Origin of the sequence: Kineococcus esterisolvens (assembly GCF_050871405.1) — a bacterium.
Taxonomy (GTDB): Bacteria; Actinomycetota; Actinomycetes; order Actinomycetales; family Kineococcaceae; genus Kineococcus.
On sequence record NZ_JBJLRI010000026.1, the window covers coordinates 1 to 49,422 of the forward strand.

Annotated in this window: 37 protein-coding genes; 24 read left to right on the forward strand and 13 right to left on the reverse strand. The window is 76.6% G+C overall.

Going from position 1 to position 49,422, the window contains the following annotated elements; translation table 11 throughout:
- The first annotated feature begins 375 nt into the window (after positions 1–375).
- The 3 genes from ACRYR8_RS10350 to ACRYR8_RS10360 are packed head-to-tail and all read left to right on the forward strand — an operon-like array spanning position 376 to position 3,271.
- Entirely contained in the window at positions 376–1,755 is a 1,380-nt protein-coding gene (locus ACRYR8_RS10350; RefSeq protein WP_432483868.1) for a sensor histidine kinase, read from the forward strand.
- Positions 1,756–1,793: 38 nt separating this feature from the next.
- Positions 1,794–2,462, forward strand: coding sequence for a response regulator (locus ACRYR8_RS10355; protein ID WP_432483879.1), 669 nt, complete (start codon positions 1,794–1,796; stop codon positions 2,460–2,462).
- A complete protein-coding gene (locus tag ACRYR8_RS10360) occupies positions 2,459–3,271 on the forward strand; it encodes a DUF4097 family beta strand repeat-containing protein (protein ID WP_432483866.1) in 813 nt (270 codons plus the stop codon). The genes ACRYR8_RS10355 and ACRYR8_RS10360 overlap by 4 nt, the downstream gene beginning before the upstream one ends.
- A 35-nt stretch (positions 3,272–3,306) precedes the next feature.
- On the opposite strand, the gene ACRYR8_RS10365 is transcribed toward ACRYR8_RS10360, so the two are convergent.
- From ACRYR8_RS10365 to ACRYR8_RS10380, 4 genes are read right to left on the reverse strand one after another with little or no spacing between them, the layout of a single operon-like run.
- A complete protein-coding gene (locus ACRYR8_RS10365) occupies positions 3,307–5,220 on the reverse strand; it encodes an acetyl/propionyl/methylcrotonyl-CoA carboxylase subunit alpha (RefSeq protein ID WP_432483864.1) in 1,914 nt (637 codons plus the stop codon).
- Between the two features lie 45 nt (positions 5,221–5,265).
- Positions 5,266–5,943, reverse strand: a complete 678-nt coding sequence (locus ACRYR8_RS10370) for a Maf family protein (RefSeq protein WP_432483862.1) — start codon at positions 5,941–5,943, stop codon at positions 5,266–5,268.
- Between the two features lie 33 nt (positions 5,944–5,976).
- Positions 5,977–7,656: a DUF885 domain-containing protein gene (locus ACRYR8_RS10375; protein ID WP_432483860.1), complete on the reverse strand. Its 1,680-nt coding sequence runs from the start codon at positions 7,654–7,656 to the stop codon at positions 5,977–5,979.
- Between the two features lie 37 nt (positions 7,657–7,693).
- Positions 7,694–8,719 carry an iron-siderophore ABC transporter substrate-binding protein gene (locus ACRYR8_RS10380; RefSeq protein WP_432483858.1) on the reverse strand — a complete coding sequence of 342 codons (1,026 nt, stop codon included), beginning with the start codon at positions 8,717–8,719 and terminating at the stop codon, positions 7,694–7,696.
- Between the two features lie 107 nt (positions 8,720–8,826).
- On the opposite strand from ACRYR8_RS10380, the gene ACRYR8_RS10385 reads away from it, so the two are divergent.
- Positions 8,827–9,681 carry a biotin--[acetyl-CoA-carboxylase] ligase gene (locus tag ACRYR8_RS10385; protein WP_432483856.1) on the forward strand — a complete coding sequence of 285 codons (855 nt, stop codon included), beginning with the start codon at positions 8,827–8,829 and terminating at the stop codon, positions 9,679–9,681.
- Here the strand turns inward: ACRYR8_RS10385 and ACRYR8_RS10390 are convergent.
- Positions 9,622–10,230: a GtrA family protein gene (locus tag ACRYR8_RS10390; protein WP_432483854.1), complete on the reverse strand. Its 609-nt coding sequence runs from the start codon at positions 10,228–10,230 to the stop codon at positions 9,622–9,624. The genes ACRYR8_RS10385 and ACRYR8_RS10390 overlap by 60 nt on opposite strands.
- A 459-nt stretch (positions 10,231–10,689) precedes the next feature.
- Here ACRYR8_RS10390 and ACRYR8_RS10395 point away from each other — a divergent pair, with 459 nt between their 5' ends.
- From ACRYR8_RS10395 to ACRYR8_RS10410, 4 genes are all read left to right on the forward strand, one after another.
- Positions 10,690–11,943 (forward strand): 5-(carboxyamino)imidazole ribonucleotide synthase, encoded by a 1,254-nt coding sequence (locus ACRYR8_RS10395; RefSeq protein ID WP_432483852.1) that lies wholly within the window; start codon positions 10,690–10,692, stop codon positions 11,941–11,943.
- A gap of 35 nt (positions 11,944–11,978) precedes the next feature.
- The gene (gene purE / locus ACRYR8_RS10400) at positions 11,979–12,473 is read left to right on the forward strand and encodes a 5-(carboxyamino)imidazole ribonucleotide mutase (RefSeq protein ID WP_432483877.1); all 495 of its coding nucleotides are present in this window, start codon (positions 11,979–11,981) and stop codon (positions 12,471–12,473) included.
- Positions 12,474–12,477: 4 nt separating this feature from the next.
- Positions 12,478–13,797 carry an alpha/beta fold hydrolase gene (locus ACRYR8_RS10405; protein ID WP_432483850.1) on the forward strand — a complete coding sequence of 440 codons (1,320 nt, stop codon included), beginning with the start codon at positions 12,478–12,480 and terminating at the stop codon, positions 13,795–13,797.
- A gap of 142 nt (positions 13,798–13,939) precedes the next feature.
- The gene (locus ACRYR8_RS10410; protein ID WP_432483848.1) at positions 13,940–15,706 is read left to right on the forward strand and encodes a S8 family serine peptidase; all 1,767 of its coding nucleotides are present in this window, start codon (positions 13,940–13,942) and stop codon (positions 15,704–15,706) included.
- Positions 15,707–15,788: 82 nt separating this feature from the next.
- Here the strand turns inward: ACRYR8_RS10410 and ACRYR8_RS10415 are convergent, their stop codons facing one another.
- The gene (locus tag ACRYR8_RS10415; protein ID WP_432483846.1) at positions 15,789–17,120 is read right to left on the reverse strand and encodes an LCP family protein; all 1,332 of its coding nucleotides are present in this window, start codon (positions 17,118–17,120) and stop codon (positions 15,789–15,791) included.
- A gap of 183 nt (positions 17,121–17,303) precedes the next feature.
- Entirely contained in the window at positions 17,304–18,632 is a 1,329-nt protein-coding gene (locus ACRYR8_RS10420) for a UDP-glucose dehydrogenase family protein (RefSeq protein ID WP_432483844.1), read from the reverse strand.
- 209 nt (positions 18,633–18,841) lie between these two features.
- Here ACRYR8_RS10420 and ACRYR8_RS10425 point away from each other — a divergent pair, with 209 nt between their 5' ends.
- Complete coding sequence (locus ACRYR8_RS10425) at positions 18,842–19,924, forward strand: cell wall-binding repeat-containing protein (RefSeq protein ID WP_432483842.1); 1,083 nt, start codon at positions 18,842–18,844, stop codon at positions 19,922–19,924.
- Positions 19,925–19,971: 47 nt separating this feature from the next.
- Here ACRYR8_RS10425 and ACRYR8_RS10430 read toward each other — a convergent pair whose 3' ends face one another.
- Both ACRYR8_RS10430 and ACRYR8_RS10435 read right to left on the reverse strand, forming a co-directional pair.
- Positions 19,972–20,355 (reverse strand): DUF2304 domain-containing protein, encoded by a 384-nt coding sequence (locus ACRYR8_RS10430; protein WP_432483840.1) that lies wholly within the window; start codon positions 20,353–20,355, stop codon positions 19,972–19,974.
- A 26-nt stretch (positions 20,356–20,381) separates the two neighbouring features.
- Positions 20,382–21,029, reverse strand: coding sequence for a glycosyltransferase family 2 protein (locus tag ACRYR8_RS10435; protein ID WP_432483875.1), 648 nt, complete (start codon positions 21,027–21,029; stop codon positions 20,382–20,384).
- A 166-nt stretch (positions 21,030–21,195) separates the two neighbouring features.
- Here ACRYR8_RS10435 and ACRYR8_RS10440 point away from each other — a divergent pair, with 166 nt between their 5' ends.
- The gene (locus ACRYR8_RS10440) at positions 21,196–22,998 is read left to right on the forward strand and encodes an ABC transporter ATP-binding protein (protein ID WP_432484406.1); all 1,803 of its coding nucleotides are present in this window, start codon (positions 21,196–21,198) and stop codon (positions 22,996–22,998) included.
- A gap of 96 nt (positions 22,999–23,094) precedes the next feature.
- Here the strand turns inward: ACRYR8_RS10440 and ACRYR8_RS10445 are convergent, their stop codons facing one another.
- A complete protein-coding gene (locus ACRYR8_RS10445) occupies positions 23,095–24,162 on the reverse strand; it encodes a glycosyltransferase (protein WP_432483836.1) in 1,068 nt (355 codons plus the stop codon).
- 61 nt (positions 24,163–24,223) lie between these two features.
- On the opposite strand from ACRYR8_RS10445, the gene ACRYR8_RS10450 reads away from it, so the two are divergent.
- The 14 genes from ACRYR8_RS10450 (at position 24,224) to ACRYR8_RS10515 (ending at position 44,859) form a co-directional block, all read left to right on the forward strand.
- A complete protein-coding gene (locus ACRYR8_RS10450; protein WP_432483834.1) occupies positions 24,224–25,399 on the forward strand; it encodes a glycosyltransferase in 1,176 nt (391 codons plus the stop codon).
- Entirely contained in the window at positions 25,396–27,393 is a 1,998-nt protein-coding gene (locus ACRYR8_RS10455; protein ID WP_432483832.1) for a glycosyltransferase, read from the forward strand. The genes ACRYR8_RS10450 and ACRYR8_RS10455 overlap by 4 nt, the downstream gene beginning before the upstream one ends.
- On the forward strand, positions 27,390–29,426 hold the full coding sequence (locus tag ACRYR8_RS10460) for a DUF6541 family protein (RefSeq protein WP_432483830.1): 2,037 nt from the start codon (positions 27,390–27,392) through the stop codon (positions 29,424–29,426). Before ACRYR8_RS10455 ends, ACRYR8_RS10460 begins: the two co-directional genes overlap by 4 nt.
- A 226-nt stretch (positions 29,427–29,652) precedes the next feature.
- Positions 29,653–30,837 (forward strand): UDP-galactopyranose mutase, encoded by a 1,185-nt coding sequence (gene glf / locus ACRYR8_RS10465; RefSeq protein ID WP_432483828.1) that lies wholly within the window; start codon positions 29,653–29,655, stop codon positions 30,835–30,837.
- Positions 30,834–32,918, forward strand: a complete 2,085-nt coding sequence (locus tag ACRYR8_RS10470; RefSeq protein ID WP_432483826.1) for a glycosyltransferase — start codon at positions 30,834–30,836, stop codon at positions 32,916–32,918. The genes glf and ACRYR8_RS10470 overlap by 4 nt, the downstream gene beginning before the upstream one ends.
- An 8-nt stretch (positions 32,919–32,926) precedes the next feature.
- Positions 32,927–33,832, forward strand: a complete 906-nt coding sequence (locus tag ACRYR8_RS10475) for an ABC transporter permease (RefSeq protein WP_432483824.1) — start codon at positions 32,927–32,929, stop codon at positions 33,830–33,832.
- Complete coding sequence (locus ACRYR8_RS10480; RefSeq protein ID WP_432483822.1) at positions 33,832–34,581, forward strand: ABC transporter ATP-binding protein; 750 nt, start codon at positions 33,832–33,834, stop codon at positions 34,579–34,581. Before ACRYR8_RS10475 ends, ACRYR8_RS10480 begins: the two co-directional genes overlap by 1 nt.
- A gap of 8 nt (positions 34,582–34,589) precedes the next feature.
- The gene (locus ACRYR8_RS10485) at positions 34,590–35,198 is read left to right on the forward strand and encodes a phosphatase PAP2 family protein (protein ID WP_432483820.1); all 609 of its coding nucleotides are present in this window, start codon (positions 34,590–34,592) and stop codon (positions 35,196–35,198) included.
- On the forward strand, positions 35,195–36,064 hold the full coding sequence (locus ACRYR8_RS10490) for a decaprenyl-phosphate phosphoribosyltransferase (RefSeq protein WP_432483818.1): 870 nt from the start codon (positions 35,195–35,197) through the stop codon (positions 36,062–36,064). Before ACRYR8_RS10485 ends, ACRYR8_RS10490 begins: the two co-directional genes overlap by 4 nt.
- Positions 36,061–36,528, forward strand: coding sequence for a GtrA family protein (locus ACRYR8_RS10495; RefSeq protein WP_432483816.1), 468 nt, complete (start codon positions 36,061–36,063; stop codon positions 36,526–36,528). The genes ACRYR8_RS10490 and ACRYR8_RS10495 overlap by 4 nt, the downstream gene beginning before the upstream one ends.
- The gene (locus tag ACRYR8_RS10500; RefSeq protein WP_432483814.1) at positions 36,525–37,718 is read left to right on the forward strand and encodes a glycosyltransferase family 87 protein; all 1,194 of its coding nucleotides are present in this window, start codon (positions 36,525–36,527) and stop codon (positions 37,716–37,718) included. The genes ACRYR8_RS10495 and ACRYR8_RS10500 overlap by 4 nt, the downstream gene beginning before the upstream one ends.
- 46 nt (positions 37,719–37,764) lie before the next feature.
- Positions 37,765–39,585: a SpoIID/LytB domain-containing protein gene (locus ACRYR8_RS10505; protein ID WP_432484413.1), complete on the forward strand. Its 1,821-nt coding sequence runs from the start codon at positions 37,765–37,767 to the stop codon at positions 39,583–39,585.
- A gap of 139 nt (positions 39,586–39,724) precedes the next feature.
- A complete protein-coding gene (locus tag ACRYR8_RS10510; protein WP_432483810.1) occupies positions 39,725–41,809 on the forward strand; it encodes an arabinofuranosyltransferase in 2,085 nt (694 codons plus the stop codon).
- A gap of 5 nt (positions 41,810–41,814) precedes the next feature.
- A complete protein-coding gene (locus ACRYR8_RS10515) occupies positions 41,815–44,859 on the forward strand; it encodes an arabinosyltransferase domain-containing protein (RefSeq protein WP_432483808.1) in 3,045 nt (1,014 codons plus the stop codon).
- A 6-nt stretch (positions 44,860–44,865) separates the two neighbouring features.
- Here ACRYR8_RS10515 and ACRYR8_RS10520 read toward each other — a convergent pair whose 3' ends face one another.
- The 3 genes from ACRYR8_RS10520 to ACRYR8_RS10530 form a co-directional block, all read right to left on the reverse strand.
- A complete protein-coding gene (locus ACRYR8_RS10520) occupies positions 44,866–46,494 on the reverse strand; it encodes a family 43 glycosylhydrolase (RefSeq protein ID WP_432483806.1) in 1,629 nt (542 codons plus the stop codon).
- A gap of 121 nt (positions 46,495–46,615) precedes the next feature.
- A complete protein-coding gene (locus ACRYR8_RS10525; RefSeq protein WP_432483804.1) occupies positions 46,616–48,457 on the reverse strand; it encodes a family 43 glycosylhydrolase in 1,842 nt (613 codons plus the stop codon).
- A 204-nt stretch (positions 48,458–48,661) separates the two neighbouring features.
- On the reverse strand, positions 48,662–49,422 hold a 761-nt coding region (locus ACRYR8_RS10530), incomplete at its 5' end, for an LGFP repeat-containing protein (RefSeq protein ID WP_432484416.1).

Genomic DNA, 49,422 nt, shown 5'->3' on the forward strand with positions numbered 1-49,422 from the left:
CCCCCCCCCCCCCCCCCCCCCCCCCCCCCCCCCCCCCCCCCCCCCCCCCCCCCCCCCCCCCCCCCCCCCCGCGCCCCGCCCCCCCCCCCCCCCCCCCCCCCCCCCCGGAGCCGCTGCCGTCGTGCGGGCCGCCGGGCCCGCTGCTCGTCTCGTCGGGTCGGTCGCGCTCCTCGGAGCGCACGGCGGGTGGGGTGTGCACGGGGGCCTCCCGGTCGACGGATGGGTGCACCCGGACGGGTGCGGGGCGACTCTGGCGGCCGGCGACCCCCGCGGTCGCTGGCGCGCACCCCCGTCCCGCGGTGGGGTTCTCCCCACCGCGGGACGGGGTGCCCGCACGCTCCCGGCGGCACCCCGCGCCGCCCTACTGTTCTCGGCGTGAGCGACGACACGATGCGCTGGGCCCCAGCGGTCCCAACGGTCCCAGCGGCCCCCGGGGCTCCCGCGGCGGACCGGCCCACCGGCGCGCTGCGCCGCTGGGCGTCGGGCTGGTGGGCGGTGGTGCACCTCGTGCTGCACCCGATCGCCCTGGCCCTGCACCTGACGGCGCTGGTGCTGCTGGTGACCGGGATCGTGCTCGTGCCCGTGCTCGGCACCGGGTTCCTCCTGCTCGTGCCGGCCCGCCTGCTCGTCGCCGCCGGCGCGCACCTGGAGCGCTACCGCCTGGCCGCCCTGCTCGACGTGCGGGTGCCCGCGCCCGGTCCCTGCCCGGTGCAGGGCCCCTGGTGGCGGCGGGTCGTGCTGGACCCGCGCCCCTGGCGCCGCGCCGGGCACCTCGCGCTCGTCAGCACCTTCGGGGTGCTCGGCGCCGGTGTCGTCCTGGCCCTGGCCGGCACCGGACTGGCGGCGCTGGCCGCCCCGGCCGTCAGCGCCGCCCTCGGCCACGCCGGCGAGTACGCCTTGCCGTTCGGCATCCCCGGGACCCTGCACGCCCCCGCCGTCCTCGTCGCCGCCGCCGGCGTCCTGCTGCTGGCCCTGACGCCCCCGGTGGCGCGCGCCTTCACCGCCGTGGAGGTGCTCACCGCCCGCGCCCTGCTGGGCCCCGGCCGCGGTGAGCGCGAGGCGGTGCTGCGCCGCCGCGTGGAGACCCTCACCGAGACCCGCTCGCGCACCGTCGACTCCGTGGAGGCCGAGCGGCGCCGCATCGAGCGCGACCTGCACGACGGCCCCCAGCAGCGGTTGGTGTCGCTGGCCATGCAGCTGGGCATGGCCAAGCGGGCCCTGGACCGCGGCGGCCCCGACGCCGCCCGCCAGTTCCTCGACGCCGCCAGCAGCTCGGCCACCGCCGCGATCTCCGACATGCGCCACGTCGCCCGCGGCATCCACCCGCCGGTGCTCACCGACCGCGGGCTGGACGCGGCGGTCTCCGCCCTGGCCGCGGCCTCCCCGGTGCCCGTCGACGTCGAGGTCCACTTCCCGCCCGCGCAGCGGCCCAGCCCCACCGCCGAGGCCATCGCCTACTTCTGCGTCTCCGAGGCGCTGACGAACACCGCCAAGCACGCCCGCGCCTCCCGCGTCGTCGTGCAGGTCTGGCGCGAGGACGCCCTGGGTCGGGACGTGCTGCGGCTGCGCGTCAGCGACGACGGCGCCGGTGGTGCCGCGCTCGCGGACGGCACCGTCGCCGACGGCGGCAGCGGCCTGCGCGGCCTCGCCGACCGGCTCGCCGCCGTGGACGGCTGGCTGCGCCTGGACAGCCCGCCCGGCGGCCCCACCGTCCTGGAGGCCGGCGTGCCGTGGACCGTCGGGGGTGGCCGGTGAGCGCCGCCGCCACCGCGCCGCGGGCGGGTGACGCACCGGTGCGGGTGGTGCTCGCCGAGGACTCCGTGCTGCTGCGCGAGGGCCTGGTGCAGCTGCTGCGCGCCGAGGGCGTCGACGTGGTCGCCGCCGTCGACGACGCCGACACCGCGCTGCGCGCCGTCGCCGAGCACCGGCCCGACCTGCTGCTGACCGACGTGCGGATGCCGCCGGCGTTCACCGACGAGGGGCTGCGAGCCGCGATCGTGGTGCGCAGCCAGCACCCCGGCACCGCCGTGCTGGTGCTGTCGCAGTACGTGGAGGAGCGCTACGCCGCCGAGCTGCTCGGCGGGCGCGCCCGCGGCGTCGGCTACCTGCTGAAGGACCGCGTCGGCGACGTCGACGAGTTCGTCGCCACCCTGCACCGCGTCGCCGCCGGCGGCACGGCCGTGGACCCCGAGGTGGTCTCCCAGCTGCTGTCGAGGGCGCGGCGCGACGACCCCCTGGAGCGCTTGACGCCCCGCGAGCTGGAAGTGCTGCAGCTCATGGCCGAGGGCCGCTCCAACACGGCGATCGCCGCCCGGCTCGTCGTGACCGACAAGGCCGTGGAGAAGCACGTGTCGAACATCTTCGCCAAGCTCGGGCTGCCCCCGGACACCGAGGGCCACCGCCGCGTGCTCGCGGTGCTGCGCCACCTGGAGGCCGCCGCACGCCCCGGGAGCCCCGCGTGAGCGCCTCCACCGCACCGCCGGCGGTGGACGCGCCGGCGCCGGCCGAGGCGCGCCGGCCGCCGGGCCGCGCCGCGCTCGCGGTGCTCGCCGCGCTCGTCGTCGGCTTCGCCGGCATCGACGTGCTGGGCGACGTGACCGCCACCCGTGCCGAGTCCACCCGCGTGTTCGAGCAGCCGGTCAGCGCCGTGCGGGCCGTCGGCACCACCGGTGACGTCGTCGTGGTCGCCAGCCCCGGCGCCCGGGGCGTGGAGCTGCGCACCCTCGTGCACGAGGGCTGGTCCAGCGTCCGCAGCAGCGCCGAGGTCGTCGACGGCGTGCTGCGCCTGAACGGCACGTGCGAGAGCGGCGGCTGGCTGAGCCCCTGCGAGGTCACGTGGGAGCTGACCGTGCCGGAGGGCCTGGACCTGGACCTGCGCACCGGCACCGGCGACCAGGAGGTGACCGGCGCCTTCGGCACCGTCGTCGCCCGCGCCGGCACCGGCGACGTGCGCTGGGACACCGCGAGCGGTGCGTCCCTGGAGGCGGAGACCGGCACCGGCGACCTGGACGTGCGCGGGCGGGTGGCGCAGGTGCGGGCTCGCGCCGGCACCGGCGACGTGGAGGTGCGGCTGGACGCCGCGCCCGACGCCGTGGACGTCACCACCGGCACCGGGGACGCCGCGGTGCAGGTGCCCGCCGGGAGCGCCTACGCCGTGGGCGTCACCGCCGGTTTCGGCGAGGAGGTCGTCGAGGTGCCCGTCGACGCCGCCTCCGCGCACCGGATCGCGGTGCGCACCTCCACGGGCGACGCCTCCGTCCTGCCGCGCTGAGGGTCCGGCCCGCGCGGGGCCGGGGAGCGCGCAGCTCAGTCGACGATCTCGCAGACGACGGTCCCGGTGGTGGTGGTCTCACCCGGCTTCGCGGTCAGCCCGCTGATCGTGCCCGCCTTGTGCGCGGTGAGCGGCTGCTCCATCTTCATCGCCTCCAGCACGGCGATCAGGGCCCCGGCCTCGACGCGGTCGCCGTCGGCGACCTCCACCTTCACGATCGTGCCCTGCATCGGCGCGACCAGCGCGTCCGGGTTCACGGCCGAACCGCCCCGCGCCTTCGCGTCCTTCCTGCCGTTGCGCCCGCCGCGGTGGGTGGTGCTGCGGTACGCGCGCGCCACCGCCGCACCCGCGGCCACACCGGCGCGGGAGATCTCGTGCCCGGCGCGCGAGAGCTGCGCGTTCAGGTGCTCCACCGGCAGGGAGACCTCCAGGCGCTTGCCCGCGACCTCCACCACGATCGTCTCGCGGTGCGCCGCACCGCCGTCGGCGGCGTGCAGGTCCCCCGCGCCCGGCAGCACCGAGGCGTCGAACTCCGTCTCGATCCAGCGCGTGTGCACGCCGAACGTCCCGTTCGCCGCGGCGAACGCCGGGTCGGCCACCACCGCCCGGTGGAAGGGCAGCACCGTCGGCACGCCCTCCACCTGGAACTCCTCCAGCGCCCGCGCCGCCCGGGCCAGCGCCTGCTCGCGGGTGGCGCCGGTGACGATCAGCTTGGCCAGCAGCGAGTCGAAGTCCTGCGAGATCTCCACCCCGCCGCTGACGGCGGCCGCACGCGGGTCGATGCCGGTGTCCACCCGCACGCCCGGGCCCGACGGCAGCGAGAACCGGGTCAGCTTGCCCGGACGGGGCAGGAACCCGGTGGTGGGGTCCTCGCCGTTGACGCGGAACTCGATCGAGTGCCCGCGGGTGGCGACCTCGTCATAGCCGAGCGCCTCGCCGCGCGCGATGCGGAACTGCTCCACCACCAGGTCGATGCCGCTGACCTCCTCGGTGACCGGGTGCTCGACCTGCAGGCGGGTGTTGACCTCCAGGAACGCGAGCGTGCCGTCGGCTGCGACGAGGAACTCGACCGTGCCGGCGCCCACGTACCCGGCCTCGCGCACGATCGCCAGCGACGCGCGGCGCAGCTCGGCGTCCTGCTCGGCGCTCAGGAACGGCGCGGGCGCCTCCTCCACGAGCTTCTGGTGCCGGCGCTGCAGCGTGCAGTCGCGGGTGGAGACGACCACCGCACCGCCGTGCGCGTCGGCCAGCACCTGGGTCTCGACGTGCCGGGGACGGTCCAGGTAGCGCTCCACGAAGCACTCCCCGCGCCCGAACGCCGCCTCGGCCTCGCGCACCGCGGAGGCGAAGAGGTCCGCCACGTCCTCGCGGCGGCGGGCCACCTTCAGCCCGCGGCCACCACCGCCGAAGGCCGCCTTGATGGCGATGGGCAGGCCGTGCTCGTCGGCGAACGCGAGCACCTCGTCCACGCCCGCGACGGGGTCGGGGGTGCCGGCCACCAGCGGCGCGCCCGCGCGGGCGGCCAGGTGGCGGGCGGAGACCTTGTCGCCCAGCGCCTCGATGGCCGCCGGCGGCGGGCCGATCCACGTCAGGCCCGCGTCGATCACCGCCTGCGCGAACTGCGCGTTCTCCGACAGGAACCCGTACCCGGGGTGCACCGCGTCGGCCCCGGCGCGCAGCGCGACCTCCACGACCTTCGCGCCGTCCAGGTAGCTCTCGCGGGCCGTGGTGCCGCCCAGCGCGAACGCCTCGTCGGCCATCCGCACGTGCAGGGCGTCGCGGTCGCCCTCGGAGTACACCGCCACCGACGCGATCCCCGCGTCCCGGGCGGCGCGCACCACGCGCACCGCGATCTCACCGCGGTTGGCGACGAGCACCTTGGTGACGGGGCCCGTCACCGTGAGCGCACCCGGGGTGGTCGGCTCGGCGGCGGGGTCGGGGGAGGTCATGCTGTGTGCTCCGGGGCTCGGCGGGGGTTCGGGCGACGGCTGAGACTACTGCCCGCCCGCGCGGGGAGCCTCCCCGCGCGCCCCCGCGCCCGGCGCCCAGAGGTCCGGCCACGCCACGCCCGCCTCGCGCACCAGCTCGCGCAGCAGCGGCAGGGAGACGCCGACGACGGCGTGGGGGTCGCCCTCCACGCCGCGCACGAACGCCCCGCCGAGGCCGTCGAGGGTGAAGGCCCCCGCCACGGCCAGCGGCTCGCCGGTGGCGACGTAGGCGTCGATCTCGGCGTCGGTGACGTCGGCGAAGTGCACCGTGACCGACGCGACTCCGCCCAGGGTGGCGCCGGAGCCGTCCTCGCGGGCGTCGACCAGCCAGTGCCCGGTGTGCAGCACGCCGCTGCGCCCGCGCATGGCCCGCCAGCGGGCGCGGGCCTCGCCGGCGTCGGCCGGCTTGCCGTGCACCTGCTTGACGCCGTCGGGGCCCTCGACCTCCAGCACCGAGTCGCAGCCCAGCACGAGCGCGTCCTCCGGCACCTCGTCGCGGCCGGCGACGTCCTCGGCCTTGGCGCGCGCGAGCACGAGGCTGACGTCCTCGCCCTCGGTGACGCCGTAGCGCTCCACGACCGCCGGCTCGTCGACGTCGGAGACGATCACGGCGGGGTCCAGGCCGGCCGCGCGCAGGGTCGCGAGGCGGGCGGGGGAGGCGGAGGCGAGCAGCAGCGACGGCACGCCCGCATCCTCCCACCCCTCCCGCCGCGGTCCTCAGCCGAGCAGGGCCTCGCGCAGGACGTCCAGGCCGACCGAGCCGAGGTCCAGGGCGCGGCGGTGGAAGGCCGACAGCTCGAAGGCCGCTCCCTCGCGGCGCTGCACCTCCTCGCGCACGGACCACCACAGCCGCTCGCCGACCTTGTAGCTGGGCGCCTGCCCCGGCCAGCCCAGGTAGCGGTCCAGCTCGAAGCGCAGGACGTCCTCGTGGTTGCCCGAGCAGCTCGTCAGGTACGCCCACGCCTTCGCGTACGTCCACGCGCCGCCGCCGACCTCCGCGGGCGCGTCGAACCCGCAGTGCACGCCGACGTCGATGACGACGCGCGCAGCGCGCAGCAGCTGCGCGTCGAGCATCCCGAGCACCTCGCCCGGCCCCCGCAGGAACCCCAGGTCCGCGGCCAGGCGCTCGGCGTACAGCGCCCAGCCCTCGCCGTGGCCGGAGACCCAGCAGCCCTGCCGGCGCCAGCGGTTGAGGACCTCCGAGTTCACCGCCGTCTGCCCGATCTGCAGGTGGTGCCCGGGCACCCCCTCGTGGTGCACGGTGGTGGCCTCGCGCCAGGTGGAGAAGGTCGTCTGCCCCGGCGGCACCGCCCACCACATGCGCCCGGGGCGGGAGAAGTCCTCGCTGGGGCCGGTGTAGTAGATGCCGCCGCCGGTGGTGGGGGCGATGCGGCACTCCAGCCGGCGCACCTGCTCCGGGACGTCGAAGTGCGTGCCCGCCAGCGCCTCGACGGTCTCGTCGGAGCGCTGCTGCATCCAGTCCCGGAACGCCTCCGCACCGGCCACGACGGTGGCCGGGTCGGCGTCCAGGGCGGCGACGGCGGCGGCCACGTCCGGCGACCCGGTGATCTCCCGCGCGGTGCCCGCCACCTCCCCGCGCACCCGCGCGACCTCGTCCAGCCCCCACGCGTACGTCTCGGCGAGGTCGACGCCGGCGCCGAGGAAGTACCGCGAGAACAGCCGGTAGCGGTCGGTGCCGACGGCGTCGGCGGCCGGCGCCTGCGGCAGCAGCTCGGTGCGCAGGAACGCGGCCAGCCGCCCGTACGCCTGCGCCGCGTCCCCGGCGCCGCGGGCGACGTCCGCGGCGAGGGCGCCCTCCAGGGGCGCGCCGTCCACGGCGGCCGACGCCGCGAAGGCGCCGAAGAACCCGTCGCCGGCGGCGTGGGAGGCGGCTTCCGCCGCGCACGCCTCGACCTGCCGGCGCGCGGCGACCCGGCCGCGGGCGGCCGCGGCGCGCAGGCTCTCCACGTAGCCGTCGACCGCCCCCGGCACGGAGGCCAGCCGCCGCGCCACGTCGGCCCAGTCGTCCCCGCTCCCGGTCGGCACCAGGTCGAAGACCATCCGCAGGTCCTGCACCGGCGAGGCGATGACGTTCAGCTCACCGAGGTCCTCGCCGGCCTCGTGCAGCTCCAGCTCCACCCCGAGGCGCTCGCGCAGCGCGGCGGCGGTGACGCGGTCCACGTCGTCGGTGACCGGGGCGGCGTCGACGGCGGCGAGGGTGGTGCGCGCCAGGCCGGCCAGCTCGGCCAGCCCGGCGGGGGAGCGGTCGCCCAGCCCGGGGGCGGGGTCGGGCGCCCCCACGGACAGCGCGAGGGCCGGCTGCAGCCGCAGCAGGGCTGCGAAGTGGTCCTCGGCGATCGCGTCGAGGGCGGTGGGCCGGCGCGGGGAGGTGCTCACCGCGCCGACCCTAGCGGCGCCCCTCAGGCCGCGGACCTCACGCGGCGGCGTCCGCGGCGGCCGCCAGCTCCGGCACCAGCCGGTCCATCTGCCAGGGCAGGTTCAGCAGCGTGGTGGAGGTGGCGGCGATGAGGTTCTCGTCGGTCAGCCACACCACGGCGCCGTTCGCGACGGCGGGCATCGTGGCGTACACGGGGTCGGCGGTCAGCTCCTCGAGGCTGATCTCGCCGTAGCCGACGAGGACGTCGCAGTCCAGGTCGCGCACCCGCTCCTTGGCGACCTCGACGTAGAACGCCTCGGAGGACTCGGCCAGCGCGGTGACGCCGGGGGCGTCGACGAGGCCCAGGTCGTGCAGGGTGTCCACGCGCGAGTCGCCGGGCAGGTACACGGACAGGCCGGCGGACGTGGCGTACACGTACGCGAAGGTCTTGCCCTCCAGCTGCGGGTTCGCGGCGGCGCGGTCGGCCAGGTCGGCCTCGGCCTCGGCGACGAGCCGCTCGGCCTCCTCCGCCTTCCCGACGGCCCGCCCGATCAGGGTGGCCTGGTCCTGCCAGCTGGTCTGCCACGGCTGCTCGGGGTAGGCGACGGTGGGCGCGATCTGCGACAGGGTCGTCCAGTCCTGGGCGGTGACTCCGGAGTTGACGGCGAGCACCAGGTCGGGGGTGAGCTCGGCGATCCTCTCGAAGGGCACCTCGCCGGTCTCGCCCGCGCCGATCGTCGTGGTGACCGAGGGGTCGTAGTACCCCTCCCACCACGGGTAGGCGCCGTCCTCGTCCCCGCCGTAGGTGGTCTCGGGCATGCCGACCGGCTGCAGGCCCAGCGCCCAGACGACGTCCTGCGAGCCCCAGCCCCAGGTGACGATCCGCTCGGGGGCCGCCTCGACGGTGGTGGTGCCCAGGGCGTGCTCGACCTCGACGGGGAAGGCGTCGGCGGGGGCCGTGCCGGTGCCGCTCGTGTCGGCGGGGGCGGTGGCGGAGTCCTCCGAGCCGCAGGCGGCGGTTGCGGCCAGGGCCGCCAGGGGAGCGGTCAGCAGCAGGGATCGGCGGGACGGGGGCAGCGGCACGGGAACGCTCCTCGCGAGTCGGTGGATGAGGATAGGCGAACCTCACCACACCGGGGTCCGGAAGTGGAAATCCGGCCCGTTCCGCCCGCCCCGTTACGGTGAGCGGCGTGGACCCCGCGGGCGCCGACGGACCCTGGACCGACCTGGAGCGGCCCCCGCTGCGGGCGCCCGCCCTGCGCCGCGCGCTCGTCGGCCCCGGCGCCTGGGCCGCGCTGGAGGTGGTGGCGCGCACCGGCTCCACCAACGCCGACCTGCTGGCGCGCAGCGCCGACGCCGCCGACCGCACCGTGCTCGTCGCCGACCACCAGGACGCCGGACGCGGCCGCCTCGGGCGCACCTGGACCTCCCCGCCGCGCGCGGGCCTGGCCGTCTCGGTGCTGCTGCGCCCCGCCGCCGACCCCGAACGCTGGTCCTGGCTGCCGCTGCTGACCGGCGTCGCCGTCGTGGACGCCCTGGGCGGGCTCGGCGTGGACGCGGGCCTGAAGTGGCCCAACGACGTGCTGGTGCGCGGGCCCGGCCGCGCGGGGAAGGTCTGCGGGGTGCTGGCCGAGGTGCGCGGCGACGCGGTCGTGCTCGGCGCGGGCCTGAACGTGGCCCAGCGCGCCGAGGAGCTGCCGCAGCCGGCCGCCGGCCCTCCGGGCTCGCCGGCCGCGCTGCCGCCGACGTCGCTGGCCCTGGCCGGGGCGCGCAGCACCGACCGCGACACGGTGCTGCGCCGCTACCTGCGGGCGCTGCGCGCCCGGCTGGACGAGTGGTCCACCGACCCCGCCGCCACCGCGGCCGCCTACCGCTGCGCGTGCCTGACCCTCGGCGCGCCCGTGCGCGCCCACCTGCCCGGCGGGGACGCGCTGACCGGCACCGCCGAGGACGTCGACGCCGCCGGCCGGCTCGTGGTGCGCGGCTCAGGCGGCGCCCGGACGAGCCTGTCCGCCGCCGACGTCGTCCACCTGCGCGGGCTGTGAGGTCCCCGGCGGCCGGGCGGTGTGCCCGTGCACGTCCCAGCCCTCCTCGCGCAGCTCCTCCACGAACACGAAGCGGCGGTAGGCCCACCAGCGGAACAGCGTGCCCAGCCCCACCCCGACGACCTTCGCGGAGATGTTCGAGGCCAGCGGGCCCCGCAGCCCCAGCACGTAGTACGTGAAGCCCAGGCAGGCCAGGCTGATGAGCAGCCCGGCGCCGTTCATCAGCGCGAACAGCAGCAGCTCCCGCGGCGCCGAGGCGCGCCGGCGGTGCCGGAAGGTCCAGTACCGGTTGCCCAGCCAGGCGACCACGACGCTGACGACGACGGCGATCGCGTTGGCCGTGAGCGGCTTGTGGTGCAGGACCCCCACGCCGTCGGGGCCGGCGTAGCGCAGCAGGTTGAAGACGCCGAAGTCGGTGACGAAGGCGACGGCGCCCACCACCCCGAACTTCGCGGCCTCCCGCACCAGCACCTCGTAGGTGTCGCGCAAGCGCGCGACCAGTCCGGGGCGGGGGGTGCCGGGGGGCTGCTCAGCGGTCTGGGAAGCCACGGTGGGCGCTGCTCCGTTCGTCGGGCCCCGCCGCGCGCGGGGCTCGTTCGTCTCGAGCCCGCAGTCTGACGGATCAGCCTGGGAGCGCCCTGCGCCCTGCGCCCTGCGCCCTGCGCCCGGCGGTCAGCGCCCGGCGGTCAGCGCTCGGCGGTCAGCGCTCGGCGGTCAGCGCTCGGCGCGGCTGCGGCTGCGGCTCTTCGACGGGTCGAGGTGGTCCTCCATCTTGACGGCACCCAGGATGCCGACGACGACGAGCGTCACGCAGGCGATGACGGTGAGCACTGCAGGTTCCCCCTCCGTGGGACGCTCCGCGGGTCCACGGAGCGGACCCAAGGATTCACCACCCGTCCGGTACGGGCATCCCGGAACCAGGGTGGACCCACGGGCCGTCACGGACCGTGTCCAGCCCCTCGACACGCCGGGCACGACGGCCCCCGGCCGTCGCCTACCCTCCCTGCTGTGACGAGCGCCCCCTCCGCCGACGCCCCCGCCACCAGCGCCCGCCCCGACCCCGCGCCGTACGCGCGACCCGGCGGCTTCCCCGTCGTGGGCGTCGTCGGCGGCGGCCAGCTCGCCCGCATGATGCAGCCGGCCGCGGTGGCCCTGGGCCTGCGCCTGCGGGTGCTCGCCGAGGGGCCGGACGTCAGCGCCGCCCAGGTGATCACGCCCGCCCCGGTCGGCGCGGCCGGCGACCTGGACGCGCTGCGCGCCTTCGCCGCGGAGTGCGACGCCGTCACCTTCGACCACGAGCACGTGCCCTCCGAGGGGCTGCGCGCGATGGCGGAGCTGACCAGCGTGCAGCCCGGCGCCGACGCCCTGCTGCACGCCCAGGACAAGATCGCCATGCGCGAGCGGCTCACCGCGCTCGGCGTCCCGTGCCCGCGGTGGGTGCGCGTGTCGGGGCGCGCCGACGTGGAGGCGTTCGCGGCGGACGCCGGCTGGCCGGTGGTGCTGAAGACCCCGCGCGGCGGCTACGACGGCAAGGGCGTGCTCGTGCTGGACGGCCCCGGCGACGCCGGCTGGGCCACCGCCGACGCCTGGTTCGCCGACTGGTCCGGGCGCGGCCCGCTGCTGGCGGAGGAGCACGTGCCCTTCACCCGGGAGCTCGCCGCCCTGGTCGCCCGCAGCCCCTCCGGGCAGGCGGCGGCCTGGCCGGTCGTGGAGACCGTCCAGCGCGGGGGCGTGTGCCACGAGGTCACCGCACCCGCCCCGGACCTGGACCCCGACGTGGCCGCGCAGCTGACCGACGTCGCGCTGCGCGTCGCCGGGGGCCTGGGCGTCACCGGCGTGCTGGCCGTGGAGGTGTTCGAGGTCGAGCGCGGCGGGCGCCGCGAGGTGCTCGTCAACGAGCTCGCGATGCGCCCGCACAACTCCGGGCACTGGACGATCGACGGCTCGGTCACCGGCCAGTTCGAGCAGCACCTGCGCGCCGTGCTGGACCTGCCGCTGGGCGAGACCGCCGCCCGTGCGCCGTGGACGGTGATGGTCAACGTCCTCGGTCCCGCCGAGATCGACGAGCGGCACGCGGACCTCTACCGCTCCTACCTGCACGTCATGGCGCACGACCCGGGTGTCAAGGTGCACCTGTACGGCAAGGAGCAGCGGCCCGGCCGCAAGCTGGGCCACGTCACCGTCTACGGCGACGACCTGGACACCGTCCGCGCGCGCGCCCGGCACGCAGCGGCCTTCATCGCGGGGGAGATCGACGAGTGAACGCACGCGCGCAGGCGGTCGAGGTCGGCCTGGTCATGGGCTCGGACTCGGACTGGCCCGTCATGGAGGACGCGGCGAAGGCGCTGGAGGAGTTCGGCATCGGCTACGAGGCCGACGTCGTCTCCGCCCACCGCATGCCGCACGACATGGTCGCCTGGGGCGCCTCGGCCGCGCAGCGCGGCCTGCGGGTCGTCATCGCGGGAGCCGGTGGCGCCGCGCACCTGCCGGGGATGCTCGCCAGCGTCACCCCGCTGCCCGTGATCGGCGTGCCGGTGCCGCTGCGGCACCTGGACGGCATGGACTCGCTGCTGTCCATCGTGCAGATGCCCTCCGGCGTGCCGGTGGCCACGGTCTCCATCGGGGGGGCCCGCAACGCCGGGCTGCTGGCCGTGCGGATCCTCGCCGCCACCGACGAGGCGCTGCGCGAGCGGGTCGTGGAGTTCCAGGAGTCGCTGCGGCAGACGGCGGTCGACAAGGGGGAGAAGCTGCGCGCGCGGGCCCGGCGCACCGGCACGGGTTTCGGCGCCTGACGCCGTGAGCCCCGCCCCGGCGACGGGCCTCGCCACGCGGTCCCACCGCGTCGACGGCCACGACGTGCACGAGCACTTCCTGACCGTCCCGCTGGACCGCACCGGAGCCGGAGCCGGCACCGTGGAGGTGTTCGCCCGCGAGTACGTGCGCGACGGCGCCCGGGACGCACCGCGGCTGGTGTTCCTGCAGGGCGGGCCCGGCAACCCGGCCCCGCGCCCGGACGTCCTGGGCGGCTGGCTGGACCGGGCGCTGGAGGAGTTCCGCGTCGTGCTGCTGGACCAGCGCGGCACCGGCTGCTCCACGCCGCTGGACGCGCAGTCCCTCGGCGAGGTCGGCGACGCGGCCGCGCAGGCCCGGTACCTGGCGCACTTCCGCGCCGACTCCGTCGTCGCCGACGCCGAGGCGCTGCGGAACGCGCTGCAGGGCGTCGAACCCTGGTGGGTGCTGGGCCAGAGCTACGGCGGTTTCGTCATCACCTGCTACCTGTCGCAGGCGCCGCAGGGCCTGGCGGGGGCGCTGGTCACCGCGGGGCTCCCGGGGCTGCGCGCGAGCGCGGAGGACGTGTACCGCGCCACCTACGCGCAGACCGCCGTGCGCAACGCGGAGTTCTTCGCGCGCTACCCGCGCGACGAGGCCGTCGCGCACCGGATCGCCGGGCACCTGGACGGCGAGGAGGAGTTCCTGCCCACGGGGGAGCGGCTGAGCTCGCGGCGCTTCCGCACCCTGGGGATCGCGCTGGGCCAGACCTCCGGTTTCGACGCGCTGCACTTCGCGCTGGAGGACCCGTTCACCACGGTGCGCGGCACGACCCGGTTGCGGACGCGGTTCCTCGTGGAGGCCGGCCGCCGGCTGTCGTTCGCGGCGCACCCGCTGTACGCGGTGCTGCACGAGAGCATCTACGCGCAGGGCCCGGTCACGGGCGGGGCCACCCGCTGGGCGGCGCACCGCGTCCGTGACGAGTTCGGCGAGTTCTCCCTGAACGCCCCGCCCGGCGCGCCGTTCCGGTTCACCGGCGAGCACGTGTACCCCTGGCAGTTCGAGGAGGACCCGGCGCTGGTCCCGCTGCGCGGCGCGGCGGAACTGCTCGCCGGGCGCGAGGACCTGACGCCGCTGTACGACCCGGAGGTGCTGGCGGGCAACGCCGTGCCGGTCGCGGCGGCGGTGTACGTGGACGACATGTTCGTGCCGTACGCGCTCAGCGCCCGCACGGCGCGCGAGGTGCGCGGCGTGCGCACGCTCGTCACCAACGCCTACCAGCACGACGGCCTGCGCCTGGACGGCCGGCGCCTGCTGGACGGGCTGCTGGAGCTCGTGCGGCGCTGAGGTGCGGTCATCGCAGCGCCGGGAGCCCGGCACTCTGCCCAGCGCGCCCTCTTGTCTGTGAGCACCGTGAGCACCACACTCAGCCACGGCATTGCGCCGGACGGGTGATCCCGCTCGTTCGTCCCCCCAGGCAGGAGTCCACGTGCGCAAGATCGTCCTCTCCTCCGCGGTGAGCGTCACGCTCGTCGCGGCGACCCTGGCCGCGACGCAGACGGCGTCCTCGGCCGACCCGACCTCCACCGCGGCCCCCGCGGCGGCCGCGGGTGGTGCCGCGGTGCGGACCGCCGGCGAGTACGTCGTCGTCTACGACGAGGGAACCACCGACGCGGCGGCCCGCGCGGCCATCGCCGCCGCCGGCGGCACCGTCGTGTCCAGCAACGAGTCCGTGGGGTACGCCTTCGTGCGCACCGAGTCGGAGCAGTTCGCCGCCGCGGCCGCTGCGGCGCCGGGCCTGCTCGGCGCCGCCGCCAACCGCCGCATCGGGACCTCGCCCGACGGTGCCGACGAGGCCGACGACGCCGTCGAGCGGCTCACCGCCACCGTGGCCGACGCCGCGGACGGTGCGGTGCTGCAGTCGTCCCGGGGGAAGGGGCCGAAGGGGCCCGGCGCCGAGCCGCTGGCGGACCTCCAGTGGGACATGGCCGCCATCGACGCCACCGCCGAGGGCTCCCACGCCGTCCAGCCGGGCAGCGACAAGGTCAGCGTCGGCATCATCGACACCGGTGTCGACGGTTCGCACCCGGACCTCGCCCCGAACTTCGACGCCGAGACGAGCCGGAACTTCGTCACCGACCTGCCCGAGATCGACGGCCCCTGCGAGGTCGAGACCTGCGTCGACCCCGCCGACGTGGACGAGGGCGGTCACGGCACCCACGTGGCGGGGACCGTCGCCGCGGCCGTCAACGGCCTCGGCATCGCCGGTGTCGCGCCCGAGGTGAACCTCGTCAACCTGCGCGCGGGCCAGGACTCCGGGTACTTCTTCCTGCAGCCCACCCTCGACGCGATCACCTACGCGGCCGACTCCGGCGTCGACGTCGTCAACATGAGCTTCTACGTCGACCCGTGGCTGTTCAACTGCCAGGCCAACCCGGCCGACTCGCCCGAGGAGCAGGCCGAGCAGCGCGTCACCGTCGCCGCCGTGCAGCGCGCGATCGACTACGCGCGCGACAACGGCGTCCTGCCCGTGGGGGCCGCCGGCAACGCCGCGACCGACCTCGGCGCCCCCGGTGTGGACGCCTCCAGCCCGAACTTCCCGGTCGACGAGGAGGGCAACCCCGTCGGTGCGCGCGAGCGCACCATCGACAACTCCACCTGCCTCAGCGTCCCCGCCGAGAGCGCCGGCGTCGTGACCGTCACCTCCACCGGCCCGTCCGGCCGCAAGGCGTACTACTCCAACTACGGCACCGAGCAGGCCGACGTGGCCGCGCCCGGCGGCGACGCCTACGACACCCCGAACGGGCGCGTGGACGTGACCGCGCAGATCCTCTCCACCTACCCGGAGAACGTGCTCGCGGCCGAGGGGGCCATCGACGAGAACGGTGAGCCCACCACGCCGTCCGTGGTGCGCGAGGTGGCCGAGGACGGCACCAGCGCCTACTACCGCTACCTGCAGGGCACCTCGATGGCCGCCCCGCACGCCGCCGGCGTCGCCGCCCTCATCGTCAGCGAGTACGGGGAGAACGATCCCGCCCACCCGGGCACCCTGACGCTCGACCCGTCCCTCACCGAGGCGCTCCTGCTCGGCACCGCCGAGGACGTGGCCTGCCCGGTGCCGGCGGAGTTCACTTACCGCCGGGTCACCGCCGCCGGTGAGACGGTCACCACGGCGACGTGCGCCGGTCCCGCGGACGTCAACGGGTTCTACGGGCAGGGCGTCGTGAACGCCGTGGACGCGGTCACCGCGTTCTGACGGTTCCCCGTCCGGCGAGGGCGCGGGTGGTGGCTGCGGCCGCCACCCGCGTCTTCGCGTCCGGGGGTTCCCGGGGAACCCGTCAGGGGGCCGGGACGAGCGAGCGCAGGGCCTCGGTGTCGTCGCGCTGCAGGTCCGCGAACATCTCCAGGGCCTTCTCGGTGTCCCACTTCACGGCCAGGCCCGAGGACGTGCGCAGGCTCGGGTTCGCCACCGGCACCGTCATCGAGATCCCGTCGGCCCCCGTCGCCGAGCGCATCCCCTGCGCGAACTCCACCATCGCGCCCAGCGAGGCGCCCTCGTCGACGGCGACCGCGCCGCCGGCGGCGGAGGCCAGCGGGAACGCGCGGAACGGGTTCAGCAGCGTGACGGGGGAGGCGGCCTTCGCGACGATCGCCGCCAGCAGCTCGCGCTGCCGGTTCGCGCGCCCCAGGTCGCCGGCGGGGTCGGAGTAGCGGTAGCGCGCGTACCCCAGGGCGGTGGCGCCGTCCATCGTCTGGCAGCCGGCCTCGACGTCCAGACCCGCGCGCACGTCCTGCACCGCCGCCGGCGGGCACACCTCCACACCGCCGACCGCGTCCACGATGTGCGCGAACCCGGCGAAGCCCGTCTCGACGTAGTGGTCCACGCGCAGGCCGGAGACCTCCTCCACCGTCTGCGTGAGCAGCGGGGCGCCGCCGAGGGCGAACGCGGCGTTGATCTTGCCGGACCCGTGGCCGGGGATCGGGACGTACGAGTCGCGCGGGACGCTGATGAGCGCGGACGGGCCGGACCCCGGCACGTGCAGCAGCATGATCGTGTCGGTGCGGCGGCCGAGGATGTCGTCACCGCCCGCGGAGTACTGCGCCAGCTCCTCGGCGCTCATGCCGTCGCGGGAGTCGCTGCCCACGATGAGGTACGTGGTGCCCGGGGTGTCCGCGGGCCGCTCGCCGGTCGGCGCGGCCGCCACCTCCTGCACCGCCGACCAGCCGCGCCAGCCCAGCGCCAGCGGGTAGACCACGAGCACGACCAGCACGAGCGCCAGCACGCCCAGCCGGCGCCGCCGCCGGCCCACCCGGGTGCGCCGCGGCGGCGGGGGGGCGGCGGGTGCCCCGGGCGCGCGGCGCGCGGGCGGCTCCCGGTCCGCGGGCGGTGCCGGCCGGCGCAGCTCGGCGAGCCGCTGCTGCCGACCGGGGGCCTGCGCGGCGGGGCGCTCGGGGCGCCGGCGAGCGGGGCGCCCGTAGGTCGTGGCGGTGTAGCCGGCCCGCCCGGGGCCCGCGGGTGCGTCCTGCGGCGGGGTCACGGGCAGCGCGCGCGTGCCGCCGACGGGTGCGGCGTCGTCCTCGCCGGGCCGGCGCACCGCGGGGGGTCGCCCGGGCGTCCGGCGTCGGGACGGCTGCGCCGGGTCGTGGCTGGGGGGCGGCTGGGCGGGCACCGGACCACAGTAGGGCTCCGGCGTGTCGCGCACGGGTGACCCGGCCGTGCCGTCGCCGGGTCCGCCTCAGGTCCACCCCGGGACACCGGCGAACCCGCGCACTTCCCTCACACCCGCCACTCCCGCACCGGTGGTCGAGGGGTGGTGGGTTCCTCGGTCACCGGTGCAGGGCGGTGGGGTCGTTCAGGCGCGGGGGCGGCCCAGGGCGCGGTAGGTCCAGCCGGCCGCGCGCCAGCGGGCCGGGTCCAGCGCGTTGCGCCCGTCGAGGACGCGCTTCTCCTTGACCAGGTGCGAGATCGAGGCCGGGTCCAGCTCGCGGTACTCCTTCCACTCCGTCAGCAGCAGCACGACGTCGGCGCCGCGCACGGCGTCCTGGACGCTCTGGGCGAAGCCGATGGAGGGCACGGCCTTGCGGGCGTTGTCCAGCGCGGCCGGGTCGGTCAGCACCACGTCACCGCCCTGAAGCTGGATCTGCGCGGCCACGTTCAGCGCGGGGGAGTCGCGGATGTCGTCGGAGTCGGGCTTGAACGCCGCGCCCAGGATCGCCACGCGCTTGCCGATCAGCGAGCCGTCGCACACCTCGCGGGCCAGGTCGACCATGCGGATGCGCCGGCGCATGTTGATCGAGTCGACCTCGCGCAGGAACGTCAGGGTCTGGTCCGCGCCGAGCTCGCCGGCGCGGGCCATGAACGCGCGGATGTCCTTGGGCAGGCAGCCGCCGCCGAAGCCCAGGCCGGCGTTGAGGAACTTGCGCCCGATGCGGTCGTCGTGGCCGATGGCGTCGGCCAGCTGGGTGACGTCGGCGTTGACCTTCTCGCACAGCTCGGCCATGGCGTTGATGAAGGAGATCTTCGTGGCCAGGAAGGAGTTGGCGGCGACCTTGACCAGCTCGGCGGTCTGGTAGTCCGTCACGATCGTGGGGGTGCCGCGCTTCAGGGGCGTGGCGTAGACCTCGTCCAGCAGCGCCTTGGCGTTCTGCCCCGCGGCCGACTCCGGGCCCTCGGGCACGCCGTAGACCAGGCGGTCGGGGTGCAGGGTGTCCTGGACCGCGTGGCCCTCGCGCAGGAACTCCGGGTTCCACGCCAGGGAGGCGCCCGGGGCCAGCTCGGCCACCTTCGCGGCCAGCCGCGCCGCGGTGCCCACCGGCACGGTGGACTTGCCCACCACCAGCTCACCGGCGCCCACGTGCGGCAGCAGCGCGTCGACCGCGGCGTCCACGTAGCGCATGTCGGCGGCGAACTCGCCCTTCTTCTGCGGGGTGCCCACGCACACGAAGTGCACCGCGGAGCCGGCGGCCTCGGCCATCTCGGTGGTGAAGCGCAGCCGGCCGGTGGCCATGGCGCTCTCCAGCAGCTCGGGCAGACCCGGCTCGAAGAACGGTGCGCGCGCCTCGCGCAACGCCTCGATCTTCTCGGCGTCCACGTCCACGCCGACCACCTCGTGACCCAGCTCGGCCATGCACGCGGCGTGCACGGCGCCCAGGTACCCACACCCGATGACAGTCATGCGCATGGGCGCACAGTAGTGCGCCGAGCGCGCAGCGAGAACTTCCCCTCCCTCCCGGGGGTGGGAGGAGCGGTGCGGCGGCGCCGGGACGTGACGCGTCCCACACCCGGTGAGCTCGTGCGACCCTGTGCCTCAAGGTCGAGCCCGGCCGGTCCGACACCGGTCGGGTCTGCGCGCTCCGCGCGCACCCACGCACACCGCCCCGGAAGGTCCCCATGCGTCTGCGCTCCCGCTCCCTGGCCCTCGCGGCCGCACTCGCCGTCGCCGTCGTCGGCGGCGGTGCCGCGCCCGCCGGCGCGGAACCCGTCGACGTGCAGCTCAAGGCGGCCTCGGTGAGCCGCCTCGCCGGCGCCGACCGCATCGGCACCGCCGTCGCCGCCTCGAGGTCCTTCTCCGGGCAGCGCGCGGGCGCCGTCGTGCTGGCCCGGTCGGACACCTACGCCGACTCCCTCGCCGCCGCGCCGCTCGCCTCCGACGAGGGCGGTCCGCTGCTGCTGACGCCCACCGGCGGGCTGGACGCCTCCGTCGCCGACGCCATCCGCGACGTCCTCGCCCCCGGCGGCACCGTCTACCTGCTGGGCGGCACCGCGGCCCTGTCGACCTCGGTGGAGGAGTCGGTGCGCTCCCTCGGGATCGCCGGCGCCGTCACCCGCGTCGCCGGCGCCGACCGCTTCGGCACCGCCGTGGAGGTCGCCAAGCTGATCCCCGAGGCCGGCACCGTCTCCGTCGTGACCGGCTGGAACTTCCCCGACGGCCTGGCCGCCGGTGCCCTCATGGGTGTCGTGGACGCCGACACCGAGCACAGCGTCGGCGTCGTGCTGCTCAGCGACGGCGCGAACCTGGGCAGCACCACCGCCGGCTACCTGGACCAGCGCGGCTTCACCACGAAGATCGCCATCGGCGGGCCCGCCGCCGTCGCCGTGTCCGGCCGGAGCGGCTGGGCCCCCATCGCCGGCGCCGACCGCTACGACACCTCCGCGCGCATCGCCCGGCAGTTCACCTCCAGCAGCTTCTTCGAGGACGCCACCACCATCGTGGGCATCGCCACCGGCGAGGGGTGGGCCGACGCGCTGGCCGGTTCGGCCCTGCTGGCCTACGGCGGTGGCCCGCTGCTGCTCACCCGGCCCGGCCAGCTGCCCACCGCGACCGCCGACGTGCTGCGGGACCTGCAGGCCGACGCCCGCGCCACGCTGGACGACCAGGGCAACCCCCTGGAGGTCGGCACCGCCCTCGTCTTCGGCGGCACCGGCGCCGTCCAGGACGTCGTCCTGGACCAGGTCCGCGCCGCGCTGGCCTGACCCGACGGCCCGGCCCCGACGGCCCGGCCCCGCCGGCCGCCCCGCGCTCAGTCGCGGGGGCGGCCCTCCGGGGCGTGCTCGTGGCGCGCCCGCGCCAGCGCCGGCGCCTCCGCCTCGTCCAGCGCCAGTCGCCGCGTCAGCTGCGTCAGCCGCTCCTCCATCGAGCGGCGGTGCCTGTACGAGGAGACCAGCACCCCCAGGAACGCCACCACCAGCCCGTACAGGAGCAGGTCGGTGCCGCGGCCCACGCCCAGCACCTGGGCCAGCGCCGTCACCGCTCCCGGCGCGAGGATGCTGGCCACCGCCAGCAGCACCAGACCGCCCAGCAGCAGCCGGCGCACCGCCTGGTGCCGGGCGCCGGCGGTGCTGCGCACCAGGAGCACGCCGACGGCCAGCACGGCGGCGATGAGCAGCAGCTGGATCAGCAGCACGGCGTTCCCCCCACGTCCTCGTCCCCTCAGCCCAGCAGCGTCTCGACGAGGATGTTGACGCTGTTCAGCAGCGACTGCCCCTTCGAGCGCGAGTAGTCGGTGTAGCGGATCTCGACCGGGTGCTCCGCCCAGCGCAGCCCGCTGCGGCCCACCTGCTCCACGATCTCGCTGGCGTGCGCCATCCGGTCGTGCTTCAGGCGCAGGTGCGCCGCACCCCGGCGCGAGAGCACCCGCAGCCCGTTGTGGGCGTCGGTCAGCCGCACCCCCGTGGAGCGGTTGGTGTAGACCGTCGCCAGCCGCAGCACCGCCCGCCGCAGCGGGTCCAGCTGCGTGCGCCGGTCCAGGAAGCGGGAGCCGAACACCACGTCCAGCCCCTCGCGCTCCAGCCGGCGCACCATCTCGTCGGCGTCCTCCACCCGGTGCTGCCCGTCGGCGTCGAAGGTCACCACCGACGTCGTCAGCTCGTCGCGCAGCGCGTAGGTGATGCCCGTCTGCAGCGCCGCGCCCTGCCCCAGGTTCACGCCGTGGCGCACCACCGTCGCGCCCGCCTCCTCGGCCACGGCCGCCGAGCCGTCCGGGCTGCCGTCGTCCACGCACACCACGTGCGCGAAGCGGGTGCGCAGCTCGCGCACCACGTCGCCCACGACCCCGGCCTCCCGGTACAGCGGCACCACGACCCACGTGCCCGGGTGCCGTCCGGTGTCCGGTGCCCGGGTGGCCGGGCGCGGGGGCGCGCCGGTCCGCGTGCCGGGGTCCGCGCCGCGCGGCGTGTCGTGCGGGGTGCTCGTCACCGCACCATCATGGCCGGTCCCGGCCCGTGCGTCGGGGAGGATGGCCGGCGTGCGCGAGCTGCTCCGGACCGTCCAGGCCCTGCTGAGGCTGCTGCCGGCGGGCAGCGGGCGCTTCGTCGCCCTCTACAGCGGCGCCCAGGCGGCCCTGGCCGTCCTCGACGTCGCCGCCCTCGGCCTGCTGGCCGTGCTGCTGCCGGTCGCGGTCGGCGGGGGCGGGCGGCTCGCCGTGCCGCTGCCCGGCGTGGGCGCCGAGATCGACGCCGGCACGCTCGTGCTGCTCCTCGTCGTGGTCAGCGCGCTGCTGGTCGCCAAGAGCCTGGCCAGCCTCGCGCTCGTGCGCTGGGGCGTCGTGCGCTTCGCCGAGCACGAGGTCGACGTCGCCGACCGCCTCGTGCGCGCCTACCTGTCCGCGTCGTGGAGCTACCGGCTGCGGGCCAGCTCCGCGCGGGCGGTGCGCACCGTGGACGAGTCGCTCAACCAGACGTTCAACGGCTTCCTCATGCCGTTCTCGAGCCTCGTGGCGGAGGTGGCGAGCCTCGCCGCCGTGGGCGTGGTCGTCCTCGTCGCCGCCTGGCAGACGGCCGTGGTCGCCGCCGCCTACTTCGCCGTCGTCGCCTTCGTGCTCTACGCGGTGATCGCGCGGCGCGCCGCCGCCGCGGGGCGCACCGCCGTCACCACGAGCGTGGACACCGTGCGGCTGGTGCAGGAGTCGTTCGCGGCGACCAAGGAGATCACCCTGCGCGGCCGGGGGGAGCAGCTGGCCGGGGTCGCCCGCGGCGTGCGCGCCCGCAGCGCCCGCGCCCGCGGCATGGCCTTCTTCTACTCGGTGGGACCCCGCTTCGTGCTCGAGGCGGCGCTGCTGGGCGGCTTCCTCGTGGTCGGCGGCGTCGCCGTCCTGACGCAGGGCGTCACCCAGGCGGTCTCCGCGATCGGGCTGTTCGCCGTGGCCGGCTTCCGCGTCGTGCCGTGCCTGACGCGCCTGCAGTCGGTGTTCGCCACCATGCACGCCCACCAGCCCAACGCCCGCGAGGTGCTGGACGCGCTGCGGGACACCGGGGCCGCCGACGGGCCCGCCCCCTCCCCGGGGACCGCCGGCGGCCCCGACGCGCTGCCCCCCGGTGCCGTGGAGGTGCGGCTGGAGGGCGTCGGCTTCACCTACCCGGGCGGCTCCGCGCCCGCGCTGGACGGGGTGGACCTCGTGGTGCCCGCCGGGGCGCGCGTCGCCGTCGTGGGCCGCTCGGGGTCGGGCAAGTCGACGCTCGTGGACCTCGTGCTGGGCCTGCTGACTCCGACCGCGGGCCGGCTGCTCGTGGGCGGCCTGCCGATCGAGGAGGTCACCGGGGCCTGGCGCCGCCGCGTCGGGTACGTGCCGCAGGACGTCGCGCTCCTGGACACCGACGTCGCGCGCAACGTCGCCCTCAGCTGGGACGAGGAGGGCGTGGACCTCGCCCGGGTGGAGCGGGCGCTGGCCGCGGCGCAGCTCACCGAGGTCGTCGCCGCCCTGCCCGAGGGGGTGCGCACGCCCGTGGGGGAGCGGGGGCTGCGGCTGTCCGGCGGGCAGCGCCAGCGCCTCGGCATCGCCCGCGCCCTGTACGCCGACCCGCACGTGCTGGTGCTCGACGAGGCCACCAGCGCCCTGGACGCCGCCACCGAGGCCGCCGTGACCGCCACGGTCGCCGGGCTGCGCGACGTGACCGTGCTCGTGGTCGCGCACCGGCTGGCGACCGTGCGGGACTGCGACGCGGTCGTGGTGCTGGAGGGCGGCCGGGTGCGGGCGATCGGCTCGTTCGAGGAGGTCGTCGCGGCCGTGCCCGACTTCGCCGTCCAGGCCGAGCTGTCCGGCCTCGCCTGACCCCGCCCGGCCCCGCCCGGCCCGTCCTCGTCCGTCCCCCCGCCCGCGGTGGTCGGGGGAGCGGCGGGTTCCCGACCACCGCGGGGGCGGCGGGGGTCAGCGGCGGGTCGGGAGGGTCGCCAGGACCGCGTCGAGGGCGGCGGCCACGGCGGCGGGGGAGAAGCGCTCGCGCACCGGCCCGGCGATCCGCTCCGGCGGCAGGCGTTCCGCGGCGGCGCGCTGCACCGCGTCCGCGAACGCGGCCGGCGTGCGCTCGGCCACCAGGTGCACCCCGGGCCCGGCGAAGTCGCGCGCCCCGCCGCGCGCGCCCAGCACCGCCGGGCGGCCCGCCGCCAGCGCCTCCGCCCCCGCCACGCAGAACGTCTCGTGCCGGCTGGGCAGCAGGAACACGTCGCACGCCGCCCACTCCCCGGCGAACTCCGCCGGCGCGCGCCGCCCCAGCAGCTCCAGCACCCCGCTCACCCCCAGCTGCGCAGCCCGGTCGCGCACCGCCGCCTCCAGCGGGCCGGCACCCACCCACCGCAGCCGGGCGTCAACGCCGCGGCGCCGCAGCTCCGCCAGCACCCCCACCGCCAGCAGCGGGTCCTTGACCGGCCGCAGGTTGCCCACCGCGAGGAGCCGCAGGACCGGCCCGGCCGGCGGGGGTGCCGGCGTCGCGGGTGCGGGCACGACGTTGGGCACCACGTGGCAGGTGCGGTCGCGGCGGAAGGGGACGACCGCGTCCGCCAGGTAGCGGCTGACCGCCGTCACCGCGTCCGGGCGGTCCAGCACCCGGCGCGCACCGGCCAGCCCCCGCCACAGCGGCCCGGCGGACGCCGGGTCCGACACGCCCGACCAGTGCTCGCTGTGCAGCCACGGCACGTCCGGGCGCCAGGGACCCGCCGGCGGGACCAGCAGCAGCGTCGAGAAGACGTGCGTGTGCAGCACGTCCGCGCCCCTCGCCGCGTCCCGCACCGCCGCCAGCGCCGCCGCCACCGACCGAGGCGAGCGCCGGTCCAGCACCAGGCGCCGCACCCCCGGCTGCGCCGCCGCCGGCCGGGACGCCAGGTGCAGCACGCTCACGTCGTGCCCGCGGCGCAGCGCTTCGACGTGCCGCTGCACGAACACGCCCTCCACGCCGTCGGCGCTGCTGGGGTACCAGGTGGTCACGACGGCGATGCGCACGCCGCGATCCTGCCGCGCGCCCGCCCGGGGACCGCAGCCCGTCCGGGTAGGGTCCCCGTCCGTGTCGCCCCTGGTCCGCATCGCCACCCGGACCTGGGCCCCCGACGTGGGCGCCGCCCCCTTCCGGCTGCGCGCCCTGGCCCGCGCCCTGGTGGCCGCCGGCTGCGAGGTGGAGGTCCTCACCACCGCCCCGCGCGGTGCGGCCCCGCCCGACGAGGACGGCGTGCGCACCCGCCGCGCCCCCGTGCTGCGCGACGCCGGGGGCGTCGTGCGCGGCTACCTGCCCTACCTCAGCTTCGACGTGCCCCTGACGGGCCGGTTGCTGCTGGGGCGGCGCCCCGACGTCGTCGTGCACGAGCCGCCGCCCACCACCGGCCTGGCCACGCGGCTGGCCGGCCGGCTGCGCTCGGTGCCGTACGTGTCCTACGTGCCCGACGTGTGGTCGCTGGGGGCCGTGGCCGCCGGGGCGCCGCGGCCGGTGCTGGCGGCCCTGCGCACCGCCGAGGCCGCCGCGCTGCGCGGCGCGGCGGCCGTGCTGGCCGTCACGGACGGCATGGCCGAGGAGGTCGTGCGCGCCGGCGTCGCCCCCGGGCGGGTGCGCGTCGTCGGCAACGGCGTGGACGTCGACGTCTTCCGGCCCGCGCGGCGCGTCCCGCCGGCCGGCGGGCTGCGCGCCGTCTACAGCGGCACGATGTCGCAGTGGCAGGGCGCGGAGGTGTTCGTGCGCGCCTTCGCGCAGGTGGCCCGCACCGACCCGGCCGCCCGGCTGGTCATGGTCGGCGGCGGCGTCGACGTGCCCCGGTTGCGGGCGCTGGCCGCCGAGCTGGCGCCCGGTGCGGTCGAGCTGCCCGGCACGGTGCCGCCCGCCGAGGCGGCCCGCCTGCTGGGCGAGGCCGACGTGGCGCTGGCCTCCCTGGTGCCCGGCAGCGGCTACGACCTCATGGCACCCACGAAGATCGCCGCGGCGGCGGCCTGCGGGACGCCCGTGCTGTTCGCCGGCGTGGGCAGCGGCGCCGACGCCGTGCGCTCCGGCGAGCTCGGTGCCGTCGTGGACCACGACGCGGCGGCGGTGGCGGACGCGCTGCGGGGCTGGCGGCGCCCGGACGCGGCGCGGAGGGAGCGGCTGCGCGCGTGGGCCGAGCGGCACGGCTCGCTGGCCGCCGCCGCCGACCGCGCCGCGGCCGCGGTGCTCGCGGTGGCCGGGGCGCCCGCCCCGCGCGCCGGGAGCGGGTCGTGAGCGGCTCCACGGCGTCCGCCTGGGAGGCTGGCGCCGTGCCCGACGTCCCCGCTGCGCCCCCCGCCGTGCCCGCCGAGCCCCGCGTGGTGGCCGTGGTGGTCGCCCACCAGCGCCGCGAGCTGCTGGTGGAGGCGCTGACCGCGCTGGCGGCGCAGACGCGCCTGCCGGACGCCGTGGTCGTGGTGGACAACGCCTCCACCGACGGCACCGCCGAGGCGGTGCGGGCCTGGGCCGCCGCCGCGCCGCTGCCGCTGGACCTGGTGCGCCTGGAGCGCAACACCGGCGGGGCGGGCGGCTTCGCCGCCGGCGTGGCGCGCGCGCTGCACCGGCACGCCGCGGACCTGGTGTGGCTGATGGACGACGACACCGTCCCGCGCCCGGGCGCGCTCGCCGCCGCGCTGCGGGCCCGCGCGGCGACCGGGGCCGTCCTGGTCGCCAGCCGCGTCGTGTGGCGCGACGGGCGCGAGCACCCCATGAACACCCCGCGCCCGCGCGTGGGCGCTCCGCGCGCCGAGCGCGAGGCCGCCGCCGCGGCGGGCTGCGTGCCGATCCGCTCGGCGTCCTTCGTGGCGGTGCTGGTGGAGGCGGCGGCGGTGCGCTCCTCGGGCCTGCCGCGCGCGGCGTTCTTCCTGTGGAACGACGACTTCGAGTTCACCACCCGGCTGCTGCGGCGGGCGCGGGGCGTGGCGGCGCCGGAGAGCGTGGTGGAGCACCGCACCCGCGTCTTCGGGGGCACCGACGTCGACCCGGGTGAGCGGTTCCGGTTCGAGGTGCGCAACAAGGCGTGGCTGTTCACCCGGTACCGCACCCTGGACGCGCGCGAGACCGTCCTGTACGGCGGCGCCACCCTGCTGCGCTGGGGCCGCACCCTGCGCCGCTCGTCCGCGCGCGGGGTGCTGGTGCGCGGCCTGGTGCGCGGCCTGGCCGAGGCGGTGCGCCCGCCGGCCGCGACCGCGGACGTGCTGGCCGGGCTCGGCGGGGTGAGCGCGGACGTCGCGGCGGTGGAGAGCGCCGTGGGGAGCGCCGCGGTCCGTGCCGGGTCCGCCGGGTCCGCCGGGTCCGCCGGGTCCGCCGGGTCCGCCGGGTCCGCCGGGTCCGCCGGGCCCGGCGCGGCCGCCGGCCCGCTGCCGCCGGGGCAGCTGCCGCCGTTCTCGGTGCTGCTGCCGGTGTGGGCGGCCGACGACGCCGCGCTGGTGCGCCGCGCGGTGCGCAGCGTCACCGCGGACCAGCAGCTGCGTCCCGACGAGGTCGTCGTGGTGCGCGACGGTCCCGTCCCCGCCGGGCTGGACGAGCTGCTGGCCGAGCTGGCCCGCGACGGTGCGGCCGGCGTGCCGGTGCGGCTGGTGCCGCTGGAGCGCAACGTCGGCCTCGCCACGGCCCTGGAGGCCGGTCTGGCCGCCTGCCGCCACGACGTGGTGGCCCGCATGGACGCCGACGACGTCAGCCTGCCGGAGCGCTTCGCGCGGCAGCTGCCCGTCCTGGCGGCCGGGGCGGACCTGGTCGGCACGGGCCTGTGGGAGATCGGCGCCGGCGAGGACGACGTGGTGGGCCGGCGCACGCCCCCGACCGGTGAGCGCATCGCCTCCTACGCCCGCTTCCACGACCCCTTCAACCACCCCACGGTGGTCTACCGCCGCTCGGCGGTGGCGGCGGCGGGCGGGTACCGCGACCTGCCGCTGATGGAGGACTACTGGCTGTTCGCCCGGATGATCGCCGCCGGGGCGCGCTGCGAGAACCTGCCCGACCCGCTCGTCAAGTACCGCGTGGGTGCCGACGCCGCGGCGGGCTCCTACGCCCGCCGCGGGGGGCTGCGGCTGTGGCGCTCGGAGCTGCGGCTGCAGCGGCACCTGCGCGCCGAGGGCTTCACCACCCCCGCGCAGGCCGTGCGCAACGTCGTGGTCCGCGGTGGCTACCGCTTCGTGCCGGCGCGGGTGCGCACCGTCGCCTACCGCCGCCTGATCGCCCGCTCCCGGCCGGAGCAGCTGCCCCGGTGATCACGGGCACGGCTCTGCAGGAGGTGGCGGTCGGCACCGCGGGCACCGCGGGCACCGCGAGCACGGCGAGCGCGGGGCAGTGGCTGGCTGCGCTGCCCGTGCTGGCGCTGGCCGTGGCGGTGGTCCTCGCGCCGGGCCTGGCCGTCGGCTGGGCGCTGCGCCTGCGCGGTGTCCTGCTGGTGACCGCCGCCCCGGCCCTGACGGTGGCGGTGCTGGGCGCGTGCTCGCTGGCGACCCCGCTCACGGGGGTGCGCTGGGGCCTGGGCCCGCTGGCCGCGGGGACGCTCCTGGCGGCGGGGGCCGCCGCGCTCGTCGGCCGGCTCGCCCCCCGGCTGCTGCGCCGGCGGCTGCCCGCGCCGGTCCCGGCGCCCCCGCAGGCGCGGGCGGTGGCGGCGCTGCTGGCCGGCACCGCCGTCGCCACGGCCCTGGCGGTGGCGACGGCGGTGCGCGGGCTGGGCCGGCCGGACGTCGTCTCGCAGGCCTTCGACACGATCTTCCACCTCAACGCGGTGCGCCGGGTGCTGGACACCGGCAGCGCCTCGCCCTTCGACGTGGCCGGGTTGACCTCGCCGCGGTCGGGCGGCTTCTACCCCTCCGCGTGGCACGGCCTGGCGGCCCTGGTGGCCGGGCCGACGTCCCCGGTGCTGGCCTCCAACGCGCTGGTGGCCGTCGTGCCGGGGGTGGTGTGGGCGCTGTCGGCCGGGTTGCTGGTGCGCGCCGTGCTGGGCCCGCGCCCGCTGCCGCTGCTGCTGGCGCCGGTGCTCGCGCAGGGCTTCGTGGCCTTCCCCTGGTACGTGGACCGCGGGGGGCTGTGGCCCTTCGTGCTCGGCACCGCGCTGGTGCCGGCCGTGCTGGGGGGTCTGGCGCTGGCCGCGGGGGGCCGTGGCGAGCCCGGTCCGCCCGTGCCGGGCGAGCGCCCGCGCGCCCTGGTGGTGGCCGCGGCGGCGGCCGCCGGGTGTGCGCTGGCGCACCCGGGGGCCTTCTTCGTGGTGCTGCTGCTGACGGCCGTCCTCGCGGTGGTCTCCGTGCTGCCGGCGCTGCTGCTGCCCTGGCGCGGAGCCCGGCAGCACGGCGTGGTGCTGCTGGTCGCGGCGCTGACCGTGCTGGTGGCCGCGGGTGCCGTGGTGGTGGCGTGGCCGTCGCTGCGGGGCATGGCCGCGGCGGACTGGCCGGCCACCCGCTCGGTGGCCCGCGCGGTCGCGGAGGCGCTGCGCGGTGCGCCGGCGAGCTCGGGGGCCGGCTGGCTGGTGGGGGCGCTCGTGCTGCTCGGTGCGGTGCGCGCCTGCACCCGCGTGCGGTGGCGCTGGCTGGCCGTCGGCCACGTGGTGGTGGCGGCCCTGGACGTGCTGGCCGCCTCCGTGGACTCGCCGCTCTCCTCGGCGCTGACGGCCCCCTGGTACAACGACCGCGGCCGGCTGGCCGCCAGCCTGCCGGTGACCGGCACGGCGCTGGCCGTGCTGGGCACCTGCTGGGCCGGCGCCGCCGCCGCCCGTGCCGCGCGGACCCCGGCGCGGGCCCGTCGCGCCGCCGGGGTGGTCGCGGTGCTGGTGGCGCTGGGCGCGGCGGTGCCGCAGGTGCGGGGCAACGCCGCCCAGCTGGCCAAGAGCAACGTCGACGCCGCCGAGCACCCGCGGAACTCGCTGGTCACGCTGGCCGAGCAGCGCTTCCTGGAGCAGCTGGACCGCCACGTGCCCGAGGGGGACGTGGTGGCGGGCACGCCGTGGGACGGCAGCAGCTTCGCCTACGCCCTGTCGGGGGTGGAGGTGCTCTACCCGCACCTGCGCGGGAACTACCCGGACGACTGGGTCTTCCTCGCCGACCACCTGCAGGACGCCGGCGTGGACCCGGCGGTCTGCCCGGTCCTGGAGCGGCACCGGGTGCGCTGGGTGCTCGACGACGGTCCGCTGTGGCGCCCGCCGCGCCTGGAGCCGGCCGGCTACACCGCCTTCCGCGCCTTCCAGGGGCGCCCGGGCTTCGAGCCGGTGGCCTCGGGGGGCGGGGCCGTGCTGTACCGGATCACGGCCTGCGACTGAGGTCCGGCGCGTCCGGTGGGGCCGGCGCGCGAGGCGGGTGCGGGTCGGGTGCGGAGCGGGTGCCCACCGCGTGTGGAGCGGGTGCGCACCCCGTGCGCGCGGCGGGGAGCGGGCGCGCCTGCCCCTGGGCCCGGCGGCGGGCCGTTACCCTGAGCGGCATCATGCCTAGGTACAGCCTGTCGCAGGAGCACGCGCCCGTCCCGTCGCGGTGTGGTCGGGAGGCCCGGTGAACGCCGACCTCGTCGTCGTCGGGTCCGGCTTCTACGGACTGACCGTCGCGCGGCGGTGCGCCGAGGAGCTGGGCCTGAAGGTCCTCGTCCTGGAGCGCCGCTCCCACATCGGCGGCAACGCCTACTCCGAGGCGGAACCCACCACGGGCATCGAGGTGCACCGCTACGGCGCGCACCTGTTCCACACCTCCAACGAGCGGGTGTGGGAGTACTGCAACCGCTTCACGAGGTTCACGAACTACGTGCACCGCGTCTACTCGACGTACCGCGGTGAGGTCTACCCCATGCCGGTGAGCCTGGCGACGATCAACCAGTACTTCCGCAAGGCCATGTCCCCGTCGGAGGCGCGCGCGCTGGTGGCCGAGCAGGCCGGCGAGGTGGACACCGCGAGCGCCGACAACTTCGAGGACAAGGCGATCTCGCTGATCGGGCGCCCGCTGTACGAGGCGTTCTTCCGCGGCTACACCGCCAAGCAGTGGCAGACCGACCCGCGCGAGCTGCCCGGCGAGACCGTCACCCGGCTGCCCGTGCGCTACACGTACGACAACCGGTACTTCAACGACACGTACGAGGGCCTGCCGGTGGACGGCTACACCGCGTGGCTGGAGCGGATGGCCGACCACCCGAACGTCGAGGTGCGCCTGGGCACCGACTTCCTGCGCGCCGGGGAGTTCTCCAGGGACGCCGTCGTGGGGCAGGTGCCGGTCGTCTACACGGGCCCGGTGGACGAGTACTTCGGCAACGCCGAGGGCGAGCTGACGTGGCGCACGCTCGACTTCGAGCAGGAGGTGCTGCCGGTGGGCGACTTCCAGGGCACCCCGGTGATGAACTACGCCGACGAGGACGTGCCCTACACGCGCATCCACGAGTTCCGGCACTTCCACCCCGAGCGCGACTACACGCGTGAGGCGACCGTCGTGGTCAGGGAGTACTCCCGCTTCGCCGCCCGCGGCGACGAGCCGTACTACCCGGTGAACACCCCCGCGGACCGGCAGCGCCTGCTCGCCTACCGGGACCTGGCCAGGGGCGAGGACGGCGTGCTGTTCGGCGGCCGGCTGGGCACCTACAAGTACCTGGACATGCACATGGCGATCGGCGCCGCGCTGTCCACGGTGGACAACAAGCTCGCCCCGCACTTCGGCGGGAGCGCGAAGCTGACGAGCGGTGGGGTGGACGCGTGAGCACGACGCTGGTGGAGCTGCCCGGCGCGACCTGGCGCACCGTGCACCGGGTCGTCCTGCCCCTGGACCCCGACGCCGACGACCTGGCGCTGTACGTCGACCACGACTCGGCCGTCTCCACGCCCGGCGCCTCCGGTGGCCGTCCCGGCGACGACGCGGGCTCGCTGGGGGGCGCCACGGCCACCGAGTCCGGCCCGTCGGCGTTCGCGGTGCGCCACGAGGGCCGCAGCGAGAACGTCCGCGGGCGCCGCGGCCTGGTCGTGGACGCCCGCTCGCGCGTCTCGTTCGGCACGTACTTCAACGCCTTCCCGGCCAGCTACTGGCGCCGCTGGACCACCGCGAGCGCGGTGCGCCTGCGCGTGGAGCTGGCCGCGCCCGGCACCGTCACCGTCTACAAGTCGAACGCGCGCGGCCTGCGCCAGCGGGTGACCTCCAGCACCGTCCAGCCGGGGCGGCCGCTGGTGGCGGACCTGTCGCTGGCGACCTTCGGCGACGGCGGCTGGTACTGGTTCGACGTGGCCGCCGGCTCCGAGGAGACCGCGCTGGTCAGCGCGGAGTGGCAGGTCGCCGAGGAGGTCCCGCCGCCGGCGTCGACCCTGTCGATCGCCATCACGACCTTCAACCGCCCCGACTACTGCCTGGCGCTGCTGCGGGCGCTGGCCGGTGCCGAGGACGTGCGCGCGGTCCTGGACCACGTCTACGTCATGGACCAGGGCACGCAGCTCGTCGCCGACGAGCCCGGCTTCGCCGAGGTGGCCGCGGCGCTGGGCGATCAGCTGCGCGTCGTCCGCCAGGGCAACCTGGGCGGCTCGGGCGGCTTCTCGCGCGGCATGCGCGAGACGCTGCGCGAGGGCCGCAGCGACCACGTCCTGCTGCTGGACGACGACATCGTCGTGGAGCCGGAGGGCGTGCTGCGCGCCCTGCAGTTCGCGCAGGCCTGCCGCACGCCCACCGTGGTCGGCGGCCACATGTTCGACATGTTCGACCGCAGCGTCATGCACTCCTTCGGGGAGCGCATCGACAGGTACCGCTTCTTCTGGGGCTCGGTGCCCGGCGTGCAGGAGCGCCACGACCTGTCGGCGCAGAACCTGCGCTCGACGCCGTGGATGCACAAGCGCGTCGACGTGGACTACAACGGCTGGTGGATGTGCCTCGTCCCCGTGGCGGTGATCCGCGAGGTCGGCCTGTCCCTGCCGGTGTTCATCAAGTGGGACGACGCCGAGTACGGCCTGCGCGCCGCCGAGGCGGGCTTCCCGACCGTGAGCCTGCCCGGCGCGGCGGTCTGGCACGTGTCCTGGATCGACAAGGACGACGGCACCGACTGGCAGGCGTACTTCCACGAGCGCAACCGCCTGGTGGCCGCGCTGCTGCACTCGCCGTACCCGCGCGGCGGGCGCATCTTCCGCGAGAGCGTCTTCACCGACGTCAAGCACCTGATCTCGATGCAGTACTCCACCGAGGTGCTGCGCCTGATGGCGCTGCAGGACGTCCTCTCCGGCCCGGAGCACCTGCTGGCCACGCTGCCCACGCGCACCGCCGAGGTGCGCGCGGCCCGCAAGGAGTTCGTCGACGCCCGCGCCTCCACCGACGTGGACGCCTTCCCCGCGCCGCACCAGCGCAAGCCCCCGCGCAAGGGCAAGGAGCCGTCCTCGCCGAACCGCTACACGCTGCTGCCGTGGGCGGCGGCGGTGGTGGCCCGGCACCTGACGGCGCCCGACCCGGAGGCGCTGGCGCGGCCCGAGAAGCGGGTCGCGGCGATGGACTCCACGTGGTGGCGCCTGGCGCACTACGACTCCGCCGTGGTCTCCACGGCCGACGGCACGGCCGCCGCCTGGTACAAGCGCGACCCGCGCGCGTTCCGCGACCTGCTGCGCCGCAGCGCCGCCGCGCACCGGCAGTTGTGGGCCCGCTGGGACGAGCTCGCCACCGCCTACCGCGAGGCGATGCCGCGCTTCACCTCCCCGCAGGCGTGGGACGAGGTCTTCGACGCCAGCACCGTGCCCGGCGCTGCGGCGGTGCCGCAGCCGGATGCGCCCGCGGCCGGGGACGTCGCCCGCGTGAGCGCGGGAGAGGAGCGCTGAGCGGGGTGGTGGCGGGGTCGCCCGGGGCGGCCGGGTACCGCGCGGGCGACGACGGCCTCGAGGGCTTCACCGTCCCCGGCCGGGGACGGGGACTGCTCGACGTCCTCGAGCGGCGCTACCTGCTGAAGCTGCTGGTGCGCAAGGAGCTGCGGGTGCGGTACCAGGGCTCGTTCCTGGGGCTGCTGTGGAGCTACGTGAAGCCGGCCGTGCAGTTCGCCGTCTTCTACTTCGCGCTCGGCGTGTTCCTGCAGCAGAACGAGGCGATCCAGGACTACGCGGTCTACCTGTTCTCCGGGATCGTCGTCATCAACTTCTTCTCGGAGTCGTTCGGCAACGCCACCCGGGCGGTCACGGGGAACGCGGCGCTGGTCAAGAAGATCTACCTGCCGCGCGAGCTGTTCCCGGTGAGCTCCGCGTGGGTGGCGGCCGTGCACTTCCTGCCGCAGCTGGTGATCCTCCTGCTGGGCACGCTCGCGTCCGGCTGGCGCCCGACGGTGTGGCAGCTGCTGGCCGGTGTCCTGGGGTTCGTGGTCGTCGCGGTCCTGGCGACGGGCCTCGGGTTGTTCTTCGGGTCGATCAACGTCCTGTTCCGCGACTTCGAGAACATCGTCGACCTCATGCTGCTGGTGGTGACCTGGACCTCGCCGGTCCTGTACCAGTGGAGCCTCGTGCGGCAGGAGCTGCCCGGCTGGCTGTGGCAGGTCTACCAGCTGAACCCGGTGACCAGCGCCGTGGAGCTCTTCCACTACGCGTTCTGGTACGGCGCCACCCGCCCGGGGGCGGGACCCGCCGCGACGCTGCCGCCGCACCTGTTCTGGTACGGCGGGGTATCGCTCGTCGTGGCGCTCGTCGTCCTCGCGGTCGGGCAGTTCACCTTCCGGCGGCTCGAGGGCCGCTTCGCGCAGGAGCTGTGATGACCGGACCCACCGCCGCCGAGCCGCGCACCCGGACGAGCATCCGGGTCGAGGGCGTCGGCAAGCAGTTCCACCTGCGCCACGACCGCAGCCTGAAGAACCTCGTCGTCTCCGCCTTCCGCGGCAAGGACCTCGGCAACTCCTTCAACGCCCTCGAGGGCGTCGACCTGACCGTGCACGAGGGCGAGACCGTCGCCCTGCTGGGCCTGAACGGTTCCGGCAAGTCCACCCTGCTCAAGCTCATCTCGGGCGTCATGAGCCCGGACACCGGGCGGGTGCTGGTGCGCGGGCGCATCGCCGGGCTCATCGAGGTCGGTGCGGGCTTCCACCCCGACCTCACCGGCCGGGAGAACGTCTACCTCAACGCCGCGATCCTCGGCATGGACGAGGCCACCACCGCCCGGCGCTTCGACGACATCGTGGCGTTCAGCGAGATCGAGCGGTTCATCGACACCGAGGTGAAGTTCTACTCCTCCGGGATGTTCCTGCGCCTGGCGTTCGCCGTGGCCGTGCACACCGACCCGGAGATCTTCCTCATCGACGAGATCCTCGCGGTGGGCGACGCCCCGTTCCAGCAGAAGTGCCTGGCGCGGGTGCGCGAGCTGCGCGACGAGGGCCGCACCCTCGTCATCGTCAGCCACGACCTGGACATGGTCGAGAAGCTGTGCCAGCGCGGTGTCGTGCTGGAGCGCGGCCGCGTGATCGCCGACGGGGACATCCACTCAGCCGTGGGACGGCTGCGGACGTGAAGGGACCGATGGACGAGCAGCAGGGAGAGCGCCCGGTGGAGCAGGCCCGCGAGGCCGCCACCGCGGCGGGCGGGGCCGCGGGGGCGGGCGGGCTGCCCGAGGGCCCCGCGCCGACGACCGCGGAGCTGCGCCTGATGATCGCCGTGCAGCGGCGGCTGTCGCAGCCGGCCGTGGTGCGCACGGCGCAGCTGATGAGCCTGGCCGGCGAGCACGCCGCGGTCTGGATCGCCGCGGGCGCGCTCGGCGCCCTCGTCGACGCCCCGCGACGGCGGGAGTGGGCCGAGGCGACCGCCGCGGTCGTCGCCGCCCACGGCGCCAGCGTCGTCGTCAAGCGGTTCACCCGGCGGGTGCGGCCCGCGCACCCGGAGGTCCTCGTGCGTGCCGGCACGCCCAGCCGCTTCAGCCTGCCCAGTTCGCACGCCACCTCCACCGCGGCGGCGGCCGTCGCCTTCGGCCGCCTGGTCGGCCGCGGCCGGCTCGCGCCGCTGGTGCCGGCGATGGCGCTCTCGCGCATCGTGGTGGGCGTGCACTACCCGACCGACGTCGTCGCCGGCAGCGCCCTCGGCGCGACCGTCGCGGCGCTCGCTCCCCGCGCGCTGCGGCGGGTGGGCGCGTGAACGCGGTCGCCGGGCTCGTCAGGACCGCGCGGCCCCGCCAGTGGGTCAAGAACGTCCTCGTCGTCGCGCCCCTGCTGCCGGCGGGTGCCGCGCAGCTGGACGCGCACGCCTTCCTCGGCGCGGCGATCGCCTTCGCCGCGTTCTGCGTCGTGGCCAGCGCCGTCTACCTCGTCAACGACGCCAAGGACGTCGAGGCCGACCGCGCGCACCCCAAGAAGCGGTTCCGGCCCATCGCCGCGGGCGTGGTCTCGCCGGGCGCGGCCTACGCGACGGCGGTCGTGCTCTTCGCGGTCGGCCTCGCCGGCTCGGCGCTGTGGGACTGGGACCTGCTCGTGGTCATGGCCGTGTACGCCGCCATCCAGCTCGCCTACTGCTTCGGGATGAAGCACGAGCCGGTGGTGGAGCTGGCCAGCGTGGCGTCCGGGTTCCTGCTGCGCGCGTTGGCCGGTGGCGTGGCCGCCGGCATCCCGCTGTCGTCGTGGTTCCTGCTGACCACCGCGTTCGGCTCCCTGTTCATGGCCGCCGGCAAGCGCTACGCGGAGGCGCGCCAGGGGGAGGCCACGGGGCGTCAGGTCCGCAAGGTCGTGCAGAAGTACACCCAGACCTACCTGCGCTTCGTCTGGACGCTGTCCGCCACGGTCCTCGTCACCGCCTACTCGCTGTGGTCCTTCACCGTGCTCAACGAGTCCAGCCCGCGCTGGGCCGTGGTCTCGGTCGTGCCGTTCGTCCTGGCGGTGCTGCGCTACGGCGTCGACGTGGACCGCGGCCAGGCGGAGGAGCCGGAGGAGCTGGCGCTGCACGACCGGGTGCTGCTGGCCCTCGCCGTGACGTGGGTCGTCGTCCTGCTGCTGGCGGTGTACGCGTGAGCGGCCGCGAGGGCGTCGGGGGCGTGGGCGGCGCGGGTGCCGGCGCGGCGCTGCTGCGCCACCACCGGGTGCAGGAGGTCCTGCGCTTCCTGGTGACCGGCGGTGCGGCGTACCTCGTCGACGTCGCCGTCTTCAACCTGCTGCTGCTGGTGCTCGACGTGCCCTCGCTGTGGTCCAAGGTCGTCTCCAGCGTCGTCGCCATCGCGGTCGCCTTCCTCGGCAGCCGCTACTACACCTGGCGCGACCGCCGTTCGGAGCACCCGGGCCGCGAGTACGCGATGTTCCTGCTCCTCAGCGTGATCGCCGCGCTGCTGCAGGTGGCGTGCCTGTGGTTCTCCCGGCACGTGCTGGACCTGACCTCACCGCTGGCCGACAACATCTCCTCCAACGTGGTCGGCATGGCGATCGCGACGGTCTTCCGCTTCCTGACGTTCCGCTCGCTCGTCTTCCCCGACCGGTCGTGAGGGCGGCGGCCCGCCTCGCCCTGCGCTGGGCGCCGCTGGCTGCCGCCCTCACCTGGTCCGCGGTCGTCCTGGTGACGGGGGTGACCACCGAGGGCTGGCAGCGCGGCTACGACCTCGCGGTCTACCGGGACGGGGCGGCGGACCTGCTCGCCGGTCGCGACCCCTACGCCCGCACCACCGAGCGCGGGCACCACTTCGTCTACCCGCCGGTGGCGGCGGTCCTGTTCACGCCCCTGCTGCTGCTGCCGGTGGGTGTGGACCTGCTCGTGTGGGACGCGGTGCTCGTGCTGGCCCTCGTCGTGGGCGGGCGGCGGCTGCTGCGCGCCGCCGGCGTGCCCGAGGTGCTGGTCCCGGCGGCGCTCGCGCTGGTGGTGGTGAGCGACCCGTTCCGCGAGGCGCTGGTGCTGGGGCAGATCAGCCCCCTGGTGGTGCTGGCGCTGGTGGGCGGAGCGGCGCTGGCGGGCCGCTCACCGCGGGCGGGGGCGGTGCTGGCGGGGGCGGCCGCGGCGGTGAAGGTGACGCCGGCGCTGGTGCTGGTGCTGGCGGTGGGGCGGCCGTGGCGCCGGTTCGCGGTGGGGGTCGTGGCGGCGGGTGCCGCGCTGACCGCGGCGGGTGCGGTCGTCGCCCCCGCGTCCTGGCGCAGCTACTTCCTGGACCTGCTGTGGCGCTCGGGACGGGTGGCTCCGCCGCACACGACGAGCAACAACTCCCTGACCGGTGGTCTGGCCCACGCCGGCGTGCCCGCCGCCGTGGCCCCGGTCGCCGGGACGGTGCTGTCGGTGCTGCTCGTGGCGGCGGTGGCGGTCGCCCTGCTGCGCGCGGGGCCGTGGGGGGAGCCGGGCACGGAGGGACGGCTGCGCTGGGGGCTGGCGGTGAGCCTGCTGACGTGCCTGGTCAGTCCCGTGACGTGGAGCCACCACGTGCTGGCCGCGCCGCTGGCGGCGGTGGCGCTCGTGGCGGGTGCGGGTGCGGGCCGGGGGGCGCGCGCCGCGGCCGGGGTGGCGCTGGTGCCGTGGCTGCTGCCGGTGCTGCAGGCGGGGGCCTCCGCGGGCGGCGCGCCGGGGGTCCTGCTGGCGCAGACGCGCCCGCTGTCGACCCTGGTGCTGGTGGTGCTCCTGGTGCACGCGGGAACGGTGAGTCACGAGCGGGTCACGAGTGAGGACAAGAGCTTGACGGTCAGTGATAACTGACTGACGATCGGTGACTGTGCGACGTCGACGTCTCCTGCCCGCCGCCGTGAGCGCCGGCATCATCCTCTCCGCGCTCCCCGTGGGCGCCGCCCACGCGGCCCAGACGTACCCCGCCCCCGCCTCGGGCGCGTGGACGGTCACCGGGCGCGGCTACGGCCACGGCTGGGGGATGTCCCAGTGGGGCGCGCAGTCGCGGGCCGTCGCCGGTCAGGGGTACCGGCAGATCCTGGAGGCGTACTACCCGGGCACCACCGCCGCCACGCGCGCCGACCGCTCCGTGCGCGTGCAGCTGTCGCGCTTCTCCGGGCCCGAGGTGTTCCTCGAGACCCGCACCGCCGCGCCCCTGCGGGTCGGCGGCCGCAGCGTCCCGCAGGGGCAGCGCCTGCGCGTCACGTGGGACGGCACCGCCCTGGTGCTCACCGCGTTCCTGCCCGGCTGGCAGGAGGTGTGGAGCGAGCGCTGGACCAGCGTCCCCACCGTCACCGGCGCCGACGGCGTGTGGGTGGAGCGCCTCGACGGCTCCGGCAACCGCTACACCGGCACGATCTCCTTCCCGCTGAGCTCCCCGGTCACGCCCGTCAACACGCTCAGCCTCGAGAGCTACCTGCTGGGTGTCGTGCCGCGCGAGTCGCCCGCGTGGTTCGCGCCCGAGGCGCTCAAGGCCCAGGCGGTCGCGGCCCGCAGCTACGCGCTGGCCACCCTGCGCCCGGCGTCCTCCGGCTACGACATCTGCGACACCGAGGCGTGCCAGGTGTACCGGGGTGCCGCCTCCCGCACCGCCGACGGCACCGTCACCGACCTGCAGCCCGCCGCGACCACCGCTGCCGTGCGCGCCACGGCGGGGGAGATCCGCCAGTTCGACGGCGCCGCCGCCCTCACGCAGTTCTCCTCCAGCAACGGCGGCTGGTCCGTCACCGGCAGCAAGCCGTACCTGCGCGCCGCCGAGGACCCCTGGTCCTCGCCCGCCGGGAAGGTCCCCCAGGACACGGTGGCCGGCTGGACGGCCCAGCTGCCCGTGTCCGCCGTCGCCACCAGGTGCCCCGCCGGCGGGCAGCCGCGCGCCCTGTCGATCACCGGCCGCGACGGCAACGGCGAGTGGGGCGGGCGGATCACCGAGCTCGTCCTGCGCTGCACCACCGGCGACGCCACCCTCACCGGCGCCTCCGCAGCCCGCTTCGCGGGTGCCCTGCGCTCCAGCTGGTGGAGCGTCGTGCCCGGCGGCACCGACCAGGTCGACGCCCTGTGGAGGGCCCTCGGCGGCGCCGGCGGGGTGCTCGGCGCGCCCACCGGCCCGGTGTGGGCGCTGCCCCAGGTGGAGGGTTCCTACCAGCTCTTCCAGAACGGCTCGATCTACTGGTCCCCGCGCTCGGGTGCGCACGCCGTGCGCGGCGCGATCCGCGACGCCTGGGGCGGGCTGGGCTGGGAGTCCTCGGTCCTGGGGTTCCCCACGACCGAGGAGGGGGCCCTGGGCCTGCGCGGTGGCGTCGGCCAGCAGTTCCTCGGCGGCTCGCTCTACTGGTCCCCGGCCACCGGCGCCCACGAGGTCCACGGCGCGATCCGCGACCGCTGGATCGCGCTGGGCTGGGAGCGCGGCTGGCTGGGCTACCCGGTCTCCGACGAGCGCCGGCTGCCGGGCGGGGCGTACTCCCTCTTCGAGGGCGGCTCGGTCTACTGGTCCCCGGCCACCGGCGCGCACGCGGTGCGCGGCGCGATCCGCGACGCGTGGGCGGCGCAGGGCTGGGAGACCGGCCGGCTGGGCTACCCCACCTCCGACGAGTACGACGTGCCCGGCGGCAAGCGCAGCGACTTCCAGGGCGGCTCGATCACCTGGACCCCCGCCGGCGGTGCCGTGGTCGCCCTGCGCTGACCGCCGCCACCCCCCCACCCCCGGGGCGCCCACGCCCCGGGGCGCCCGCCCGCGCGGCGGTCCGGGACCGGCCGGGCCGTGGCCTACCCTCGGGTACCGGTCGGTCACCGTGGCCGGCGCTCGAGGTGGTGGGTGACGGGTGACGCAGGCGACGCGCGAGAACGACGACCTCTCGGACCGGACGGCCGGCGCCGTCGCGGCCCGGGTCCACACCCGTGACGCGGTGGTGCGCGGTGGTTTCCTGCGGCTCGGGCTCGTGCTCCTGGCCGGCACGGTCGTCGCCGGCCTCGTCAGCCTCGTCGTGCAGCGGGTGACGACCGCGCTCGTCCTGCGCGTGGCGGGGCAGGCCGCCGGCAGCGGCACGCCGGCCTTCTCCTCGCCCACCCCCTCGTACGCGGGCACCGCCGCGACGACCGCCCTGCTCGTCGCCGTGGTCGCCGCCGCCCTCGGCGTGTGCGTGCGGCGCCGCTGGTGGCGGGGCACGGAAGCCGTCGCCGTCGTGGTCGTCGCCGCGCTGGCGACGGTGCTGCTCGCCCTGCCGCTGGCGGGCACCCGCTTCTACCTCGGCGGCAACACCAACGACCAGGTGTTCCGCACCCAGTTCCTGGGGCGCCTCGCCGACGACTGGCGCCTGGCGGACATGAACTACGCCGACCTGCCCTCCTTCTACCCCGCGGGCTGGTTCTGGCTCGCCGGCCGCTTCGCGGACCTGACCGGCACGCCGGCGTGGGAGGCGTTCAAGCCCGCCGGGATCGCGACCTCCGCGATCGTCCCGGTGCTCGCGATGCTCGCCTGGTCGCGGCTGGTCGGCCCCCGCCGGGGCCTGCTCACCGGGCTGGCCACCACGGCCGTCGGCGTCTACCCGGCCCTGGCCGGTCCCTTCGTCGACGAGCCGTACTCGTGGTGCCTGGCCGCGTTCGTGCCCGTCGTGGCCGTCGTCGCCTGGCGCGCCTTCGGCGACGTGCCCGCCCGCGCCCGCGCCGCCGCCGCGGTCGCCGTCGGCGTCGCCCTGGGGCTGGGCGCGATGACGTACACCCTCTACGCCGGGTTCGCGGCGCTGCTGGTGGCCCTCGCGTGCGCGCTGCGCGCCGGGGCCGCCTGGCGCGCCGGGGCCGGTCCGGCCGCGCTGCGCACCCGGGTGCCCGCCCTGGTGCTCGCCGCCCTCGTCTCCGCCGCGCTCGCGCTCGTGGTGTGGGCCCCCTACGTCGTGGAGGTCCTCACCGGCGGCGGCGGCCGCGCCGCCGCGCAGCACTTCCTGCCGCTGATCTCCGCCCAGCTGCCCACGCCGATGCTCGCGCCCACGCCCTGGGGCGCCTTCCTGCTGCTGGGCACCCTGTGGCTGGTGCTCGCGGTGCGCCGCGACCCCGTCGCGCCCCCGCTGCTGCTCGTCGTCGCCGTCGCGTACCTGTGGTACCTGCTGTCCACGGCGGCCCTGCTCGCCCGCACCACGCTGCTCGCCTTCCGCATGGAGGCCGTGCTGGTGGAGACCACGGCCGTGGCCGGCGTCCTGGGCGCCGCCGCGCTGTGGCGCGCACTGCCCGGGGTGCTGACCCGCTCACCGCTGGGCGCCGGCCGGCTGCCCGAGGCGCGGGTCCTCACCGCGCTCGCCGGCGCGGCCGTGTTCGTCGTGCCCCTGCAGGCGACCGGCCAGAACCTCGCGCCCCAGATCACCAAGGCCTACACCGACTACACCGCCGACGGCACCAACGCCCTGGGGGAGAGCGACGAGAGCCTGGACGGCGCCTGGACCGACGACCTCGTCGCCGCCGTCGACGGTGCCGCGGCCGAGCAGGGTCTGACCCCCGACGAGGCGATCGTGCTCAGCACGTACTACGAGGTCTTCTCCTTCCGGCCCTACCGCGGCTTCCAGCAGATCACCCCGCACTACGCGAACCCGCTGTCCGACTACGACGCCCGCCGCGCGGAGGTGGAGTCGTGGGCCGCCGCCACCGGGCCCGCCGACCTGCTGCGGCGGATGGCGGACAGCCCCTTCGCGGCGCCCGACGTGCTCGTCCTGCGCCGGGCCGACGACGGGTACCAGGTGGGCCTGACCCGCGACACCTTCCCCGCCGAGCCGAACGTCGACTGGACGACGGTGACGTTCGACCCGGCGCTGTTCGAGGACGCGGCCTTCACGCTCACCGACGTCGGCCCGTTCGTCGTCGTCGGCGTGGACCCGGGCGCGACCGCCGCCGGCGGCTCCTCCACCACCGCGGCGGGCTGACGTCCTTGCGCTCCACCGCCCCCGCGCGGGGCCCCCTGCTCGTCCTGCTCCTCGCCGCCCTGGCGTGCCTGCTGTCCGTCGCGGTGCCCCTGGCGCCCGTCGTCGTCAGCACGCCGGAGGTGAGCTGGCCGCGGGCCGGGGAGCCCGCCACCTCCACCACGGCGATGTTCATGCCGTACCGGCCGCTGGACGTCACCGCCGAGGTGCCGTGCGCGACCGTCGCGTCCGTCGCCGCGGACACCGCTCCCGGCGAGCGCGCCGTGCTCGTCGCCACCGCCCCGGCGGGTTCCGCCCGCGGGCGCGAGAGGTCCCTGAGCGTCGAGGTCGCCGACGGGCGGGTGCTCGTGCGCTCCTCCGGGCGCGAGCTGCTCGACGTGGCCGCCGGCGACGCGCTCCCGGGCGGTCCCGGCTGCGCGCTGCGGGTGAGCGCCGCGCAGGACGGCACCGTCGTCACCGCCGGGCAGCAGCAGCTGGCGTCCGCGCCGGACCTGCCCGTGCCGGAGGTCACCGCCTTCGCCACCGACGTCACCGGTGCCCTGGCCGCCGCCGGCGCGGCGCCGACGGTGCTGGCCCACCCCGACGCCCGCTTCGAGAGCCGCCCCGGTGCGCTCAAGCTCGCCGTCCTGGGGGCCCACGCGCTGCTGGTGCTGGGCTGCCTGCTCACCCTCGTGCTCGCCGGCCGGGGCGGGCCGCGCGCGCCGCGACCCGCCCGGCTCGGCCCGGCCGCGCCGCGCTGGTGGCGCCGCGGCGCGGCCGGCGCCTGCGACGCGGCCGTCGCGGCGGCACTGGTGCTGTGGGCCGGCGTCGGCCCGCTGCACACCGACGACTTCTACTACGTGCTGGAGGCGCGCAGCGTCGAGCTGACCGGGACCGTCGGCAACGTCGTGCGCTACTTCTCCGTCCCGGAGATCCCCTTCACGCTGCAGCAGCTGCTGCTGTCCGCGGTGGTGCAGGTGTCCGCGGCGCCGTGGGCGGTGCGGCTGCCCGCGGCGCTGTGCGGGATCGGCACCTGGCTGCTGCTGACGCGGGTGGTGCTGCCGCGCCTGGTGCAGGACCCGCCGCTGTGGACCCGGCCGCTGGCCGCGGTGGTCCTGCTGGCCTGGTGGTGGCCGTTCAACACCTCCGCCCGCCCCGAGAGCCTGGTCGTGCTCGTCTCCACCGCCACGCTCGCCCTGGTGCTGGAGGCGGTGGCCCGCCGGCGGGTGTGGCTGCTCGGGCCGGCCGCCGCCACCGCGGGTGCCGGGGTGGCGGTGACGGCCTCCGGCCTGCTGTCCGCCGCGCTGCTGCTGGTGCTGGCGCCGCGGTGGTGGCCGCTGCTGCGCGAGAGCCGCCTGGGCGCGCTGCCCACCGCGGGCCTGCTGCTGGCGTGCGCCAGCGTCGCCTCGCCGCTGGTCTTCGCCGACGCGAGCCTGGCCGCCGCCCTGACCGCGCTGCGCGTGCACGACGAGGTGGGCCCCAACCTGTCGTGGTGGCAGGAGGCCGAGCGCTACGCCGCCCTGACGGTCGGGGTGGACCCCAACCAGCGCACCTACGCCCGCCAGGTGGTCGTGCTGCTGACGATCGTGCTGCTCGTGGGCGTCACCGCGGCGCTGCTGCGCGCCACCCGCGCGCGCGGACCGCGGGTCTCCTGGGTGGTGCCGGCCGCGGCCGCCTTCAGCGGGTTCGCCGTCCTGGCGCTGTCGCCGACGAAGTGGTCCCACCACTTCGGCGCCCTGGCGGGGGTGGGCACGCTGCTCGCCGTCGCCGGCGCCGCGGTCCTGGTGCGCCGGCGGCCCACCCGCTGGGCGCTGCTGGCCCTGTGGGGCGTCCTCGTCGCCGTGGCGGGCGCCGCGTTCCACGGTCCCGACGCGCAGGTGGAGTACTCCGCCTACGGCGTCGACACCGAGCTGCCGGCGCTGCTGGGCCAGCCGCTGCTGTGGGCGGCGCTGTCGGCGGCGGTGGTGCTGCCCGTCCTGGTGCGCCGTCGCCGCGCCCGGGCGGCGGCGCCCGGGGGGGAGCGCGACGTGTGGCCGGAGCTGGTCGTGGCCGCGGTCGCGGTCGTGCTGGCGGGGTCGGTGCTGGTGCAGGCGGGCAGCGTCGCCGTCGCCGCGCACCGGCTGCGCGGGTCCTGGTCGGTGGCCTCCGACGCCCTGCCCGCCCTGACGGGGTCCTCCTGCGGCTTCGCCGACGCGGCGGTCGCCCTGACGGGTCAGCGCACCCTGGACCCCACCACCGCTCCCGGCGGCCCCGCCGCGGCCGACGCGCCCGGCGGCACCGCCCCCGCGGCGGACGGGGAGCAGACGGCCGGGCTGCTGGGCACCGCCCCCGACGGGGTGGGCGTCTGGTCCGGCGTGCCGGGCGCGGAGGTCAGCACGCCGTGGCTCTCCCTGGGCGAGCGCAGCGCCTCCGACACCCTGGCCCTCGACGTGCTGGGTGCTCCCGCCGCGGTGACCGTCGAGTTCACCGACGCCGCCGGCGCGCTGCTGCCGGTGCCGGCGGTGCTGCCCGCCGGGGACGGCTGGCGCCGCGTGGGTTTCGGCCCGGTCGCCGACGCCCCGCCGGGAGCCGTCGCGGTGCGGGTGCGGCTGCGGACCGACGAGGCGGCGGGGACGGGGCAGGCGCCCGTCCCCGCGGTCACCGACGTGTACCGGCGCACCGGGCAGACCGTCTCCGAGGTCGTGCCCCCCGGCACGCACGTCCTGCTGGACTGGCCGATCGGCCTGCACCTGCCCTGCTACGAGCCGCCCGTCGTGGCGGGCGGGCTGGTCGAGCCGGTGCGGTGGATGGTGCGCAGCGCCACCTTCGAGTCCACCCCGCCGCTGGCCCTCATCGACGGCGGCGGTTCCTACGCCACCCTGCCGGAGGTGGCCACCCTGACGCCCTACCGGGGGTTCCTGCCCGGTGCGCCGTACCGGGAGTGGGGGGACCTGGTGCTCGTGGAGTACGAGCTGCCCCCCGGCGACTACGACGTCGGCGCGGGCGAGCGCACCGTGCCCGGCTGGCGCTGGTGGGACGGCGCGGGTCCGGGGCCCAGCCCGCAGAGCGTCCTGGACGGCGCCGCGGACGGCTGACGGGCCTCAGCCGCGCGTGACCCGGCCCGTCGCGGCGTCCCACACCAGGGAGCCGTTCTCGAAGTCGCTGCGCTTGCCGCCGGGCACGTCGTACTCGTCGCTGACGGGGAACCCCAGCGGCCCCGCCTCCCAGCCGGTGTCGCCCCACGCCGACTGGATCGCCCCGCTCACCACGTGCGCGCCGGTGGCGGGGGAGAAGTAGATCGAGCCGCCGAGGAAGTGGTTGTAGGCGCCCCGGCCGCCGGGGGTGGGGACCTCGTCGGTGGTGGGCGGGCCCAGTGGGCCGTCGGCCCCGCCGGTGGCCAGCCACTTCTCCCGGATCGCCCCGCGCACCTCGTGCTCGACCGGCACCGGGCCGTCGACGACGTCCAGGGTCCCGTCCGGGAGGCGCTGCAGCGTGGCGATGCCCAGCCGACGCGGGTGCGGCTGCTGCCCGCCGAGGTTCTCGCCGAGCCGGAAGGAGGCGTGGGCCAGGCGCAGGGTGCCGGAGGTGTCGACGAACCCGTTGGACCCGCCGGGTCCCTGGACCGTGCCCTGGCTGGCGAGCAGCGGGGAGTCGGGTTCGGGGCGGTCGCACGGCGCGGTCGGCCCGGCGGGGCACACCGCGTACCCGCTGGCGTAGTTGCTGCGGCCGCTGGCGTCCAGCACCCCGGAGTAGTTCGCCGAGTAGAACAGGTACGTCGTGCCCTCGAAGGTCACCATCGACGGGTTCTCGATCGTGCTGCCCTCCCAGGCCGCGGCCCGGTTCGTCTCCAGCAGCGTCACGGGTGCGGCACCGGGCAGCGGGAGCCCGTCGTCGCCGACCTCGACGGCCTGGATCGAGGACTCGCGCACGTCGAGCTTCCCCGCGGCCTTCCACAGCAGGTACCGCCGGCTCGTGGCCGGGTCGGTGTAGGGGCTGGGGTCGATGGACCCCTGCGGATCGCGCTCGGCGGGCTGGCACTGGACCGGCGCGTCGCCGCTGACGTCGCGGAACGGGCCCAGCGGTGAGGTGGCCGTGGCCAGCGTCAGGCAGAAGCGGTCCGGGGCCACCCGCACCGCCGAGTACGCGAACCAGGTGCCCTGGGCCGTCCCCACGCCCGGCGCCCAGTAGTCGCGGTCGATCCACGGGCCCTGCTGGTGCGGCAGGCCCCAGCTCGCGTCGCGCACCAGGGCGTCGTTGGTGTCGTACGTGGCCCACGCGCCCATGCCCGCCTCACGGATCTCCTCGGGGATCCGCTCGTCCGCGAACACGTCGTAGCCCGGTGCCCCCGGCGGCCCGTCGTCGCTGTAACGGGGCCGCACCGTCCAGGTCTGCAGGTCGGTGCTCGTCAGCACCGGCAGGTACCGCCCGCCCACCGGCGAGGCGTACGCGTAGTACGTGCCCTCGTGGACGACGACGGCGGGGTCGCCGAAGTCGCCGGTCCACGTGGTGCCCGGCTCGAACCAGCTCTCCAGCGGTGGCCCGCCGCTGCCGCCGGCCGCGGCGCCCGCCTGGTCGGGGCCGGCGGCAGCGGCCGGCGGCGTCCCGCTCCCCGCGCCGGTGGAGCCGCCGTCCGGCCCCGTCGGCGCGCCGCCGGTGCAGGAGGTGAGCGCGGCGCTGAGCGCTGCTGCGAGCAGGGCGCACCGGGCGGGCCGGCGACGACGGTTCGGCACGCGTCCAGGATCGCAGGCGCGCGCGGTGAGCGCCGGACGAGCGAGGGCCCCGCCACCCCGGGGTGCCGGGGGAGCGGGGCCCTCGCCCGTGCGCTGCGCTCAGCGGTGGGTGAGCGGTGGGTCAGCGGTGGGTGACGACCGCCCCGCGCGCCGGGGTCCAGGTGATCGAGCCGCCCTGGAAGTCGCTGCGCTTGCCGCCGGCCACGTCGTACTCGCCGGAGGTGGGGTAGCCCAGCCGGCCGGTCTCCCAGCCCTGGCGCGCCCACGCGTCGCGGATCGCGCCGCGCACCACGTGCGTGCCCGAGGCGGGGGAGAAGTAGATCGAGCCCCCCTGGAAGTGGGTGAACGCCCCGCCGCCGCGCAGCGCCTGCTCGCCGGTCGTGGGGTAGCCGAGGAAGCCGTTCTCCCAGCCGACGGTGGCCCACTTGTCGCGGATCAGGCCCTTGACGACGTGGGCTCCGGTGGCCGGGGAGAAGTAGATCGAGCCGCCCTGGAAGTGGTTGAACGCCCCGCCGCGCAGCGCGGTCTCGTCGTTCACCGGGAAGCCGAGGGAGGAGTTCTCCCAGCCGATCGACGCCCAGCGGTCGCGGATCAGCCCGCGCACGACGTGCGAGCCGGTCGCCGGGGAGAAGTACACCGACCCGCCCTGGAAGTGCTGGAAGTAGCCGGGCTTCACCGGGGTGGGCAGGATCGCCGAGGTGGGGGAGCCCAGGACGCCGGAGGCCCCGCCCACGGAGCTCCACTTGGTCGCGATGTCGGGCGTCGCCGCGACGGGGGCGCCCTCCACGCGCAGCGTGCCGTCGCCGTTGCGCACCAGCGTCGCGATGCTCATGCGGCGCGGGTGCGGCACGGGGCCGCCGACGTTCTCGCCGAGGCGGAACGTGGCGTACGCCATCCGCAGCTTCCCGTTCGCGTCGACGAAGCCCGACGACCCGCCCGGGCCCTGCGCCGTCCCGGCGCTGGCCAGCAGCGGCACGGACGAGACGCGGTGGCACGCCGCCAGCGGCCCCGACGGGCAGACGGCGTACCCGGAGGCGTAGCTGCTGTGGCCCTGCGCGTCCAGCGGGTCGGACAGGTTGCCCGAGTAGAACAGGTACGTCGTGCCGGCGAAGGACACCATCGACGGGTTCTCGATGGTGTCGCCCTCCCAGGAGTTCGGGGCGGTCTCCAGCAGCTTCACGACCGGTGCGCCCGCCTTGGGGAACCCGTTGGCGGCCAGCTCCACCGCCTTGATCGAGGACGGGTGGGAGTCGATCTTCCCGGAGGACTTCCACAGCAGGTAGTTCTTGCCGGTGGCCGCGTCGTGGTACGGCATCGGGTCGATCGACCCGCCCGGGTTCACGTTGGCGTCCTCGCACTGGATGGGCCCGCCGCCGCTGATGTCGCGGAACGGCCCCAGCGGGGAGGACGACGAGGCGACCGTGAGGCAGAACCGGGAGGGGGAGACGCGCACCGGCGAGTACGCGAACCACGTCGAGCCGATGCTGAACACGCCCGGTGCCCAGTAGTCGCGGTCGATCCACGGGCCCTGCTGGTGGACCAGGCCCCACGACGCCGGGCGCACCAGCGCGTCGTTGGTGTCGTACTTGCCCCAGTCGTCCAGGGCAGCGGCCTTGATCTCCGCGGGGATCTTCGGGTCGGCGGCCACGGAGTAACCGCGCCGGCCGGGCGGGCCGTCGTCGGAGTAGCGCGCGCGGACCTTCCAGGTCACCAGGTCGGTGCTGGTCAGCACGGGCAGCACGCGGCCGCCCACCGGCGAGGCGTAGGCGTAGTAGGTGCTGCCGACGCGCACCACGGTGGGGTCGCCGAAGTCGCCGGTCCAGGTGGCGCCCGGCTGGAACCACGTGGGCTCGGCGGCCGCAGCGGTGTCCAGCGCGGGGGACAGCGCGCAGGCCGCCAGACCTGCGGTCACGCCGGCGGCGAGGCCGGTGACGAGCCGGCGAAGTCGGGACGTGGGACGCACAGGTACCTCCGGATCGGGTGCGCGAGAGCCTCGTGCGGGGTATCGGCAGGTCCACGGCCGACCTTGAGCGGGCCCGCGGGCATCCTGCGCGACGCGGCGCCGTGATCGGCGGCGCGGGACGTGACGGATGCGTCACACCCCCGCCCGCTGCGGCGGACGGGGGTGCGAGGGGCGCCGCGCGGCGGGCGGTGGGTCGGCGGTGGGTCAGCGGTGGGTGACGACCGCCCCGCGCGCCGGGGTCCAGGTGATCGAGCCGCCCTGGAAGTCGCTGCGCTTGCCGCCGGCCACGTCGTACTCGTCGGAGGTGGGGTAGCCCAGCCGGCCGGTCTCCCAGCCCTGGCGCGCCCACGCGTCGCGGATCGCGCCGCGCACCACGTGCGTGCCCGAGGCGGGGGAGAAGTAGATCGAGCCGCCCTGGAAGTGGGTGAACGCCCCGCCGCGCAACGGCTGCTCGTCGGTCGTGGGGTAGCCGAGGAAGCCGGTCTCCCAGCCCAGCGAGGCCCACTTGTCGCGGATCAGGCCCCTGACGGCGCGCGCGCCCGTGCGCGGCGACCAGTAGATCGAGCCGCCCTCGAAGTGGTTGAACGCCCCGCCCGGCAGGGCGATCTCGTCCGTCACCGGGAAGCCCAGGAAGGAGCCCTCCCAGCCCATCGACTTCCACCTGTCGCGGATCAGGCCCTTGACCACGTGGGCGCCGGTCGCCGGCAGGAAGTAGATCGAGCCCACCTCGTAGTGCCGGTAGCGGCCCCCGCTCTTCGCGGGCCCCTCGACGCTCGTCGGAGCACCCAGCACGCCGGCACCGACCGCCGCGTACTTCGCGGCGACCTCCGACACGGCTCCGCCGGAGCCCGTGATCTGGGCGACGCGGGTGCGGATGCTGTCCATCTTGGCGAAGCCGGCGTTGCCGGGGCAGGCGGTGTAGCCGACGTCGCGGTGGGCGTTGATGGTGCGCAGGGTGACGCTGG

What these genes read in the sequence shown, in the direction of transcription:
- ACRYR8_RS10365 (WP_432483864.1), bottom strand. Translation starts at nt 5,220, where the DNA reads ATGACCTCCCCCGACCCCGCCGCCGAGCCGACCACCCCGGGTGCGCTC.
- purE (WP_432483877.1), top strand. Translation starts at nt 11,979, where the DNA reads ATGGGCTCGGACTCGGACTGGCCCGTCATGGAGGACGCGGCGAAGGCG.
- ACRYR8_RS10420 (WP_432483844.1), bottom strand. Translation starts at nt 18,632, where the DNA reads ATGCGCATGACTGTCATCGGGTGTGGGTACCTGGGCGCCGTGCACGCC.
- ACRYR8_RS10425 (WP_432483842.1), top strand. Translation starts at nt 18,842, where the DNA reads ATGCGTCTGCGCTCCCGCTCCCTGGCCCTCGCGGCCGCACTCGCCGTC.
- ACRYR8_RS10480 (WP_432483822.1), top strand. Translation starts at nt 33,832, where the DNA reads ATGACCGGACCCACCGCCGCCGAGCCGCGCACCCGGACGAGCATCCGG.
- ACRYR8_RS10485 (WP_432483820.1), top strand. Translation starts at nt 34,590, where the DNA reads ATGGACGAGCAGCAGGGAGAGCGCCCGGTGGAGCAGGCCCGCGAGGCC.